Genomic DNA, 46,643 nt, shown 5'->3' on the forward strand with positions numbered 1-46,643 from the left:
GCTACCGCGCCGCGCAGCTGGCGCGGCGGTGCGGCGAGCGGGCCCGGCGCCTGCTCCGCCGCGGCCGCAGCGTCGCCGGCCGCGGCGTGCTGCGCCTCTACTACCGGGCCCAGCTGCGCCGGCCGGTGGACGAGAACCTCGCGCTCTACTGCGCCTACTGGGGCCGCGGGTACGCCTGCAACCCTCGGGCGATCCACGAGGCGGCCCGGCGGCTCGCACCCCACGTGCGCGGCGTGTGGGTGGTCAACGCGGACGCCGCCGCGCAGCTGCCGGCCGACGTGCCGCACGTCGTGCAGGACACCCCGGCCTTCTTCCGCGCGCTGGCCCAGGCGAAATACCTGATCAACAACAACAACTTCGGCAACTACCTGGTGAAGCGACCGGGCACGGTGTTCCTGCAGACCCACCACGGCACCCCGCTGAAGTCGATGGGTGTCGACGAGCAGCGCCACCCGCTGGCCCCGGTGGGTCGGCACGCCACCCGGCAGAGCCTGCTCGCCCGGTGCGCCGCCTGGGACTTCGACCTGAGCTCCAACGAGTACAGCACCGCGCTGTGGCACCAGGCCTACCCGGTGGAGTTCGAGACCCTGGAGTACGGCTACCCGCGCAACGACGTGCTGGTCAACGCGACCGCCGAGCACGTCGCCGCGCTGCGCGCGAAGCTGGGTATCGGCGCCGACGAGACGGTCCTGCTGTACGCGCCCACCCACCGCGAGTACCAGCCGTCCTACCGGCCGCTGTTCGACCCGGAGGCGTTCGTCGAGGCGCTCGGGCCGGGCCACCGGCTGCTGCTGCGCGCGCACTACTTCTACGCCGACGGCACCGGCGCACCCGCCGACCCGCGGGTGCTCGACGTGTCGTCCTACCCCACCGTCGAGGACCTGTACCTGGTGGCCGACGTCCTGATCACCGACTACTCGTCGACGATGTTCGACTTCGCGGTGCTGGACCGGCCGATCGTGATCTACGCGCCCGACTGGAACGTCTACCGGGACACCCGCGGCGTCTACTTCAACCTGGCCGCCGCCCCGCCCGGTCTGTTCGTGCGCAGCTACGACGCGCTGGTCGACGGCTTCCGGGACGGCGCGGTGGACACCGAGCAGACCCGCACGCTGCGGGCCGAGTTCCGCGACCGGTTCTGCCGGTACGACGACGGCCACGCCGCGGAACGGGTGGTGCGCAAGCTGATGCTGGGCGAGGATCCGGAGCTGCCGGCCGGCGCGCAGCGCACCGCCGGCGTCGGGGATCCCGGTCACCGCTGACCGTCCGGTACCGGCGGCACCGCCGCTGACGCCATCCGATACCGGCGGCACCGCCGCGGGCGCGGGCCGCCGGACCCATCCGGAGCGGAACGCTGCCCGGTGGGCCCGGCCGGCACACGTCAGTCGCGAACCACCTGGCTCGGTGCGCCCACGCCGTCGGATCCGCCGCCCGCCACGGCATCGAGGACGACCTCGGGCGCGTCGGTACCGCCCAGGTCGGCCGGCGCCGGGCGGGTCCGGCCCGCGCCGATCACCTCGTAGAACTGCTGGACGGCTTCCTCGTTGTAGGCGCGGTAGTCGAACGGCGGGTTCGGCACCGCACCGCGCAGGTAGGCGCGCATCCCGTCGGCCAGCGCCTCGTCGGTGCGCGGCACGACCAGGCCGACACCCTCCGGCAGCGACCCGCGGACCGAGGCGAACTCGGTGGAGACCACCGGCAGACCGAGCACCCGGGCCTCCAGGATCACCATCGGCTGGCCCTCGTAGTTGCTGGAGAGCACGAAGCAGTCGCAGTGCCGCATGATGGCGTGCGGGTTGTTCTGCTGCCCGGCGAGGATCACCGAGTCGGCCAGGCCGAGCTCGTCGACCAGCTCGGTGAGCTGGCCGAACAGCGGGCCACTGCCGACGATGATCAACCGGGTGGCCGGGTCGTCCCGGTGCACGTCGGCGAACGCCCGGATCAGCCGGGCGTGGTTCTTCTCCGGCGAGCAGCGGCCGATGGTGACGAACGTGGTGGTGTTCGGCGGCGGAGTGGTGATGCGCTCGACCAGGGCCCGGCGTTCGGCCAGCTGGCGGCGCGACTCCTGCCGCTTCGCCTCCACGACCGGGTCGTCGCCGGCGTCGGCCACCACGCCTTCCTCACCGCCGACCTCGCCGCCCTCGGGTGCCGGTACCTCGGCGAGCAGATCGGCGTCGGCCTGGGTGAGGATGCGGTCGAAGTTGATCGTGTTGACGGCGGAGACGAACTTGCTCTCGTCGCCGACCCCGGGCAGCTTGGCCCGGTTGATCTCGGCGAGCGCCGGGGACACCGACACCAGCCGGTCGAAGTGCGGGTAGGTGCTGGCCACCGCGCCCAGGCCGACCTCCAGCGGCCGCTTGCCGTCGACCTCGCGCATCCGGTCGGCCGCCATGTCGTTGTGCATCCAGATCGACCGGCACTTCGCCGGTGCGGTGAGGAAGACGTAGTCCCAGAACGGACCGTAGCCGCTGAAGTCGACGATGTAGTCGAACTCGGTGTCGCCGAACACCCGGCGGAACTCCTCGCGGAACAACCGGTTCTGCGCGGCGAGATCGACGCGCGGCGCCGTCAGCCCCTGCGCGAGCAACCGGCGGCGCGGGAAGGTGTACCGCTTGCTGCCGTTGATGCCGCCGACGTACGGGAACAGCCGCACGTTGGGGTTGATCTTCGCCTCGTTCTTCATCCGGTCCTGGCTGCGCCGCCGGTAGCTGTACAGCGCGGACACGTCGAACCGGTCGTAGTCGATGTTGTCCAGCAGGTTGAGCATCGAGGTGGTGATGCCGTTGGTCCGCATGCCACCCAGGTAGATCAGGATCGACTCGCGCCCGTCGGTGAAGTCGGTGCGCACGTCGTAGCCCTCGGTGCGGCCCCGGAACACCACGTCGATCAGCCGGGTGGTGGCGTGGCCGTCGTCGCGCGGCAGGTAGTCGGCGGCGACCTGCTCGTAGCGCGGCCGGAACGGCCCGGTGGCGTCCTCGTCGGTACCCAGACTGTTGATCCGGGCGGCGAGCACCTCCAGGTCGTCGGTGACCGGGCCCGGCCAGTCCTCGGTGGGCACGTAGAGCCCGCGGCTGTCCCGGTAGTCGGCGAGATCCGGGACGTAGAACAGGATCGGCCGGCCGGTCGCCACGAAGTCGTAGAAGATGCTGGAGTAGTCGGTGATCAGCACGTCGCTGATGCCGAGCACGACGTTGGACGGCACGTCGTTGGGGACCAGCAGCTCGCGCAGCTCGGGCAGGTCCACCGCGTACCGGTAGACCTGCTGGTGCACCCGCAACAGCACCTGGTACTTGTCGGTGTCGATCCGCTCGTTCAGCTGCCGGACCCGCTGCAGCAGCTGCTCGGCGTCGTCCTCGGCCCGCTGGAACGAGTCGCCCTTCCAGGTCGGTGCGTAGAGCACGATGCGCTGGCCGTCGGCCAGCTTCACCCCGCGGTCTCGCAACTGCGCCCGCGCCTGCGCGGTCTGCTCGTCGTCGAGGAACTGCCGGTCGATCCGCGGGAAGCCCTCCTGGACGATGGCTCCGCGGTAGATGCCCCGCAGCTTGTACGCCGTCTCGTACATCTGCTTGGTCATGAACTCGCTGCCCGAGGCGAGGTAGTCGGCCATGACGAAGTTGCGGATGATGTTGCGGGTCTCCGGGCCGCCGCCCTCGATGTCGTACCCCATCTTCTTCAACGGGGTGCCGTGCCAGGTGTTCAGGTAGACCTGGCCTTCGCGCTTGTTGAACTGGGGCGGGAAGGTCGCGTTGTTGATCAGGTACTTCGAGGTCGCGAGTGCCCGGTAGTAGGCACCGGAGTGCACTCGCACGAAACTGACGTTCGGATGCCCGGCGAACTGCTGGATCGTCTCGCGGTACCGGTGGAAGTCCGAGAGCACCCAGATGTGCTGCAGGTGCTTCATGTCCGGCGTGGCGAGCAGCTCCCGGAAGATCGCCTCGGGATTGCACAGCATGCCGTTACCGGAGAACGACTCGTACAGCACGGTGTCGGTCTTGATCGGTGCGTTCCGCCAGTGTGCGTGCGTTTCGAACTGCTTGATCGTACGCAGGCGCTGACGAATCCGGCGGAACTTCGCACGGACCTTCGATCGAGCCATTTCTCTCCCACCGTGTCCCCGACACTGGTCAACCCGGATGCTGCCGCACCGCCCACCCGGGCAGGCTGGCCGCGGCCGGGCGCTGTGTATTTGGGTGCTCCCGCGCGGTCGGCGCTGCCTCAGCCCCGCCCAGGAGCGTGCCGCTGGCACGGCACGTCATCACCCCCGAGATGATTCGACCACGATAACCGACCCTTTCCGACGCTCCGGCACCTGGCTCGCCGATTGCTCGCCGATTGCTCCCCGGTCCCTTGCACCTCCACCTCCCCGGCGACGGCAATTCACCCGTTCGGCTCCGCCTCGCGGCCGGCTGACGCATTCTCGAAGGCGCCCCCCACCACGCCGTTGGTGAGGAGTGGTCATGCGCAGCGCGCCGGCGTCACCGGCGACCGGGACCCGCGCGGCCGCCGCCGGCCCGGCACCCCGGCACCGGTTCACCGCCCTGCTGCCGGTGATCGCCCTGTACGTCCTCGCCGCGGCCTTCGGCCTGCTGGTGGCGCGGCGGCCGCCGTGGAGCGGCGACACCGGCGTGCACCTGGCGGTGCTCGAACAGTTCGGCCGCAACCTGCACGATCCGCCCGACCCGATGACCGGCGTCACCGAACCGGGCAGCGTCTACTACACGCCGTTCACACTGCTGCAGGCGCTCGGGTTCCGGTTCGGCGGACTCGATGCGTGGACGGTCTTCCGGATCAGCGCGGTGGTCGACGCGCTGCTGGTGGCGAGCGGCATGCACCACTTCGTCCGCCGGCTCAGCCGCGCCCCCGCCGCCCCGCTGTGCGCGCTCGTCGCGGTCGTCCTCGTCTACGGCACCCAGCTGCTGACCTGGTCCGGCGTGTACGGGCTGGCCTCGCTCGGACTGACCCTCTACTACCCGAGCACGTTCGCGCTCGGCATCACCCTGCACCTGTGGGGCGTCCTCGCGTACGCGCTGGGCGGGGGCCGGGGCTGGTGGCCGTACCCGGTGGCCGCGGTGCTCGGTGCCGACGTGCTGCTGGACCACCAGTTCACCGCGCTGGGTGCCGGGTTCGGCGCGGTCGCGCTGCTCGTCGCCCACCTGCGCGAGCTGACCCTGCGCCGGGGGCTCGCGCTGGCCGGCGCCGCGGTCGGCGCCGCGGTGCTCGTCGCGGCCTGGCCGTACTTCTCGCTGATGTCGCTGTTCGGCGGCACCGGCGCGCTCGACGCCATCCACCGGCCGCTCTACCGCACCATGTTCGACCTGTACGGGCTCGGCCTGCTCGTCGGCGTCCCGGCGCTGGTGCTGCGGTTCCACCGCAAGCGCACCGACCCGCTGGTGCTGCTCGCGCTGCTGTCCGCCGTGCCGGTCGGCTACGGGCTGCTGACCGGCGCGTACGCCTGGGGCCGGGCCTGGCCGATGCTGCTGCTCGCCGGCCAGATCGCGGCGGGGATCGAGCTCGCCACGGTGCTGTCGAACGGTACCCGGACGGCCCGGCTGTACGCGGGGGCGCTGGCCGTCACGGTGTTCGTGGTCGGCGGCTGGACCCAGGCGGGGGTGGCCGACCTCGGTGCCCGGATCCCGGCGAACGTCGCGGCCCGGATGCAGGTCAAGCACAGCTGGGGCGACTACCGCTGGCTCGCCCGGGAACTGCCGGCCGGCACCCGGATCCTCGCCGACACCTACCACGCCAAACGGATGGCCCCGGCGTACCGGATCTACCCGGTGGCGTCGGTGTATCCGGAGCCGTGGCTGGCCGGCGACCAGCGGCGCCGCACCGACGCGGCGACCATGCTCGACCCGGCGACCCCACCGGCGCGCCGGGCCGCGCTGCTGCGCGCCTACCGGGTGCGCTGGCTGGTCGCCTATCCCAGCCACGCGGCCCGGCTGCGCGCCGCCGGGCTGCACCTGACACCGGTGGCGCACAGCCCGCTGTACCCGCGCGACGGGCTCTACCGGATCGGCTGACCGGGCCGGCGGCGACACCGCACCGGGTCGGCGCCCTCAGGCCTTCGCGTAGTCGTGGTACTCGTCCAGCACCGACTCGATCGGGCCGTCCGAGATCAGCTCGCCCTTGCGCAGGTAGATGCCGCGCTTGCAGAACCGGCGCAGGTCCTTGTCCGAGTGCGAGACGAGCACCAGGGTGCGACCCTCCGCGAGCATGCCCTCGATCGTCTTGTAGCACTTCTCCCGGAACTTGCGGTCGCCCACCGCGAGCGCCTCGTCGACCAGCATCACCGGGTGCTCCAGCTGGGTGAGCACGGCGAACCCCAGCCGCACCTTCATCCCGGACGAGTAGTGCCGGATCGGCGTGTCGATGAACTCGGCCACGTCCGCGTACTCGACGATCGCGTCGAACCGCTTCTTGATCTGCTGCTGGCTGAGGCCGTGCATGGCCGCGACGATCTGCACGTTCTCCCGGCCGGTCAGGTCGCCGGAGAAGCCGGCGGACAGGGCCAGCAGCGGAGCCACCTTGCCCCGGCACTCCACCCAGCCCTCGTCCGGGGTGAGCACGCCGGCGATCATCCGCAGCAGGGTCGACTTGCCCGTACCGTTGGCGCCGATCAGGCCGACTGCCTCGCCCTCTTCGATGCCGAAGTTGATGTGCCGCAGCGCCCAGAAGTCGTGGCTGATCTTCGGCCCGCGGTTCTTGCCGCGGAAGATGAACATCTCCCGCAGCTTGCGCTGCCGCTTCCGGTTCTTGCTGAACCGGATACCCAGGTCGTGCGCCTCGATGATGGTGCTCATCGTCTTCCTACAGCTCCTTGAGCACGGCCGACTCGGCCCGGTTGAAGACCCACCAGCCAAGGATGAACACGATCAGCGACCCCGTCGCCGACATGATCACCAACTGTGCGCTGGGGAACATCGGTGCGATCCACGCGCCGTGCTGCAACTCCATGATCCCCACCAGCGGGTTGCACTGGTAGAGGAACTGGAACCAGCCGGGTAGCCGGGACGGATCGCCCGGCGCACCGAGCACCCGGGCGAGCGGGTAGATGACCGGCGCCGAGTACATCAGGATGCGCACGATCAGTCGGGTCATCCGCTCCACGTCCCGGAACAGCACGTTGAGCGGGGCGAGGATCAGTGCCACCCCGATCAGCAGCACCCCCTGGATCAGCATGGCCAGCGGGATCGCGATCAGCCGCCAGGTGAAGTAGCCGTGGAAGATCAGCGCGAACACCAGCACCACCGGGATGCCGACCAGGAACTCGACCGACCGGGCGAACACCTTCGAGATCGGGAAGATCTGCCGGTGCACCCGCATCGTGGTGATCAGCCGGGACTGCGAGCTCAGCGCGTGCGCCGACTCGGTGATGCCGGCCGACATCCACATCCAGGCGAAGATGCCGGAGACGATGAACAGCGGATAGCCGGCGTGGCCGAGCATGTTCTCGTCGCCGCTGCGGTGGTAGAGCACGCCGAAGATGAACCAGTAGATCAGCGCCTGCACCAGCGGATCGATCAGCGACCACAGGTAGCCGAGCATCGAGGACTGGTACTTGACCGCGAGGTCCCGGCGCACCAGCATCCCCATGACGCTGCGTTGTCGCCAGAGCGTTCCGACTTCCACCGTCAAGATGTCCTCCGATTTCGCCTGCCCGTGGGCCGTCGGCCGGCGAAGGGGTGCCGGCGAGGGGATCGAGTCGACCCAGAGCATCACGCGCCCGAGGTGGCGGCGCAGAGTATCACCGCGGAGCCCGAGATGTTCCAGAATCGTATAGCGCCCATTCGGCGGGCGGTCAGCCAGCACCATGTTCGCCGCGGATGATTCAACCGTAGGGCCAAGATCGTTTGTGCGCCGGCCGGCCGGTCCGGGCCGCGCGCGGCCCGACATCCGCCGCGCGCGTCCGCACTCACCAGCGGGAAAGGCTAACCGGCACACCGCCGGGGCGGCCAGTCGGCCCGGATTCGCCGGTACTGTCCGGGTACGTACCACGGGTTTCGGGCGGGAACCCGTCTGCTGGCGCACACTGCCGGGCCGGTACCGGATGGCGAGACTAGGCTCGCAGCGTGACCGACATCGCGCTGCGGGAGCAGGCAGCTCCCGCCGAACGGCTGGAAATCGTCCGCGCCGGCCTCGTCGACTACCGCGTCGCGTGGGACGAGCAGCGCCGCATCCAGCAGGCCCGGATCGACGACACCGGCCCGGACACGCTGCTGCTGCTGGAGCACCCCAGCGTGTACACGGCGGGCAAGCGCACCGAACCGCTGGACCGTCCGACCGACGGCACCCCGGTCATCGACGTCGACCGCGGCGGCAAGATCACCTGGCACGGCCCGGGCCAGCTGGTCGGCTACCCCATCATCAAGCTGCCCGACCCGGTCGACGTGATCGCCTTCGTGCACCGGGTGGAAGACCTGGTCATGTCGGTGTGCGCCGAGTTCGGCGTGCCGACCACCCGGATCACCACCCGCAAGGACATGCGCGGCGGCGTGTGGGTGCTCGCCGACGACCGTGGCCCGACCCGCAAGATCGCCGCGCTCGGGATGCGCGTCTCGCACGGGGTCACCGAGCACGGCTTCGCGCTCAACTGCAACTCCGACCTCACCGGGTACGACCGGATCGTGCCGTGCGGCATCCGGGACGCCGGGGTGACCTCGCTGACCTACGAGCTGGGCCGCGAGGTGACGGTCGCCGAGGTGCTGCCGATGGTCGAGTCCCGGGTGCACATGCTGTTTCCGTGACGGGTTCCGGGCGGGCACGCCGAGGTGCCCGCCCGGGGCCGTCACGGCGTCAGGCGGTGCAGGTCGCGCGGGAACAGCGTGACCTCACGCACGTTCGCGGCGCCGGTGAGCCGGGCCACGAAGCGCTCCAGCCCGATCGCGAACCCGCCGTGCGGCGGCATCCCGTGCCGGAAGAACTCCAGGTACGACGCGTACGGCTCGATGCTCTCGCCCCGCGCGGTGATCGCCGCCACGTAGTCGGCGTAGCGGTGCAGCCGCTGCGCCCCGCTGATCAGCTCCAGCCCGCGGAACAGCAGGTCGAAACCGCGCGAGTAGCCGGGCCGGGCCGGGTCCGGGTGGGTGTAGAAGGCGCGCTTCGCCGTCGGGTAGCCCGTCACGATCAGCCACTCCGAGCCGTGCTCGCGCTCCGCCCAGGCCGACAGCCAGCGCTCGTGCGCCGGCGCCAGGTCCTGCTCGCCCGACAGGTCCTCGCCGGTCGCGGCGCCGATCAGCTCCAGCGCCTCGGCGAAGTGCACGACGGGCAGCTCGGCCGGTACCTCCGGCAGGGTGATGCCGGCCGCGGCCACGGCGGCGCCGGCCCGTTCCGCCATCGTGTCGATCATCCCGGCGAACACCTCGCGGATCACGCCGATCACGTCCCGGTGGTCCCGGACGAACCCCAGCTCGGCGTCCAGCGAGGTGTACTCGGCCAGGTGCCGGGCGGTGTCGTGCGGCTCGGCCCGGAACACCGGGCCCACCTCGTACACCCGCTCGAACACCCCGACCATCGCCTGCTTGTAGAACTGCGGGCTCTGCGCCAGGTACGCCCGGCGGCCGAAGTAGTCGACCCCGAACACGTTCGCGCCGGACTCGGTCGCGTAACCGACCAGCTTCGGCGTGTGCACCTCGGTGAAGCCGAGGCCGTCCAGGGTGGCGCGGAACCCGCGCACCCCGGCCGCGGCCAGCTCGAACGGCGCCCGCTGCCGCGCGTTGCGCAGCGCGAACGGCGCCGCGTCGAGCACCGTGGGCAGGCTCGCCCGCAGCTCCGGCCGGTACAGCTCGAACGGCAGCGGCTCGGCCGGCTCGGACAGCGTCTCCCAGCCCGGCTCGACGACCTCGACGCCGCCCGGCGCGTCCGGGTTCGCGACCGCGCGGCCGGTCACCTCGACGACCGTCTCCTCGGGCAGCTGCTCCAGCCGCTGCCGGGCGGTCTGGTCGGCCACCACGACCTGCGCGAGGCCCGCCCGGTCGCGCAGGATCAGGAACGCCACGGACTTCAGCAGCCGCCGCCGGTGTACCCAGCCGGCCAGCCGAACCTGCTCGCCGGCGTGCGCGGCGAGCTCGGTGGACAGAATGCGTTGCACCACAACACCTCCTCGTACGAATACGCGGACCCCGGTGGGAGCTGCGAGCAGAGGAGAGCGGTGGAGAGAACGCCTCGCCGACCAACACGCCGCCTGTCGCAGCCCTGTTGGTGTGGGCGATGGGGCAAGGTCGCGGTGCCACCACACCTTCGCCGCCACGGGGGCGGCCTTGCGCGGCGCCGGCGGACCGGCATCGCTGGCCCGATCACGGGGGCCGGCCGGCGGGGCTTGGGGCCGCGGCCCCGGACCGGGACCGTCGCGCCGTTGTTCCCCGCGGCTCGGGAGGGTCTTCACGCGTGGTCCGGAGGCCGCCGTCACAGCAACAGGCGGCTCTCTCGGCTCCGGGGTCCACGTGCTACTTGGCTCCGTCAGTGCCGTTGCCGCAGACCATAGCGCGCAGGCACCAGGTACCGGCAACCGGATTGCCGGCGGGCTGCTAGGTTTCCCGGACACATCGACGACGATCGACGGCCCGGGGGGTACGAGTGCGGCGGCGGATGTGCATCGTGGCGGGGGTACTGGCGCTCGGCGCGCTGGTGGCCACCGGCTGCGGCCCGGACGGTACCCGGTCGGCCACGCACGGCGGCTCGGGTTCGCCGCACCCCGGCTCGTCCAGTTCGGCACCGGACGCGATCCGCGGGTTCGACTTCGGTTCGGCGGCCTGGCACCACCCGATGCTCAACACCATGCTGCGGGCCCGGACCCAGCGCGGCGACCGGACCCTGACGCTGCACGACGGCCGGGGCAGGGGCAGCACCCCGGACGGCGGGCCGGTCAGCTGCCGCGGCGCCGGCGCCCCGGTGTACGGCGACATCGGCGGCGGCAGCCAGGTGGCCGCCGCCGGGCTGGTCTGCTCCGCCGGGGTCAACGAGTACACCGCGTACTACGTGTGGCGCTGGGACGCGGCGAAGCGCACCGCGGTGCAGGACGACCAGCCGCTGGTGGTGGGCGAACACTGCGGCTCCGACGTGCGTACGGTCGCCTACCGGGGCCACGCGTTCGCGATCACCGTCGGGCTCGGCAGGCTGGACAGCAGCTGCGCGGACTCCGACCGCGGCCGCACCCCGTACAGCTACACGGTGGTCGAGCGGGACGGCTTCCTGATGCGCAGCACGCCGGAGCAGGGCGCGGTGCGCGAGTGCGCGCTGAACAACGGCGACATGCACCAGCTCAGGGGCGTCACCCTGTACGCGGACCGGGACGCCTCCTCGCCCGTGGTGTACCGGCCGAAGGGGCTCGCGACGCTGTGGACGGTCGGCGGGCACGACTACTACGAGTCGACCGACGACCTGACCGGCAAGAAGACCCGGTGGCAGTTCGTCCGGGCCAACCTGCCGCACGGCTACGTCTGCGGCTACCGCCAGGTGGGCTGACCGCCGCCGCGGTCACCGCCGGACGGCCGCCCGGGCCGAGCGGGGCAAGGGCCGGGTGAAGCCGGTACCAGCGGGTCACAAACCGGGCAGCACGCCGGAGACGTGAGGCACCTCACGTAACGTGCGGTGAGTGACGTCACGGACCGCGGTGCGTACCGGTTCGCGGCGTTAGGCTGGCCGGCGTGACCGTGGTTCAGCCAGAGGGCCGACGACTTCTGCGCATCGAGGCCCGCAACTCCGCAACGCCCATCGAGCGGAAGCCGCCGTGGATCAAGGTGCGCGCCAAGATGGGCCCCGAGTACACGGATCTGAAGGGCCTGGTGAAGCGCGAGGGCCTGCACACCGTGTGCGAGGAGGCCGGCTGCCCCAACATCTACGAGTGTTGGGAGGACCGCGAGGCCACCTTCCTCATCGGCGGCGACCAGTGCACCCGCCGGTGCGACTTCTGCCAGATCGACACCGGCCGGCCGGCCGAGTTCGACGCCGACGAGCCGCGCCGAGTGGCCGACTCGGTCGCCACCATGGGCCTGAAGTACGCGACGATCACCGGCGTGGCCCGCGACGACCTGCCCGACGGCGGCGCCTGGCTCTACGCCGAGACGGTCCGGCAGATCCACAAGCACGTGCCCGGCTGCGGCGTCGAGCTGCTGATCCCCGACTTCAACGCCAAGCCCGACCAGCTGGCCGAGGTGTTCTCGTCCCGGCCCGAGGTGCTCGCGCACAACATCGAGACGGTGCCGCGCATCTTCAAGCGGATCCGCCCCGGCTTCCGGTACGAGCGGTCGCTGGAGGTGATCACCAAGGCCCGGCAGGACGGCCTGGTCACCAAGTCGAACCTGATCCTCGGCATGGGCGAGGAGTTCGACGAGGTCGTGCAGGCGATGCGTGACCTGTTCGACGCCGGCTGCGAGCTGCTCACCATCACCCAGTACCTGCGCCCGTCGGTGCGGCACCACCCGATCGACCGGTGGGTCAAGCCGGAGGAGTTCGTGGCGCTGCGCGAGGAGGCCGAGCGGATCGGCTTCGCCGGCGTGCTGGCCGGACCGCTGGTGCGCTCGTCGTACCGGGCGGGTCGGCTGTTCCGGCAGGCCAAGACGGCGCGCGGCGAGGCGCTGCCGCCGGAGCTCGCGATCCAGTCCGTCTGATCGCCGCGACGCCGGCGCCCGGTCAGTAGTACTCGTACCGGGGGCCGGCGAACGAGCCGATCGCGCAGAGCAGGTAGCCGAACCCGGCCAGCCCGATCCCGGCGGCGACCACGCCCGAGTACTGCGCCAGGCCGACCGCGCTGAGGGTGAACGCGCCCGCGGCGAACAGCAGCAGCAGGCCGGACACGATCCGCAGCGCCAGCCCGCGCAGGAACCCGTACCCGACGAACCAGCACAGCAGCACCACGCCGACGATCACCGACACGCCGATCCCGGCGGTGGGCAGCTTGTATCCGTTGGCGCTGGCCACGCCGCCGGCCGCGATCTCGATGATCGCCAGCACGATCAGCCACAGCACGCCGAGCACCGCGTACAGCACCCGGCAGACGGTCGAGTCGAGCGTGCCGGCCAGCGCCACCAGCAGCGCCGGCACCAGCATCAGGCACTGGACCAGCACGAACGCGCCGACCCCGACCGCGCTCGACGAACTGGTCACGCCGCCGAACGAGGTGTCGTGCAGGTCGAGCTGGTCGGCGCCGAACCACGGCAGACCGGCACCGCCGACCACGATCAGGACGAACCCGACCAGCGTGACGCCCAGACTGCCCCGGGCACGCGGCCGACGCCGGGTCGGTGCGTAGCCGACCGGTCCGTACGCCATCTGCTGCCTCCGTTTCGCCCCGCACCCGCTGCGCGATGGTCGCCCGACGGTAGCCAGCGCGCGCCAGCCGGCCCGGACACTCCGCCGGTACGCCGGGCCGCCGGCGACGTCGATAGACTTCACGGCATGGCCAAAGCTGAGCCGGAGAAGGCATCGTTCCTCGAACGCCTGAAGCAGATCCGCACCGCGTTCGTGTTCACCGCCAAGCGCGACACGCTGTTCCTGCCGTTGGTGATCGTCGCCGTGGTGATCCCGATCGCGGCCGGCGTGATCGCGTTCCTGCTGCTCGGCTCGCCGGTCTGGCTCGCGGTCGGCGTGGTGCTGGCGCTGCTCGCGGTGCTGATCGTGATGAACCTGCGGGCGAACACCGCGATGCTCAACGAGGCCGAGGGCAAGGTCGGCGCCGCCGCGGCGATCCTGCAGACGATGCGCGGCGACTGGAAGGTCACGCCCGCGGTGCAGGCGACCACCCAGGAGGACTTCGTGCACCGGGCGGTCTGCCGCGCCGGCGTGGTGCTGATCGGCGAGGGCAGCCCGGGTCGGCTGCGCAGCCTGCTCGGCCAGGAGAAGAAGCGCACCTCCCGGGTCGCCGGCGACACCCCGATCTACGACATCCAGGTCGGGGACGAGGAGGGGCAGATCAGCCTGCGCAAGCTGCGCAGCCACCTGCTGAAGCTGCCCCGCAACATCACCGCCAAGCAGGTCGCCGCCCTGGACACCCGCCTCGGTGCGATCGGTTCCCGGCCGCCGATGCCGAAGGGCCCGATGCCGAAGAACGCCCGCCCGCCGAAGGGCGCCTACAAGGCGATGCGCGGCCGGTAGCCACCGTGCCGGCGCAGCGACGCCCCGGGTCGAGGTGACCCGGGGCGTCGCTGCGTCCGCGGTACGGTCTTCGCCGCGCTACCGCTCGGCCGGGGCCTTGTCGCCCAGGTGCAGGGCGAGGGTGCGCAGCAGGTCGGCGAGCTGGTCGCGCTGCGCCGCCGACAGCCCGGCGAGCAGCCGGTCCTCGTTGGCGACGTGACCGGTCACCGCCCGGTCGATCAGCTCGCGCCCCTCGTCGGTCAGCGCGATCAGCACGCTGCGCCGGTTGCCCGGATCGACCCGGCGGGTCACCAGTCCCCGGGCGCTCAGCCGGTCGATCCGGTTGGTCATCGCGCCGGAGGTGATCATCGAGGAGGCCACCAGCGCCCCGGCGGTCAACTGGTACGGCGGGCCGCTGCGGCGCAGCGTGGCGAGAATGTCGAACTCCCACGACTGCAGGTCGTGCTCGCCGAAGTACTCCCCCAGTCCGTGTTCCAACAGCCGGCCGACCCGCTTGATCCGGCCGACGATGCCCATCGGGCTGGCGTCCAGGTCGGGACGCTCGGCCTGCCACTGCGCGAGAATCCGATCGACCGCGTCCGGCATCACACACTCCTCGACGTTGAACTGTTTGACAACAAGATAACCCACGGCTAGATTCCTCGACGTTGAACATTTCAACGTCGAGGAGTTCGTCATGGCCGACTTCAGTACCGGCGCCACCCGGGCACCCGGTGCCGCGCCGACGGCCGGTACGGTCGCCGGGCCGGCTGCCGGTGCGGTCGCGGCGCCGGCGGGATCCGTCGCGGCGCGCACCGCGCTGACCGCCCTCGCCCCCGTCGTCTGGGGCACCACCTACCTGGTCACCAGCCAGTGGCTGCCGCCCGACCACCCGCTCTGGTCGGCGACGCTGCGGGCCCTGCCCGCCGGCCTGATCGCCCTCGCCCTGGGCCGCCGGCTGCCGCACGGCGCCTGGTGGTGGCGCGCGGCGCTGCTCGGCACCCTCAACATCGGCGCCTTCTTCGCCCTGCTGTTCGTCGCCGCGTACCGGCTGCCCGGCGGGGTCGCCGCGATCCTCGGCGCGCTGCAGCCGCTGGCCGTCGCCGCCCTCGCGTACGGGCTGCTCCGGGAGCGGCCGACGCTGTGGCGGCTCGGCTGGGCGGTCGCCGGTGCCGCCGGAGTCGCGGTGATCGTGCTGCGCGCCGGCGCCGCCCTCGACCCCGTCGGCATCGTCGCCGGCAGCCTCGGTACCGCCGGGATGGCCGCCGGCGTGGTCCTGTCGAAGCGGTGGCGCCGACCCGTCGGCGTCGTCGCGTACACCGGCTGGCAGCTCACCGCCGGCGGGTTGCTGCTGCTTCCGCTCGCGGTGCTGGTCGAGGGCGCGCTGCCGCCGCTGGACCCGCCCGCGATCGGTGGCTACCTGTGGCTCGGCGGCGTCGGCACGCTGCTCGCGTACGGGCTCTGGTTCACCGGCATCGGCCGGCTGCCGGTGACCGCGCTGTCGTTCCTGCCGTTGCTGTCCCCCGTCGTCGCCGCGACCGTCGGCTGGCTGGCACTGGGCCAGTCGCTCGGCCCGCTGCAGGTCGCCGGCTTCGTCCTCGCCCTCGGCGCCATCGCCGCCGCCCAGTTCGCCCCCCGTCGGCCCCGCGGCTGACCCGACCCGCTGGAGAACCCATGTACCTGACCGTTTTCGGCGCGACCGGCACCGTCGGCCGCACCGTGGTCGACGAGGCGCTGGCACGCGGTCACCGCGTCACCGCCGCCGTACGCAACCCGGCCCGTACCGCCCAGCTGCCGGCCGCCGCGGAGCCGGCCGTCGCCGACGCGGAGGACCCCGCGCAGGTCGCCGCGCTCGCCCGGGGCCGGGACGCGGTGGTCGGCGCGACCCGGCCGGCGGCCGGACACGAATCGCGGCTCGGGGCCGCCGCGCACGCGCTGCTCACCGGTACCGCCGCCGGCGGGAGCCGGTTGCTGCTGGTCGGCGGGGCGGCGACGCTGACGGTGCCGGACACCGGACGGCTGCTGCTGGACGACCCGCGGTACCTGCCCGCCGACGCCCGGGCGATCGCCGCGGCCTGCGTCGACCAGCTCGCCCGCTGCCGCGAACACGAGGGCGACTGGAGCTACCTGAGCCCGCCGGCGCAGCTCGACGACGGCCCGCGCACCGGCCGGTACCGGATCGGCGCGGACGAGCTGGTCGTCGACGCGGACGGTGCGTCCCGGATCTCGGCAGCCGATCTCGCGGTGGCCCTGCTGGACGAGGCGGAGCGGCCGGCGCACCGCCGACGCCGCTTCACCGTCGGCTACTGACGGGCACGTACCGGCCGGCGCCGCTTCACCGTCGGACGCTGCCGCAGCGTCGGCCGCTGACCGGCAGGGACCAGGCGGCGCCACTTCACCGTCGGGGCAACGCCGCTCTACCGTCGGCCGCTGACCGGCAGGGACCGGGCGAGGCCGCCGCACCGTCCGGGCGACGCCGCTCTACCGTCGGTCGCTGACCGGGTGGCACCGCCGAGCACGTCGGGCGACCGGCTCAGGTGTGCACCACGATCGAACCGGCGGCGCGGTCGTGCAGGCCGCGGCCACCCGGGCCGACCACGAGCGGCGGCACGATCAGGCAGAGCAGGAAGCCGCGCAGCAGCGCCCGCGGCACGCCGACCCGGCCGTGATCGGACACCCGCAGGCAGGCGATCCGGGCCAGCCGCATGCCGACCGTCTGACCGAACACCCCGACGAAGACCCCGTACTCGACGATCAGCACCGGATAGGCCCAGAAACCCACCATCGTCTGGTTGGAGAACACTCCGGTCAGCCGGGCCAGCACGGTGCCGACCAGCAGGCAGAGGATCCAGTCGAGCACCAGCGCGACGAACCGCTTGCCCCAGGTGGCGGGGCTGCCCGGCTCGGCCGGCGCGTTCGGGTCGGCGGGCCGGCCGGTGGTCTGCTGGGACGAGCGCTCGCTCACCGGCCCAGCTTACGGCGACGCCCCGGTACCGGCGCCCGCGGGTCGGTGCCGCAGAACCGGCGTCCGCGGACTGGCCGGTACCGGCGGCGGTGGCGGCGCGGCACCCCGGGTCCCGGGTCGGCGCGTCGGGCATCACGGCGGTCACGGCGAGGGCGGAAAGCCGGCGGGCCCGTAACAGCGGCGAAACAATGCAGATACGGCCGGGCAACGGCGGGTTCCTACCCTGACCGGGTACCCGGGGGTACGCATCGAGCCGCGAGACGACGGAGGACACGTGTTCGACAACTCCGAGGCACTGCTGAAGTTTCTGGCCGACGACGGCGTACGGTTCGTCGACGTCCGGTTCTGCGACCTGCCGGGGGTGATGCAGCACTTCACGGTGCCGGTCGAGTCGTTCGACGCGGACGTGTTCACCGACGGTCTCGGGTTCGACGGCTCGTCGATCCGCGGGTTCCAGCAGATCCACGAGTCGGACATGCTGCTGTTGCCGGACCCGACGACGGCGTTCGTCGACCCGTTCCGGGCGGAGAAGACGCTGGCGCTCAACTTCTTCGTGCACGACCCGTTCACCCGCGAGCCGTACAGCCGGGACCCGCGCAACATCGCCCGCAAGGCCGAGACCTACCTCGCCGCGAGCGGCATCGCCGACGCCGCGTACTTCGGTGCCGAGGCCGAGTTCTACCTGTTCGACTCGATCCGGTACGACACGGCCACCCAGCACGGCTTCTACCACATCGACTCGATCGAGGGCGCCTGGAACTCCGGCGCCGCCGAGGGCGGGCGCAACCTCGGACACAAGATCGCCCCGAAGGGCGGCTACTTCCCGGTGTCGCCGGTCGACCAGACCGCCGACCTGCGCGACGCGATCACCCGCAACCTGCTCGACGCCGGCCTGGTCGTCGAGCGGGCCCACCACGAGGTCGGTACCGCCGGGCAGGCCGAGATCAACTACCGGTTCTCTACCCTGCTGCACTCCGGTGACCAGGTGCAGCTGTTCAAGTACATCGTGAAGAACACCGCGCACGCCGCCGGCAAGACCGCCACGTTCATGCCGAAGCCGCTGTTCGGTGACAACGGTTCGGGCATGCACACCCACCAGAGCCTGTGGCTCGCCGGCGAGCCGCTGTTCTACGACGAGACCGGGTACGCCGGCCTGTCCGACACCGCCCGCTGGTACATCGGCGGCCTGCTGCACCACGCGCCGAGCCTGCTGGCGTTCACCAACCCGACGGTCAACTCGTACCGCCGGCTGGTGCCCGGCTTCGAGGCGCCGGTCAACCTGGTGTACTCGCAGCGCAACCGCTCGGCGTGCACCCGCATCCCGGTCACCGGTACCAACCCGAAGGCCAAGCGGGTCGAGTTCCGGGTGCCGGACCCGTCGTCCAACCCGTACCTGGCGTTCTCGTCGATGCTGATGGCCGGACTGGACGGGGTGCGCAACAAGATCGAGCCACCGGAGCCGGTCGACAAGGACCTGTACGAGCTGCCGCCCGAGGAGTTCGCCGGCGTCAAGCAGGTACCGGGGTCGCTGCCGGAGGTGCTCGACGCGCTGGAGGCCGATAACGAGTACCTGCTCGCGGGTGACGTGTTCACCTCCGACCTGATCGAGTCGTGGGTGGACTACAAGCGCGCCAACGAGGTCGACCCGATCCGCCTGCGCCCCACCCCGCACGAGTTCGCCCTCTACTACGACGTCTGATCGCCCCCGGCAATGCGACGTCTGATCGCCTCCGGCAACGCGACGTCTGATCGCCTCCGGCAACGCGACGTCTGATCGCCTCCGGCAACGCGACGTCTGATCGCCTCCGGCAACGTGACGTCTGATCGCCTGATCGCCCCCGGGCAACCCGAACAGCGCCCGCCCCCGGACCACCGGTGGCGGGCGCTGCCGCGTACCGGCGGCGTCGAACGTCAGCCGGGGTGGCGGTGGTGGATGGCGCGGACGCGGGCAGCCGGCACCCGAACTCGGTGACGACGACATCTGTTCCCAGCAACGGGTACGAGCGGCTACGCCGGCTTGCGCCAGGACTCCCGGGGCGCCGCGTAGACACCCTGCCGTGGCCGCACCCGGACCATGCCCCACTCCACGAGCCCGGCGATCGCCCGGCGAGCGGTCCCGCGGGCGACTCCGTACGCCTGGGCGATGGTGTTCTCCGACATCACCCGCTGGCCGGGCTGATACGCCCCGGAGCGGATCTGCTTCTCGACGTCGAGGGCGATCTGCTCCCACTTCGGCACTTCGATGTCCGGCACGGCCTCCATCCCCTCACCCTGACAATGCCAAGGTGCTCGCGAGCCAGCATATACACACCTACATACCCATGGGTGACGCTGTACAAGGATGGTTCAGGCAAGTAGCCTGGCTGCACTCCGCAAACAGGGCCGGGTGGCGTCCAGTCCACGCCGCCCGGCCCCTGACCGCTCGCGAAGGGAGCGGCTATGACGAACCTTATCCGGCGGCCCGATCGGATTCCCCGCGCCGGACAGCTGGTGCACATCAGCCCCGCCGCCGGGGTGTACGGGGCGGGCTCCGCCTGGTGGCACGTGATCACCGCCGAACCGGCGCTCACCGACGGGATGTGCTACCTGACCGCGGGGCCGCTCGACCCGAACGACCACGACGGCCGCGCCCGAGTCTTCTTCTGCCGCATCGACGGACTGCTCGTCCAGGACGTGCGGTGATGCTCGTACGTCTGGGGTCCCGCAGCGGGCTGCCACCGAATCCGTCGCACGCAGCAGGCGCCGAGAGTCCTTGTCCTCGTCACCCCTTGCTCGCTAGCGTCGAGACGAAGCGCGGTCGACGAACGGAGACGGCCGTGTACCCCGGTGGCACGAACGGGCAGTGGGTGCGCAGCCGCAACCAGGAAAGTGTCGAGGCGCTCCAGGCCGAGCAACAGGTGCGGTCCGGCCTGGAGCGCGAACAGCTGGAGCGGTGGCACGAGTTCCGCAGCCGGCTGTGGCACAGGATCCTCAGCTGGTTCCACCGCTGACGGCCGGCCACCCGCCGAGCCTCGGCGTCGTCACCGGCGCGTGGTCGTGTCAGTAGGTGTGGTGCGGAGGTGGGTGAGGAGGACGTCGAAGACGGCGGCGAGGTGGTCGATGCGGCCGGTGGAGCGGAGTACCTGAACGCCGCCCTGGATGCCGGCGACGAAGGCGGCGGCCGTACGGTCGGGGTCCAGTTCGGGGCGGATCCGGCCGGCGGCCTGCATCGCCTCGATGCCCACCCGGATGTGCTGCTGCCACTGGGCGAGCAGCGCGCGCACTACCTCGGTGGCCCCCGGAGTGGTGGTGAGTTGACTCATCAGCGCACTCAGCGGGCAGTGCGAGCCCTGCGCCTGGTACCGGGCGAGCACCGCGTCGCGCCACCGGTGCCAGGCGGGCCAGGAGGTCAGCGCGCCGAGGTGCGGCTGCTGGTCGTCGAGCACCCGGTCGGCCTCGTGCTGCGCGACGGCGAGCAGCAGTTCCTCCTTGCCGCCGGGAAAGTAGTGGAACAGCTGCCCCTTGCTGGTACCGGTGATCGCGCGGACGTCGTCGAGGGTCATCTCCCCCGGCTCGGCGCTGTGCAGGTGTGCCGCCGCGCCGTCGATGATGCGTTGCCGGGTCGCGCGCCCCTTAGCGGTGATCGCCACCCGTCGAGGGTAACTCCGCTGGACCCAGCGGTCCAGAAACGACCCGGTCGGTACCGGAACCAGGCCGACGACGATCCGAATCTCCGCCCTCCAACCCGCGTCACGTTTGGACTGGCAGGTCCAAAATTGGCGGCCTAGCGTCCAGGTCATGACACCACGACTGCGGGGCCGGACGGCCCTGGTGACCGGGTCCACCAGCAACATCGGCCGCGCCATCGCGCTCGCGTTCGCCGCCCAGGGGGCGCACGTGGTGGTCTCCGGCCGGGACGAGACCCGCGGCGACGGGGTCGTCGCCGAGATCGAGCGCGCCGGTGGCCGGGCCGACTTCGTCCGCGCCGACCTGGACGGTACGGCGCAGGCCAGCCAGGCGCTCGCCGCCGAGGCGACCCGCCGGCTGGGCGGGCGGCTGGACGTCCTGGTCAACAACGCCGGCATCTACCCGCCCGGTACGACGCCGACGACCGACCCGGCCACCTTCGACCGGGTGTACGCGGTGAACGTCAAGGCGCCGTTCTTCCTGACTCAGGTGGTGGCGCCGGCGATGGTCGCCGCGGGCGGCGGCGTGATCGTCAACCTCGGCTCCTGGGTGGCGCGGCGCGGCCTGCCGATGGGCGCCCTGTACGCGTCGACGAAGGGCGCGATGGAGACGCTGACCCGCGCCTGGTCGGCGGAGTTCGGCGGCGGGGGCGTGCGGGTCAACGCGATCTCGCCGGGCGTCATCCGTGACCCGGCCCTGGACCCGTCGAGCCAGTTCGCCGGCGAGACGCTGATGCACGGCACCCCGGCCGGTACCGCCGGGCACCCGGACGCGATCGCCGCCGCCGCGGTGTACCTCGCGTCCGACGACGCCGCGTTCGTGCACGGCGCCGTGCTCGACGTCGACGGCGGCCGCACCGGCGTCACCACCACCGGCCGCTGACCGGACGGCCGCCGTGCCGGGCGCTGGTCGTCGGCCGGTCAGCGCCGGCCCTCGCCCGGCCCGGGGTGGCAGTGCGACCAGGCAGTCAGCGGTGCGGTGGCCTTCAGCACCATCTCGTCGAACTCGTCGGCCGGGTCGGAGTCCAGGACGATCGCGCCGCCGGCACCGACGTGCAGCTCGTCCCCGGCACGCACCGCGGTACGGATGACGATGCTCAGGTCCGCGCCACCGGTGAGGCCGAAGTAGCCGAGCGCGCCGGAGTAGACGCCGCGAGCGGCCGGTTCGAGCCGGTCCAGGATCTCCATGGTGCGCTGCTTCGGGGCTCCGGTCATCGAGCCGCCCGGGAAGCAGTGCCGCACGCAGTCGACCGCGTCGACCTCCGGCCGCAGCTGCCCGGACACCGTGGACACCAGCTGGTGCATCGTCTGGTACGACTCGACCGCGAGGTACCGGTCGACCGAGACCGAGCCGACCCGGCACACCTGGCCGAGGTCGTTGCGCAGCAGGTCGACGATCATCAGGTTCTCGGCCCGGGTCTTCGCGTCGCCGGCCAGCCGGGCGGCGAGTTCGGCGTCCCGGGCCGGATCGGGGTGGCGCGGGGCAGTGCCCTTGATCGGCCTGGTCTCGACCCGGCCGGCCGGCGTCACCCGCAAGAACCGCTCCGGCGACGAGCCGTACACGCAGACCCGGCCGATGCGCAGCAGCGCCGCGTACGGAGCCGGGTTGAGTCGCCGCAGCCGGCGGTACAGGGCGAGATCGTCGCCGTCGTAGCGCACCCGGGCGGCGTCGGTCAGGCAGATCTCGTAGCTCTCGCCGCGCCGAAGCTCGCGCTGGCACTCGCCGATCCGGTCCAGGTACGCCGCCCGGTCCAGCGCGAGATGCGGTACCGGATCGCACGCCGAACCGGCGGGTTCGTCGAGGGTGGCAGCAGGGGGCGCGTCGAGGCGCGCTGCCGCCAGGGCGGCGAGCCGGGCGCTGGTCGCGGTGACCCAGGCGCGGGCGGCGCCGTCGTCGTCGCGGTACAGGGCGATCAGGTGGGTGACGCCGCGCTCGTGGTCGACGGCGACGAGCCGGTCGGTGAAGATCCAGCAGGAGTCCGGCATCGGGGAACGGTGCGCGGCGGCGGCAGCGCAGTCGGCCTTCAGCTCGTAGCCGAACCAGCCGACGTACCCGCAGTCGAAGTCGAACGGCAGGCCGGCGTCCGCGACCCGCCGCCGCGCGAGCTGGCGGCGCAGCACGTCGAACACGGTGCCCGGCTCGAGCCGCGATCCGGCGGCGGACCGTACCGTCACTCCCGCGTCGCCGACCCGGTAGGTCAGCGCCTCCGCCAGCGGGCCGGACGCGTCGCCGAGGAACGAGAACCGGGACAGGCCCGGCTCGACCCGGCTGCTGTCCAGCCAGAAGCAGTCCGGCGAGCCGGCGAACAGCGTCTCGAACGCCGTCCCGGTGTCCACCGCCACCGGCAGCTCCGCCCGGTGCAGGCGCAGTCCCGCCGTACCCTGCAGCGGTCCGGCCACCTTGCCCGGCCCGGCGGAGGGACCGGGCGCAGCCGGGTACCCGACCGGCGCGGGGTGGACGGCCGAGCCGGACGGCCCGCTTCGCCGGCGGTGCCGCGGGGCGGCGGAGAGGTCGCGGAAGTTGGTCAGCAGCTCGCGGCCGAAGGTCGAGGCGACCGACTCCGGGTGGAACTGGACTCCCCAGCGCGGCCGGTCGCGGTGCCGGATCGCCATCACGACGCCGTCGTCCGCCCACGCGGTCGCGAGGTAGTCGGGTGGCAGCGGCTCGGCGACGCACAGCGAGTGGTAGCGGACCGCGACGAACTCCGCCGGTACGCCGGTGAACAGCTCGTCGCCGCGGTGGGTGATGCGGGCGAGCCGGCCGTGTTCCGGCCGCGGCGCCGGTTCTACGGTGCCGCCGGACAGCCAGGCGAGCGCCTGGTGGCCGAGGCACACGCCGAGCACCGGCAGGTCGGTACCGGCCAGCAGCGCGGGCACCAGTCCGAGGTCGCGGGCCACGGCGGGGTGTCCGGGGCCGGGCGAGACGACGATGTTGTCGAGGCCGGCGAGGTCCAGGGCGGCCAGCGCGTCGTCGTCGTTGGCGAGTACCAGCGGGTCGGCGCCGTTGACCTCGGCGAGCAGCTGAAACAGGTTGAACGTGTACGAGTCGTGGTTGTCGACCAACAGCGTGCGCACCACGACTCCCCGAGACCGACCGACTGGCGCAACGGCGCCGGGCGCACGACGGCGCGGCACCCAGTAGACGGTGACCGGTACGGGGCTGTCAACGTGCTGGTGGTCGCACCCGCAGCCGTACGACGCCGGCTGGGCGCGCTGCCGGTGGGGGCGGCGGTCCGCCGCCCCCACCGGAGTCCCGGCGCCGGGTCAGACGCGGTCGGCGACGATGAGCAGGTAGTGGAAGCTGCCCTCCCGGTACGCGGTGAGGAACGCCTCCTCGATGCCGGTGGCCACCGACGCCTGCTCGCGCAGCTCCCAGTACGGGATGGTGTGCGGGGTCAGGTCGACGACGGTGATGGGCACGAAGTTGTTGGCCGCCAACGCCTTGAAGTAGTCGCTGCGCGGGTGGATGTTGCAGATGTACTGCTCGTCGATCCGGCTCACCGCCTTCGACCGGCCGCCGGTCACGTCGTTGTAGCAGCCGGTGATGCACACGTACCGGCCGCCGTAGGACAGCAGCCGGGCGAACTCGGCGAACAGCGGGAACAGGTCGACGTACATGGTGGTCTCGTTGGTCCAGATCGCCTGCCGTGACCCGGTGTCGAAGCCGGTGTCGAGCATGTTGCGGAAGTGGTAGCGCACCTGGTCGTCGACGCCGCGCGCGGCGGCCTGCTTGTTGGCGAACTGCACCTGGTACTCCGAGATCGACACGCCGTCGACCGCGCAGCCGAACCGGTGGTTGGCCATGATGCTGGTGCCGCCGCGGCCGGAGCCGGCGTCCAGCAGCCGGTCGGCGGCCGAGATCGGGCCGAGGTGGTCGAGCAGCAGGTCGGCCTGCGCGGTCTCCAACCGGTGCAGTTCGGCGATGATCCGCTCGTCCCGGGTCGCGGCCGGCCCCTGCAGTACCGACGGGTCGTAGTCGCCGATGCCGTAGTGGTGGTGGAACAACCCGTCGATCTCGCCGAGGCGCAGGTTGACCGGGTCCTTGCGGTTGGTGTTCCAGTAGTTCGCGACCGACCGCTGGTACTCGGTGCGCAGCACCGTGGTCCCGGCCTGGCTGGTGGTGGTGGTCATCGTGTCGCTCCTGTCTGCTCGGTGGTCGGCGCCGCGTCGGCGCCGTGGTAGCGGGCGGTACTGGCGTGCCACTCGCGGCTGCCGCCCAGCCAGGCCCACAGCCCGGCGAGGAAGCGCCGCAGCGCCGGCGAGCCGGCCAGGCTCAGTACCGCCGCCTCGGACTCGAACGTGTGCATCAGCTCGTCGTGGATGGCCGCACTGCGCTCCACCGCTTCGGTGAGCGAGCAGTGCTGCTCGGCCGCCAGTACCCGGGGCAGGTTGGTGTCGGTGGGGTCCTCCTTCGCCATCGAGTACAGGTCGTTGACCAGCACGCTCGCGGTGCCGGCGAGGGTGAAGGCGCGCCGTACCCGCGGGTCGGCGAACTCGGCGGCCGGCAGTTCGTAGCCGGCGACCGGGTCGATGAGCACCATGCAGGGCAGGAAGCTGTTCTCGTGCCGGTGCAGCAGGTACTCCCACACCGGCGGCATCTGCTCGGTGGTGCGCCAGACGGCTTCCTGGTTGTACGCCACGAACATCACCGACAGCTCGTGCCGCAGCCGGGCCACCTGCGCCGCGGTCGCGTACCGGGACAGGTTGTCCAGGCTGTCGCGCAGCGCCACCATCACCGGGTCGCCGCGCCGATGCTCGTCCAGCTGGCTGGCGTACGGCTCGGGCAGGTGGGCCGGATCGATGGCGGTGTAGGCGATCGCGAGGCGCTGGCCGAGCCGCTCGGGTACCGCCTGCTCGGCCTCGCCGTCGACGTAGTGGTCGTCGACCGACCACTCGGCCAGCGCGCACTTGGCCGCGGCGAGCAGCCGGTCGGCGTCGTCGCTCTCCGGGTGCGCCAGCATGATCAGCCGGCCGAAGTCGCAGGCGGCGACCCGGTCGAGCTGGCCCGGGTAGATGCCCACCTCGCCGGCCCACTCGACCAGCCGCGCGTTGACCTCCTCCCCCAGCGCCCGGTCGTCGCGCAGCGCGGGCGGGCAGTACAGCTCGGGCACGCCGGGCGGCCCGGCCGCGCCGGTCGTGGCGGGCGGTGCCGGGGTCGGGATGCGCAGGGCGCTCGTGCCCAGCCCGGCCGGCAGCATCCAGTCCGCCGAGGCCGTCGGCGGCAACGGGGCCGGTGCCGGCGGCAGCGGGCCCGGCGTCGAGCCGGTCGATCCGGTCGAGCCGGCCGGCACCGGGTCCGTCGGCGCGGTCGGGCCGGCCGGGGTCGCGACCGCGTCGGGCAGGGTGCGCGGCGCCGGTCGGCCCACCGTGGACAGCAGGGCCAGTACCAGCCGGCTCGCCTCGCTGTCCGCCGGTGCCGCCGCGGTACGGGTCAGCAGGGTCACGGGATCCTCCTCGTCGGCGACACGGATCAGGCCGCGGGCGCGCCGAGCTCGGCGTCCTCCAGCACGCCGAGCGCGTCGGGTACCAGCACCGCGGCCGAGAAGTACGCGCTGACCAGGTAGCCGATGATCGCCTGCTCGTCGATGCCCATGAACCGCACGTTGAGCCCCGGCTCGTACTCCTCCGGGATCGACGCCGGGCGAAGCCCCACCACGCCTTGGTCCGCCTCACCGGTACGCATGGCGAGGATCGACGAGGTGTGGTGCTGCGACACCGGGATCTTGCCGCACGGGAAGATCGGCACGCCGCGCCAGGACGGCACCCGGTGCCCGTCCACCTCGACCGGGTCCGGGTAGATGCCGCGCTTGGTGCACTCCCGGCCGAACGCGGCGATCGCCTTGGGGTGGGCCAAAAACAGCCTGGTGCTGCGCCGCATGCACAGCAGCTCGTCCAGGTCGTCCGGGGTCGGCGGGCCGGTGCGGGTGCGGATGCGCTGCTTGAGGTCCGCCTGGTGCAGCAGCCCGAACTCGGCGTTGTTGACCAGCTCGTACTCCTGCCGTTCGCGCAGCGCCTCGATGGTCAGCCGCAGCTGCTGCTGCGTCTGGTTCATCGGGTCGTTGTACAGGTCGGCCACCCGGCTGTGCACCCGCAGCACCGTCTGCGCCACCGACAGCTCGTACTCCCGCGGCCGGGTCTCGTAGTCGGCGAACGTACCGGGCAGCGTCGCCTCGCCGGTGTGCCCGGACGACAGCTCGATGTCCGCCTCACCATGCTTGTTGTGCGGCAACGAGTCCCGCGCCCCGGCCGAGTCGGCGGCGAGGTGCTCGCGCAACGCCGGCGACGCGTCGGACAGTTGCGCGAACGCGGTCACCGGCAGGGTCAGTACGGTGCAGGCGGTCGCGGCCCGGGCGGTGAACTCCCAGATCGTGTCCGGCCGGGTCAGCGCCTCGGCGCCGAAGTAGTCGCCGTCGCCGAGCACGCCGAGCACCGCCTGGTCGCCGTACTTGCCGGTGCCGATCTTGGTGACCTTGCCGTGCGCGATCAGGAACACCGCCTCGGCCGGGTTGCCGAAGTCGGCGAGCACCTCGCCGGCGGAGTACTCGTGCTGCTCGCACCGCTGGGCCAGCGCCTGCAGCACCTCGTCGTCGTCGAAGCCGCGCAGCGCCGGCAGTTCGGTCAGCTCCCGCGGCACCACCTCGACCCGGGCGCCGACGTTGGAGAACGTCAGCCGGTTGTCGCCGACCACGTAGGTCAGCCGGCGGTTGACCCGGTAGGTACCGCTGGTGACGCCGATCCACGGCAGTCGCCGCTGCAGCCAGCGCGACGAGATGCCCTGCATCTGCGGTTCGGACTTGGTGGTGGTGGCGAGATTGCGGGCCGCCACCGTGCTGAGGCTGCGGGTGCGGTCCTCGTCGGTCTGTGCCTGCTCTGGCTGGATCGTCTCGGTCACGATCTCACACCGCCAATCGGTTCGTGGATGGACTGGGCCGTCACGGTTTCGGGCACACCGGACCGACGGAGCGGGCCCGGCCCGTCCGGTGCGATCGGCTCTGGTTCGCTTGCGGTACCGGCGATCCGCCGGTGCGGGTTCGCCGGTGGACGGTCAGCCGGCGAGGTGCACGGTCAGGTCGATCTTCTTCTCGTCCGGCCAGACCACGTCGACCGTGCCGGCGGCCCGGGCGTAGCTTCCGGTACCGCCGAGGATCGCGCCGGTGGACGTGCGCGGGTAGTCGCCGAACCGGTCGATCACCCGCTGGTAGTGGATGTCGCCGTCGGCCAGGTGCAGCACGATCATGCCGAACACCACCGGCTGGGCGGTGCTCTTGAGGTCCACCACCGCCGAGCTCGACCACGCGGTACCGGCGGCCTTTCCGTCGCCGTCGACCAGGTCGAAGGTGGCGATGTAGCCGATGCCCAGCGTCGGTGCGGCCGGCAGGGTGAGCTGGGTCCGGGTCGCGACCAGCGTGAGCGGGTCTGCCGCGGGTGATCCGGCCGCCCGCTCCCCCGGCCCGCCCGCGGGTCCGGTCGAGCCCGGCGGTGCGCCGAACGCCGGGCTCGACGCCGCGAGCGAGGCGCCGGCCAGCGGTGCCGCGACGGCGAGTCCGAGCGCGACTCGTCGGGTACTCATCGAAACCACCTCGATTCGTCAGGGGTACTGCCGGAACTTTCCGAGCACCTCGGTGAAGGCGTCCGGGCCGACACCGAGCGACCCGGCGTACGGGTGTCCCATCTGCTGCACCAGCCACAGCGTGAAGGCCAGCAGGCCGGCCACCGCCGCGCACATCAGGATCTGGTGCCGCAGCCGGCCGTACCCGAACGACAGGGTGAAGCCGACCGTGATCGCGCCGCCGGCGAGCAGCCCGACCCACATCACCGTCGGTACCGGCGAGTCGGCCCGGCTGGTGCGGTTGCGGCGGGCGTCGACGGTCTGGTCGACCGAGTCGAGGATCTGGGTCATCAGCACCTGGCCGCGGTAGTCCTGCGGGCGGTAACTGAGGATCACCACCCGCATCTGCGCCACGTCGGCGACCGCGCGCGAGCTGGTGGCGCCGTGCGCCATCGCCGGCCACTCCTCGGTGGCGACGGTCTCGGCGTACGAGCGGGCCAGGTCCTTGAGCTGGTCGCGTTGCGGTTGCGGCAGGGCGCGCGCGGTGAAGTAGATCGCCGAGACGTCGCTCGCCTCGGCCTGGCTGTAGTGCTGCGCGTCGTCGTTGGTCTGCCACACCTGTACCACGACGAAGGCCAGCAGCACCGCGTACAGCACGCCGACCATGTTGAAGATGGTGCTGGCGACCTCGTGGTCGAGGGTGCGCCGGTCGCCGGCCCAACGGTCGATGACGACCAGTACCAGGGCCACCGCGGCGACGGCCGCGGCGGTGACGAGCAGCCCGGACATCATCGACGACCCGCCCCCGTGGCGGGGGTCGCCGGGGCGCCGCCGGTACCGCCGCACTGACTGTCCACTGTGGACTTGTCGAACGCGCGGCGGTACCTGGCCATCACCCCACACCACCCATTCGCCGTCGTCTCAGCCTCGGGTTCCCGGCCACCGCGAGGATCACTCGTAGTAGCCGCCGATGACTTTAAGTAGCAGACGGATGGCGGGCAAGGAGTCTGTCAGTTTTGTTTTTTCTCCCGCAAATCACCACAAGTCGGAACTGGTGGAGTAGCGTGTTCCGCCCGGCGCCGGACGCACGGCGGTCGGCTCGAGACCGGGGTTCAGGCCTCGACCAGCGCGATCGCGAACCCGTCGTACCCCTTGGTACCGACCGTCTGCAGCGCCGTGGCAGACAGCCGTGGCTCCGCGGCCACCCGGGCGAGGAACTCGCGCACGCCCCGTACCCGGGGGTCGGCGTGCTCCGGCTCGATCACCGCACCGTCACGGATCACGTTGTCCGCCACCAGGACCGTGCCCGGTCGCGACAGCCGCAACGACCAGTCGAGGTAGCCGGGATAGTTGTCCTTGTCGGCGTCGATGAAGATCAGGTCGAACGGGCCGGCGCCGCCGGCGACCAGCTCCGGCAGCGTGTCCAGCGCCGCACCGACCACGACCTCCACCCGGTCGGCCAGCCCGGCCCGGGCGATGTTGCCGCGGGCCACCTCGGCGTGCCGCGGCTCGTACTCCAGGGTGGTCAGCCGGCCGCCCTCGGGCAGCGCGCGGGCCAGCCAGATCGTGCTGTAGCCGCCGAGCGTGCCGATCTCCAGGATCCGGCGGGCACCGCACATCCGGGCCAGCAGCTCCAGCAGCCGGCCCTGGTTCGGGGCGACCGCGATCTCGGGCAGTCCGGCCGCGCGCGAATCGGCCAGCGCCGCCGCGAGCGCCGGATCGGCCGGCACCAGCAGCTCACTGAGATAGTCGTCGACCGCATGCCATTTCTGTTCGCTCGTACCAGCCTGTTCGCTCATACCGGCGACGCTAGTACGGCCGCCGGATCGGCGCCGGTGGCTGCGTGGGTCGCGGCACCGAGCAGCGCGGCCGCCTCGCCGTCGGGCAGCACGACGACCGTGTCGACACCGAGCGCGGCGAGCAGCGGCGGCCCCACGATCGGCCAGGCGGCGGTGATCGAGCCGCCGAACACCACCACGTCCGGCCGGAACCCGACCAGCCACGGCGCCAGCGCGGCACCGAGCGCGGTCATCGCCGTGCGCACCGTCTCGGTGGCGATCTCGTCACCCGCCGCCGCCAGCGCGGTCAGCTCGCGCAGGCCGTCGACCTGCCGCCCGGTGCGCTGCGCGTACCGGGCGGTCATCGCTCGGGTGGAGGCGGTGTCCTCCAGCGGGCGACCGGCGATGGTCAGCCGGTCGGCGCGGCCCTCCGGCGGCACCAGCGGACCGTCCTCGACGACCCGGTCACCGTCCAGGAACGCCGATCCGACACCGGTACCGAGGGTGAACGCGGCGAGCCGACCGGCGTCCGGCGCCTGCAACCGGCGGGCACCGAGCGCGAACGCCGACGCGTCGTTGAGGAACCGCAACCGGTCCGGCCGCACGCCGAGCCGCTCGGCGAGTCGGTCGCCGACCGGTACGTCGCGCAGCGAGGCGAACTTGCCGACGCCGCGGTAGCGCGCGATGCCGGTGGCGTAGTCGAACGGCCCCGGTACGGCAAGGCCCCACCGGTCGGCGAGCCGGCCCGGGCAGCGATCGACCAGTTCGCCTGCGGTGGCGGCGATCGCGGCGAGCAGCGTGTCGGCGTCCGCGGCCGGGTCCAGCCCGGCCCGGCACCGGCTGCCGGCGACGACGGTACCGGCGGCCAGGTCCACCGCCGCGGCCGTCACGTGCGACCCGCCGACCTCGACCGCCGGCCGGTACTCCGCTGCCGGCCCGGCGGCGCGGCCGTCGGTCGGCCCGGTGCCGGCGGCGCTCGGTGCGGTGCCGCGGTGCGCGGTCATCGCGGCTGCCCCGCCGTCACCCGAGCCGGCCGCGGCCGCTGCTGCGTCGAGTAGTCGACCAGCGTGGTCGGCACGGTCACCCGACGGGACCGGTGCTGCGCCACCGGGTCGGACCCGGCGAGCTGGTCGAACAGCAGCGTGGCGGCCGACCGGCCGATCTCGATCGGGTCGTAGGAGACGACGGTCAGCGGCAGGTGCAACACGTCGGCGAGCTCCACATCGTCGAATCCGGCCAGTTCCACCCGCGGCGCCTCGGCGTCGCGGAACCGCAGCGCGCGCAGCGCACCCACGGTGTTGCGGTTGTTCGCGGTCAGCAGCGCGGTCGGCGGTTCCGACTGGTCGATCAGCTCGTGCGCGGCCGCCTCTATGGTGTCCACGTCGCCGCGCAGCCGCCGCACGTACCGCTCGTCGACCTCGATGCCCGCCTCGTCCAGCGCGAACGCGTACCCGCGGAACCGCTCCGAGCCGGTCCACAGCGCGGCGGGCAGGCCGAGGAAGCCGATCCGGCGGTGGCCGTGCTCGATCAGCCGGCGACAGGCGTCCCGGGTACCGCCGAAGTCGTCGACCAGCACGCAGTCGACGTCGGCGCCCATCGGCGGGCTGGCCGCGAGCACCACCGGGGTACCCCGCCGCTGCACCGCGCCGAGATGACCGTGCTCGTGCCCGGCCGGTACCACCACCAGGCCGTCCACCCCGCGCTCCAGCAGGTCGTCGACGACCTCGTGCTCGGAGTCCGGGTCGGCGCCGGTCGAGCCGAGCATCACCCGGGCGCCGTAGCGCACCGCGACCTGCTCGACCCCGACCGCCAGCTGCGAGTAGAACGGGTTGCCGAGGTTGGTGACCAGCAGGCCGATCAGCTCGTGCGGGCCGCCGGAGCGCAGCCCGCGGGCGAGCTTGTTCGGCCGGTAGCCGAGCGCCGCGACCTCGGCGAGCACCCGTTCCCGCGTCGCCGCGCCGATGCCCGGCCGACCGCGCAGCGCGCGCGAGACGGTCATCGGGCTCACGCCCAGCCGTTCGGCCACGTCCCGCATCGTCAGCCCGGTCTCCGGACCCGACCCCGAGGACCTCACGACCGGCCCTCCCGCGTCGGAACGCCCATGCGGCACCGCGCCACGCAACGCCGATGACTCGTTCGCCGGCGCGCGCTCATGGTTTGCTCGTTGCCCTCATGACACCATCGCCTTCACCAACCGGACCCGGTCCGTACCGGGGTTGTGCACCTGATAGCTGCCGACACTTGCCGGAATCGCCAGCGTTTCAGCGTAGTTCAAGCGGTGCTCGTCCCCGGCGGCGGTGCTGATCAGCACGGCATCGCCATCGACGACGGTGAGCACGTGGAACCTGTCGTCGGTGTGCTGCGGGCCGGTACCGCCCGGTTCGACCACGATCCGCCGGACCTGGAAGAACATCTCGGGCAGCGCGCCGATCAGCTCTTCGCACCAGCCGTCGCCGGCCGCCAGCTCCCGCGGCTGCTGGACCAGCTGGTCGGCCACGGCGGTGCCGGAGCGGGCCGGGTCGAGGTTGCGGAACGCGTGCTCGACGTGCACCGCCCGCTGCTTCCCGGCGGCATCGCGGCGCAGCCAGTCGTAGAACCGCAGCGAGTACAGGTACGGGGTGGCGCTGACCTCCAGCACCACGTTGCCCTCGCCGCTGCCGTGCGGGGTACCGGCGGGCACCAGGTACAGCTGGCCGGCCCGCGCCGGGAACGTCTGCACGTACCGCTCGATGTCGAAGCCGACGCCGTGCGCGTCGGCCTCGTGCGCGGCGTGGTGGAACTGGTCGAGGTCGGCGTCACCGCGCAGGCCGAGGAACACCTTGCTCTGCTCGCCGGCGACCATCAGGTAGTAGCTCTCGTGCTGGGTGTACGGCCAGCCGAACAGCTCGCGCATGGTCTCCGGCTGCGGGTGGCAGTGCACCGACAGGTTCCCGCCGCCGACGGTGTCGAGGTAGTCGAACCGGATCGGGAACGAGGTACCGAACAGCTCGTGCACGCCCGCGCCGAGCACCTCGGTCGGGGCGAGGCCGACGACGAGCTGGAACGGGATCTCCACGCAGGTCGTGGCGTCGTCGCCGAGCAGCACGCCGCTCTCCGGCGCGATCAGCTCGTAGCCCAGCGCGGTGTTGGCCCGATCCGGGTTGTGGCCGAGTTCCCGCTGGCCCCAGTGGCCGCCCCACGGCGTGCTGTTGAACGTCGGCCGGGTCCGGAACGGCGTACCGGCGAGCTTCCGCGCGGTCGCCCGCACCGCGGCGCCGCCGACCGACGTCACCGCTTCGGTATCGGTAACGTCGACCCACCGGTCGATCCGGCCGGCGAGCGCGTCGCGGTGCCGGTCCAGCAGCGGCCAGTCGATGTAGAACAGCCGGCGGGTGCTGGTCGGCTGCTCGACGGGCGCGCCGAGGTGCCGGCCGTGACCGGCGGCGACGGCCGCCTCCTGGTAGCGCTTGGGTATCTCGGCCCACCACAGCACGTCGGCGTCGGCCAGCCCGGCACCCGGCCCGTACAGCACCGTCAGCCCGTCGCCGGTGGAGTCGGCGAGCCGGGCCAGGGCGGCCGGGTCGAGCAGGTCGCCGAGGGTACCGCCGGCGAGCCGGGCGAAGTCCGGATCGTGTTGCAGCTGGGCGGTTTCGGTCCGTTCGAGCACCTCCGGCCAGGGCCGGGCGGTGGTGCGCACATCGGCCAGCTCGACGGTGCGGCCGGCCTCGGCCAGCGCCGCGGCCAGTTCCTTCGCCACCGCCGCCCAGTTCAGCGCCGCCGGGCCGTCGAGCGCGAGAACATGGGCGGTGGCGGGCACGGTGGCCGCGGCGGCGGCCCACCCGGCGGCGACGGTGTCACCGTGCACCGGGTAGTGCGGGGCGGGCTCGTACTGCCGGGTCCGCGGACGCCGTTGTTCCGTGTCCATCTCACCAACCTCACCGCGGTAACGGGCGATCAGCTATCGCAAACGTTACCTCTTGTTAAATGACCAGTCCACGCGTACGTTATCGATAACTTAGCAGCCCGGGGCTCCCGGTACGAGGAGGGCACGGCGTGCAAACGAGCGACACAGGACACTCGGTCACCCGGCGGACGGTGCTGGCCTCGGCGCTGGCCGGCGCGGTCGGGCTGGCCGCCGCGGGCTGTGCCCGGGGTACCCAGACCCGGCCCGCCCCGGGTGACGTGGTCTCGTTGTTCAACGACAACCCGACCTGGGCACCCGGCTACGCCGCGGCCGGGAAGGCGTTGCACCAACTGGTCGGCTACCGGCTGTCGGCCCGGGCCTCGCCGGACACCAGCAGCTACCAGCAGATCGTGCGGATGTCCGCGCAGACCGACTCGACCACCGACCTGATCAAGTGGTGGAACGGCTACCGGCTGCAGGACATCGCCCGCTCCGGCATCCTGCAGGACGTGTCGTCGGCCTGGAACCTCGCCGCGCGCAACGGCTGGTCGAACGACAAGGAACTGCGCGACTCGTTCAGCTATCAGGGCAAGCAGTACGGCGTCCCGCTGTACAAGTCGTACTGGGCGGTCTTCTACAACAAGCCGCTGTTCGCCAAGCTGAAGCTCGACGTACCGACCGACTGGGACGAGTTCCGGCGGGTCGTCGCGGCCCTCAAGGCCAAGCGCATCACGCCGATCGCGTCCGGCGGCGCCACCACGTTCGAGTCGCTGACCTGGTTCCAGCAGCTGGTCAACGGGCTGGACCACCAGTTCTACCTGGACCTGACCGCCGGCAAGGCGTCGTACACCGATCCGGTGTGCCGGCAGGCGATGAAGCTGTGGATCGAGCTGTTCGCGGCCGGCGCGTTCTCCGCGCCGGACTTCAACACCGCGACGGTGCCCGCCCAGTTCGCCCAGGGCAAGATGGCGATGCACCTGTACGGCAGCTGGAACACCGGCGCCTACCTCTCCAACGGCGTCAAGGATGCCAACCTCGGCCTGTTCCTGCTCCCGCCGCCGCCCGGCGGCAACAACTCGGTGGTGGTCGAGTCCGGCGTGCTGTCGGTGTCGAAGAAGGCGCACAAGCTCGGCGCCGCCCGCAAGGTCGCCGACGCCTGGCTCGACCCGTCGGTACAGCGGGCCTGGACCGACTTCCTGAAGGACACCTCCGCCGACCCCGGCGTGGTGCCGAAGGTCGGCGCGATCACCGAGCTCGCCGCCACGGTGCGCCAGCAGAAGCCGACCCAGGCCATCCGGTACTGGGAGGCGTCCCCGCCGGTGCTGATCGAGGGCAACGTGCAGGACCTGAGCGCCTTCATGATCAACCCGACCGCGGCGAACGCGTCCCGCACGCTGTCGTCCATGCAGCGTCGCGCCGACAAGGAATGGAAGGTGTGGCGCTCGTGACGACGACGGAGAAGCTGCCGGTCGCGACGCGGTCGGGGGCGGACCAGCCGCGGCGGGGCTTCCGCTGGCGGCGGGCGCTCTGGGTCGGCGGGTTCCTGCTGCCGGCGGTGGCGCTGATCGTGGTGCTGCTGGTGGTGCCGTTCCTGGTCACCGCGTACCGCAGCCTGTTCGACGACAACGGGGTCAGCTCCCGGTTCATCGGGCTGGCCAACTACGTCGCGCTGTTCACCGACCCCGACTTCGGCCGGTCGCTGCTCAACACCGTGTTCTGGGTGATCGGCACGCTGGTGCTGCCGGTACTGCTCGGGCTGCTGATCGCGGTGCTGACCAACTCGGTGCGGTGGGGCTCGGTCGCCCGCACCGTCGTGGTCATCCCGTACGCGCTGTCCGGCTCGGCCACCGCGCTGCTGTGGACGTTCCTGCTGCAGTCCGACGGCGCGATCAACCAGACGCTGGCCTCGATCGGACTCGGTGGGCTGCAACAGGAGTGGCTGCTGCACTGGCCGCTGAACACCGTGGTGATGATCCTCGCGACGACCTGGCAGGCCACCGGCGCGTCGATGATCCTGTTCCTGGTCGGGCTGCAGACGATCCCGCCGGAGACGCTGGAGGCGGCCAAGCTCGACGGCGCGACCGGGTTCCGGCTGTTCTGGAGCATCATCGTCCCGCAGCTGCGGCCGATGACGATCGTGGTGGTCGGCATGTCGATCGTCAACAGCCTCAAGACGTTCGACATCGTCTGGCTGCTGACCCGGGGCGGTCCCGGCACCGCGTCGGAGACGCTCGCGCTGACCATGTACCGCGAGACGTTCACGCTCAGCCGCTACGGGTACGGCGCGGCCGTGTCCGTGGTGCTCACCATCGTCGTACTCGCCGCCTCCTGGCTCTACCTGCGTCGCCAGGCGACGCAGCGGTGAAGGGGAATCCGATGGCATCACGCATCGTGCGCAACGTGTTGGTCGTGCTGGTCTCGGTGGTGTGGCTGGTACCGACCTGGCTGGTGGTGGTGAACGCGTTCACCCCGTCGGCGCAGTACACCGGGTCGCCGCGCTGGTGGTTCGCCTCCGCCGACATCGCGACCAACATCAGGACGGCGTTCAGTACCGCCGGGGTCGGCCAGGGCATGCTCAACACGCTGATCTACGCGGCGCTCGGCGCGGCGATCGCGGTCCTGATCTCGGCGCTGGCCGGGTTCGCGGTGACGGTGATGCCGGTGAAGCGGCCGGCGATCTGGTTCTGGGGCATCTACATCGGCACCGTGCTGCCGCTGCAGACGTTCCTGTCCCCGCTGTTCACCGGCTACGCGAAGACCGGACTGTACGACACGCAGTACGGCATGCTGCTGATCTACGTGGCGATGACGATCCCGTTCGCGTTCTTCGTCAACCGCAACTTCCTGATGACGGTGCCGCGGGAGCTCGCCGAGGCGGCGCAGCTGGACGGCGCGAACTGGCTGCGGATGTTCGTCCGGGTGCACCTGCCGCTGGCCCGCAGCGCGCTGCTCGCCACGTTCGTGTTCCAGTTCACCTGGATCTGGAACGACCTGCTGTTCGGCATCACGCTGTCGCTGAGCCCGAACGTACGGCCGGTAATGGCCACGCTCGCCGACCTGTCCGGCAGCTACGGTACGGCCGGTCCGCCGGTGATCCTGGCCGGCGCGCTCGTCGCGTCGATCCCGACCGTCCTGCTGTTCTTCGTCTTCCAACGCTTCTTCGTCAACAGCCTGCGGCTGACATCCTGAACGTCGGCCGTAACCAGCACGATCACCACATCGGTTCGAGGGGGACATTCCACATGACGACGCGCGCCCTGGTGGCCGACCGACCCTGGTCGACCGAGAAGGCCCGGGCCGGCACCGTCGGGCTGGCCGTCGCGGCCACCGCGAGCCTCGGCGGTACCGAGCTGCGAGCGATGCCGGAGCACCTGGTGCGGCGCGGTCCGGACGGCCCGCAGCGCGCGCTGCGGGTGCTGATCGCCGGTGCCGCCGCCGATCCGGCGCAGTGGCGGTTCGACGTCGAGGTGGCCGGCCGTGGCCGGGTGCCGGTCGAGGTGCTGCCGGCGACCGGCGGCGCCCGGCTGCTGCTGCCGGCGGAGGCCGAGACCCGCAACGTCCGGATCGAGGCGAGCCGCGCGGGCGGCGCCGACCAGACCGCGACGCTGGAGTTCCCGCTGCCGCCGGCCCGGGACTGGACCATCCACCTGGTGCACCACTCGCACCTGGACATCGGGTACACCGACCCGCAGGGCACGGTGCTCAACGAGCACGTCGCGTTCCTCGACTCGTGCCTGGACCTGACCCGGACCACCGACGGCTGGCCGGACGACGCGAAGTTCCGCTGGGCGGTGGAGTCGCTGTGGTCGTTCGAGCAGTGGGTGGCCGCCCGCCCGCCGGAGCGCATCGCCGAGTTCCTGGAGCGGGTGCGGGCCGGGCAGATCGAGCTGACCGCGATGCCGTACAACCTGCACACCGACACCTGCTCGACCGAGGAGCTGCACGAGCTGCTGCGGCTGGCCCGTACCGTGCGGGAGAAGTACGGCGTGTCGTTCCGCTCGGCGATGCAGACCGACGTGCCCGGCACGGTCGCCGGGCTGCCGGACGCGCTGGCGCAGCTGGACGTGAAGTACCTGTCGGTGGCGCACAACTGGGCCGGCCGGTCGGTGCCGAACGTCAACGGCGGGCACAAGCTGCCGCGGCTGTTCCGGTGGCGCTCGCCGGCCGGCAACGAGCTGCTGGTGTGGATGACCGACAGCCCGCACGGCCTGGCCTACATGGAGGGCCCGGTGCTCGGCTTCGACACCTCGTACGAGATGGTCGACGACCTGCTGCCGGCCTACCTGACCTCGCTGTCGACCAACCCGTACCCGTTCCCGCCGGGGATGTTCGGCTGGCACGGGCCCGCGGTGACCGACCGCGAGCCGTACCCGCACGACATCCTGCACCTGCGGGTGCAGGGGCACTTCGGCGACAACGCGCCGCCGCGGCTGATCCTGGCCGAGACGGTCAAGCGGTGGAACGAGACCTGGGACAGCCCGCGGCTGCGGCTGTCCACCAACGCCGACTTCTTCGCCGACGCGCAGCAGCGGCTCGGTGACTCGATCCCGGTGTTCGAGGGCGACTGGGGCGACTGGTGGGTCGAGGGCGTCGGCTCCGGCGCCCGGCCGCAGGCGATGGTCCGCCGCGCGCAGGCCACGGTGACCGCCGCGCAGAGCCTGTACGGGCTGGCCGCGCTGCTGGATCCGGCCGCCCGCGACGCGAAGCACGCCGCGGACGCGCAGGCCGGCGCGAGCCAGGTGTACTCGTCGGTGTCGCTGTTCAACGAGCACACCTGGGGCGCGGCCGACCCGTGGACACACGGCGACGAGGGCATGCAGTCCGGCGAGCAGCAGTGGCACTGGAAGTACGGCCACGCGCTGCACGGCGAGCACGACTCCGAGGTGTACCTGGACCACGCGTCCGCCGCGCTCGGTGCGGTGCTGCCGCCGGAACGATCGGCCGACCTGTCGTTCTGGGCGGTGAACACGGCGCCGGCCACCCGCACCGCGCCGGTGCGCTGCTTCGTCCGGGAGTCCCGGATCCCGCTCGACCGGCCGCTGACCGTGGTCGACGCCCGTACCGGCGCCAAGCTGGAGGCGCTGGTCGAGCCGCAGGTCAACCCGGTGCACCGGGACGCCGGGCGGTGGGTCTCGGTCGAGGTCGCCGACATTCCGCCGTACGGGCTGGTCCGGCTCGACGTGACCGCCGGGCCGGCCGACCAGGACACCTCGACGCAGGCCGGCGAGCTGCACATCAGCGCGGCCGGGGCGGGGCCGCACGGCTCGGTACCGCTGCCGACCGAGGACGACGTGACGCTGGAGAACGAGCACCTGCGCGTGGTGGTCGACCTGACCCGGGCGTGCGTGTCGAGCCTGGTGGCGAAGGCGACCGGGCGCGAGCTGGTCGACCCGGACGCGGTGGTCGGCTTCAACGGCTACGTGTACGACACGTACACCACCGCCGGCGGCTACAACCACCAGGCGAACAAGACGGCGGTCAGCCCGGAGCTGGAGCTGCTCGGGTCGCGGTCGCTGGCCCGCCCGGCGGTCCTGGTGGAGCGGGTCGACGACGCGCTCGGCCAGCGGCTGACCTACGAGTACGCGGCGGACGGGGTGCGCACCGCGCGGACCACGATCCGGCTGGGCCGCAACGCCTCGCACGTCGAGTTCGACAACCGGTTCGACAAGCCGACCACGATGACCAAGGAGAGCGCGTACCTGGCGTTCCCGTTCGCCGTGACCGACCCGACCGTGCACTACGAGATCACCGGCGCGCTGACCGGTGACGGCATCGAGCACGTACCCGGTGCGCCGCAGCACATGCGCGCGGTCCGGTCGTTCGTCTCGGTGTCCGATGTGGACGGTCCGGTCGCCTGGGTGACCCGGGACGCGCCGCTGGTGGAACCGGAGACGATCCCGCTGCCGTACGCGCCGTTCCCGGACTCGACCGCGCCGCGGCAGCCCGGCACGATCTACTCGTGGGTGCACAACAACCTGTGGGACACCAACTTCCCGTCCGAGCAGGCGTTCGACACGGTGTTCCGGTACGCGGTGGGCGTGCCCCGGGCCGGCGAGGACGTCGAGGCCGACGTGCTGGCGCTGCGCACCGCGTACGAGGTCGACCGGCCGCTGGTGGGTGTCGTCGCGCACGGCACCGGCGAGCGGGCCGCCGAGCTGTCCCTGCTGTCGGTCGACGACCCGCGGGTCACCGTGCTCGACGCGGTGCCGGTCGCCACCGACGACGGCACCGACATCCTGGTCCGGCTCCAGTCGTACGCGCCGGCCGCGACCACGGTGCGGCTGCGCTGCGCCGTACCGGTGGCCGCGGCGTCGCTGGCCACCCTGCTCGGTGACCCGACCGGTACCGCCGAGGTGGACGGTGCCGAGGTGGTCCTGCCGGTACCGCGGCTGGGCAGCGTCGCCGTGCGCCTGCGGCTGGCCGACGCGGCCGGCGGGCGGTGACCGTGGTCGATCGGTCCTGACCACCCCCAACCCCCCGAGGGTGTCCGCCACGCTCCACCCCCGTGCGTTGCGGGCACCCCAGGGCCGGCCGGTAGCCCACGCGCCGGCCGGCCCGTGTCGTTCGCCGACGGCGGATGTTGGCCGGATCGGCCCCGCCGGGCCGGTACGGGTGCCAGTATCGGCGGTGAGGCGCCCGCGGCGGGTGCTTCGCAGCCATGCCCGGCCGGCCGGTCACCGGACGAAAGAGGCGATCGATGACGCAGGCGGACGACGACCCGGACGCGCGGCAGAGCGACGAGGTCTCCGACGACGGTGTGCTGGACACCGACGAGACGCTGCTGTCCGACCAGCCGTCCGACGACCCGCTCGACACCGGCATCGAACCGCCCGACCACTGGTCCGAGGTCAACCGGTTCGGCATGACGCCGGCCGAGGAGCGCCGCGGCGAGTCGCTGGACCAACTGCTGTCCGAGGAGGAGCCGGACGTGGCGCCGGACGCGGTCGACGACCGCTGGGCCGACGGCCCCGACCCGCGGTCCGGCCGGTTGCGCGACGCCGGCGAGGAGATGATCGGTGTCGACGTCGGCATCGACTACGGTGCCGCGAGCGCCGAGGAGGCGGCGGTGCACTGGGTCGATGAGGACACCGACCGGGCCGCCGTGCAGGACGACGCCGACGAGTACGAGACGCTGCCCGACGCGGTTCGCAACACCGAACTGGATCAGCAGCGCGACCGCGACCCGGACCCGAACGACCCGTACCGCCCCTGACCCGCGCCGCCCCCGACCCGCGCCGGTGGCCGTCCACGTTCGGGACGAACATCGCATACGTGTGCGATGATCTCCCGTCATGAGCGCACCCCAGCAGCCCGTCGCCGGCGCACCGGTCCCCGGCTGTCCGCCGCCCACCCCGACACGGCGCGGCACCAACACCCGGCTGGTGGTGTTGCTCGCGGTCGGCGGCGGCGTGCTCGCGGCGGGTGTGGTGCTCGCCGTGGTGCTCGCCGGTCTGCACCTCGTCGACGCGAAGCACGCCACCGCGTCGGCAGGCGCCGGTGACCCCGGGCCGATGCTCGCGGTGTGGCAGACGGCGGACGCCACTCCCGCCGAGCACCGCCGGATCCAGCAGACCGCGCAACGGAGCCGTCAGGTGCAGTCCGTGGAGTTCGTCACGGCGGACGCGGCGACGCGACCCGGCACCGCCGTCCCGGAACGGCTGCGACCGCCCGCCGGTACCGACTTCTTCGAGCTCCGGCTGCGCAGCCGGGCCGCGATCGACGAGCTGCGCGGTGTGTTCGCCACGCTGCCCGGCGTCCGCGCGGTCCGCAGCACGCCCTGACCTCGTTAGTACGGCTAACGTCCGGGTTAGGGTGAGCCGGTGGACAACGATCCCGCGCGGCTGCCCGAACGGCTGCGGACCATGCCCAGCCGGCTGCTCGCCCAGGCGGGCGGGTACGCGCAGCGCACCTCGGCCGACGCGCTCGCCGCGTTCGGGTTGCGCCAGCACCACTACGCGCTGCTCGCGGCGCTGACCGAGTTCGGCCCGGCGAGCCAGTCCGCGCTCAGCGACCGCACCGGCATCTACCGCAGCGATCTGGTCGGCGCGCTCAACGAGCTCACCGAGCGCGGCCTCGTCGCCCGCTCCCCCGACCCGGACGACCGGCGCCGCAACGTGGTGAACATCAGCACCGCCGGCCGGCAGCAGCTGCGCCGGCTCGACACCGCGCTGCGGCGCGCGCAGGAGCAGCTGCTGGCACCGCTGTCCGGGCCGGACCGGCAACGACTGCTCGACCTGCTCGACCGCCTGCTCGCCGGCCGCGACCACTGACGGCCCGCTCGGCCCGGCCCGCGCGGCTCACCCTTCGGCCACCCGCGACCGCGGTGCGGGGTCGTACCGCGGGCGTGGTGAGGCGGTTCACGTCCGCGGGTGCGGCCGGAGCCGATACGGTCGACCGGGTGGACCGACGTGCGCTGGTGTTGGTCGCCGTGCTGCTGTCCACGGTGACGTTCCCGCTGACCATCACCGGAGCGTCGGTGGCGCTGCCCGACATCCGTACCGACCTCGGCGCCGGGCTGGCCGGCACCCAGTGGGTGGTCAACGGGTACAACGCGACGTTCGCCGCGTTCCTGGTGGTGACCGGCTCGCTCGCCGACCTGCTCGGCCGCCGCCGGGTCTACCTGACCGGCCTCGCGCTGTACGTGGCGACCGGGGTGGCGAGCGCGCTGGCCGGCAACGTGCTGCTGCTCGACGCGGTACGCCTGCTCGGCGGGGTCGGCGCCGCCGCGGCGGTCACCGGCGGCGCGGCGCTGCTGTCCGCGGCGTTCCCCGGCCCGGCCCGCTCGCGCGCGTTCGGCCTGCTCGGCACGATGCTCGGTGCCGGGCTCGCCTTCGGCCCCTCGATCGGCGGGCTGCTCGTGGCGCACCTGGGCTGGCGCGCCGTCTTCGCGGTACCGGCCGGGATCGCCACCTGCGCGCTGCTGCTCGCGCTCGCCATCCCGCGCCCGGCGCAACAGCCGCCGACCCGGCGGATCGACTGGGCCGGCGGCGCGCTGTTCACCGGCGCGCTGCTGACCGTCATCGCGGTACTGGTCGAGTCGCCGGACGCCGGCTTCGGCAACCCGGTGGTGATCGCCGGCTGGGTGCTCGCCGCGGCGCTCGGGGTCGGCTTCGTCGCGGTGGAGCGCCGCGCCGACGCCCCGGTCGTCGAGTTGCGGCTGCTCACCAACCCGCGCTTCGCCTCGTACGCGACCGCCGCCGCCACCCTGGTGATCGTGCTGGTGCCGCTGCTGGTGTACCTGCCGTCCTACCTGATCTCGGTGACCGGGGTCGGCGCCGGTACGGCTGGGCTGTGGCTGCTGCTGCTCACCGGCCCGACGGTACTGCTGCCGACGGTCAGCGGGCTGGTCGCGCGGTGGGTGCCGACGGTGGCGATCGCGGTCGGCGCGATCGTGGTCTGCGGGGTGGGCGCCCTGCTGGTGAGCCGGATCGGTCCGCACACCGGGCCGGCCGGGCTCGCCGCGCCGCTGATCCTGGTCGGCGCCGGTACCGGGCTGACCCAGGGGCTGCTGGACGGCCGCGCGATCGACACCGTGCGGCCGGAGGCGGCGGGCGCCGCGTCCGGGCTGTTCCAGACCTCCCGGCTGGCGTCCGAGACGATCGGGATCGCGGTGGTCGGCGCGATCCTGGCCGCGCTGTCCGGTGACCGGCTCGCCGGTGCGGGCTACACCCGCGCGCTGCACGTGGTCGGTGTGGTGCTCGCCGGCGTGTGCGTGGCCGGCGCGACCGGGGTGCTGGCGCTGTCCCGCCGCCGGGCCCCGATCCCCAGCGGCGCAACCCAGACCTCACGGTGCTGAGGCCACCTGCGCCGGAGCCGAGCGGCGGGCCACCTGCGACGGCCACCAGCTCGCCCGGCCGAGCAGCGTCAACAGCGCCGGCAGTACGAACAGCCGGACCACCACCGCATCCACCAGCACCGCCACCGCCAGCCCGAAGCCGATCTGCTTGACCTCCAGCAGGTGCAGGAAGACGAAACTGGCGAACACGGAGACCATCACCACCGCCGCGCTGGTGATGACACCGGCGGAGGAGGTGATGCCGCGTTCGACCGCGGCACGGGTCGACAGGCCCGACTCGACCGCCTCCCGGATCCGGCTGACCGCGAAGATCTGGTAATCCATCGACAGCCCGAACAGCACCACGAACAGAAACAGCGGTACCCGGGCGCTGACGAAACCCGTCGAGGTGAAGTCGAGCAGCCGTTCCGCCCAGTGGTGCTGGAAGGTCAGCGTCAGCGCGCCGAACGCGGCCGCCGCCGACAGCAGGTTCAGCAGCACCGCGACGACGCCGACGGCCACCGACCGGAACGTCAGCACCATCACCACGAACGTCATCAGCAGTACCAGGGCGACCACGAGCGGGGTCTTCGCGGTCTGGCTCGCGACGTAGTCGGTGTTGTGCGCGACGTCGCCGGACACCGCGAAGCGGGCGCCGTGGATGCCGGCCAGCTCGGCCGGCAGCAGGGCACGCAACCGGGTCAGCGACCGGTCGGCCACCGCGGACGTCGGGTCGTACGGGATGTGCAGGGTCAGCGTCTGCACCCGGTGGTTCGGCGAGATCTCGTACGCCGGCTCGGTGACGCCGCCGAAGGCGGGATCGGACCGGGCCCGGTCGGCGAGGCGCCCCAGCGCGGCGCGTACCGCCGAAGCCTGGTCCGGGGCGGCGCGCACCACGACCAGGTGGGCACCGGTCTGGGCCGGGAATGCCCGGACCAACCGGTGGTACGTGGCGACGGCCGGGATCTGCGCCGAGAAGGTGCGGCTACCCGGTTCGTTGAGTGTCATGGTCAACGCCGGCGCAGCCAGTGCGAGTACCGCGCCGACTGCGACGACCAGGGTCGGCACCGGGTGCCGGGTCGCCGGGCGCAGCAGCCGCGCCGACCACCGGCCGGTGCCGTGAGCCGACCACCGGCCCACCAGCGGTACCCGCGGGGTGTCGACCCGCGGGCCGAGGCTCGCCAGCAGGGCCGGCAGCACCGTCACCGAGCTGGCCATCGCCACCAGCACGACCACGATCGCCGCGGTGGCCAGCGAGGAGAAGATGATGTCCCCGGCGACGTACAGGCAGGCGGTGCAGGCGACGACACCGAGCGCGGACACCACGATCGCCCGGCCAGAGGTCGCCGCGGCGAGCCGCACCGCGGTGGTGTGGTCCAGGGCGCCGCCGAGTCGCCGGCGTTCCTCGCGTTCCCGCTTCAGGTAGAACAGCGAGTAGTCGACCCCGACGGCCATTCCCATCAGGATGATGACCTCGGTACCGACACCGGCGTCCGGCACCAGGTGGGAGAACATCATCGACAGGCCGACGGAGGCGGCGATCGAGGTCAGTGCGAGCACCAGCGGTACGCCGGCGGCCAGTACCGCCCCGAACACCACCAGCAGGATGGCCAGCGTGACCGGCAGGGTGATCTCCTCGGACAGCGCGAGGTCGGCGCCGCGCTGTGCGTCGTTGCCGGCGCCGATCGACGAGTCCCCGGTCTGCGCGATGCGCAACGCTGGATGGGCCTGCCGCGCAGCCCGGGTGGCCGCGGTCAGCGCCGGCAGACTGTCGCGTACCGCGAGCTTGTCGCCGGTGAGCTGGGCGGTGACCAGCACCGCGGTGCGGTCGTCGGACAGCGTCGGCGCCGCCACGTGGTCCACCGCGGGCAGTGCGGCCAGCCGGGTGCCGACATCGCGGCCGGCGGCGAGCGCGGCGGGCGCGTCCAGTCGGCCGGACCGGGCGGTGATCAGCACGCGCTCGATGGCCCGTACCGGCAGCCCGCCGTCCGCGGCCATCGCCTCGGCCACACCGGCCTCACCGACCCGGTAGTCGGCGCTGTTGGCGGCCCGGTCGCCGACCAGGCTGCCGATCGCCAGGCACAGCACGACGAACGCGAGCCAGCCCGTGATCGCGCGCCAGGGGTGGCGAGCGCTCGCCGTCGCCAGCCGTACGGTGATCCGCCGGTCGTCGGTTCCGCGCATCCGTTCGCTCACCCGGACCAGCCTGGCGGAACGGACGCCGCGACACACTGGTGCGTTCCGGCCGGCGCCGGGTACGGCCAGCCCCACAGCACCCGGTCGGGCCAGCCCCACCGCTGTCTCCGTTGGCCCGACGGCGATTCGGCCGCGGCCGTCAGTGCTGGGTGCGCAGCGCGGTGATCAGCCGGTCGAGGTCGGCGCGGCCGGGGCGGGTCGCGGCGTAGACGCCGCGGCGGGGCGCGTCGCGCAGCGCGAGCAGCCGGACGTCGGGCCGCAGCGCCGGTCCGATGCTGCGCGGCACCAGCGCGACACCGTGCCCGGCCGCGACCAGCGCCACCTTGATCATCAGTGCGCCGACGCTGCGGTCGACGCGCAGCCTCAGGTCGTACCGGGCGGCGAGCTGGTGCAGCAGCGCCTCCGAGCCGGCGTTGTCCTCGATCCAGTACTCGTCGGCAAGGTCGGCGATGCTCACCCGTCGGCGCCGCGCCAGCCGGTGGTCGTCGGGTACCACGACGCTCATCGGGTCGGCGAACAGGTGGCGCAGCGACACGTCCCGCCGGGCCGGCAGCCCTGGCGGCGCGTCGGTGACCACGGCGAGGTCGAGCTCGCCGCCGGCGACGCGGTCGATCAGCCGGTCGGTCGAGTCGGTCAGCATCGTCCAGGACGGCGGGTCGGGCACCCGCCGCAACGCGCCCGGCACCAGCGCCATCGCGGCCGACTGGACGGCGCCGACGCTGACGTGCGGCGCCGGGCCGGGCGCGGCGGCCGCGCGGGCGGCGC

41 protein-coding genes are annotated in these 46,643 nt (G+C 72.4%); 20 read left to right on the forward strand and 21 right to left on the reverse strand.

Annotated elements, in window-relative coordinates; translation table 11 throughout:
* On the forward strand, positions 1-1,262 hold a 1,262-nt coding region (locus tag NUM_RS12720), incomplete at its 5' end, for a CDP-glycerol glycerophosphotransferase family protein (RefSeq protein WP_207125031.1).
* A gap of 119 nt (positions 1,263-1,381) precedes the next feature.
* Here NUM_RS12720 and NUM_RS12725 read toward each other — a convergent pair.
* On the reverse strand, positions 1,382-4,096 hold the full coding sequence (locus tag NUM_RS12725; protein WP_207125032.1) for a glycosyltransferase: 2,715 nt from the start codon (positions 4,094-4,096) through the stop codon (positions 1,382-1,384).
* A gap of 361 nt (positions 4,097-4,457) precedes the next feature.
* Here NUM_RS12725 and NUM_RS12730 point away from each other — a divergent pair, with 361 nt between their 5' ends.
* Positions 4,458-6,020 carry a hypothetical protein gene (locus tag NUM_RS12730; protein WP_207125033.1) on the forward strand — a complete coding sequence of 521 codons (1,563 nt, stop codon included), beginning with the start codon at positions 4,458-4,460 and terminating at the stop codon, positions 6,018-6,020.
* 36 nt (positions 6,021-6,056) lie between these two features.
* Here NUM_RS12730 and NUM_RS12735 read toward each other — a convergent pair whose 3' ends face one another.
* Both NUM_RS12735 and NUM_RS12740 read right to left on the reverse strand, forming a co-directional pair.
* Complete coding sequence (locus tag NUM_RS12735; RefSeq protein WP_207125034.1) at positions 6,057-6,800, reverse strand: ABC transporter ATP-binding protein; 744 nt, start codon at positions 6,798-6,800, stop codon at positions 6,057-6,059.
* 7 nt (positions 6,801-6,807) lie between these two features.
* Entirely contained in the window at positions 6,808-7,635 is an 828-nt protein-coding gene (locus NUM_RS12740; protein ID WP_207125035.1) for an ABC transporter permease, read from the reverse strand.
* A gap of 443 nt (positions 7,636-8,078) precedes the next feature.
* Here NUM_RS12740 and lipB point away from each other — a divergent pair, with 443 nt between their 5' ends.
* Positions 8,079-8,744: a lipoyl(octanoyl) transferase LipB gene (lipB, locus tag NUM_RS12745; RefSeq protein WP_225918535.1), complete on the forward strand. Its 666-nt coding sequence runs from the start codon at positions 8,079-8,081 to the stop codon at positions 8,742-8,744.
* Positions 8,745-8,785: 41 nt separating this feature from the next.
* Here the strand turns inward: lipB and aspS are convergent, their stop codons facing one another.
* Positions 8,786-10,087 (reverse strand): aspartate--tRNA(Asn) ligase, encoded by a 1,302-nt coding sequence (aspS, locus tag NUM_RS12750; RefSeq protein ID WP_207125065.1) that lies wholly within the window; start codon positions 10,085-10,087, stop codon positions 8,786-8,788.
* 506 nt (positions 10,088-10,593) lie between these two features.
* On the opposite strand from aspS, the gene NUM_RS12755 reads away from it, so the two are divergent.
* Entirely contained in the window at positions 10,594-11,460 is an 867-nt protein-coding gene (locus NUM_RS12755) for a hypothetical protein (RefSeq protein ID WP_207125036.1), read from the forward strand.
* Positions 11,461-11,642: 182 nt separating this feature from the next.
* Positions 11,643-12,605: a lipoyl synthase gene (gene lipA / locus NUM_RS12760; RefSeq protein WP_207125037.1), complete on the forward strand. Its 963-nt coding sequence runs from the start codon at positions 11,643-11,645 to the stop codon at positions 12,603-12,605.
* Positions 12,606-12,627: 22 nt separating this feature from the next.
* Here lipA and NUM_RS12765 read toward each other — a convergent pair whose 3' ends face one another.
* Positions 12,628-13,266, reverse strand: coding sequence for a hypothetical protein (locus NUM_RS12765; RefSeq protein ID WP_207125038.1), 639 nt, complete (start codon positions 13,264-13,266; stop codon positions 12,628-12,630).
* 126 nt (positions 13,267-13,392) lie between these two features.
* Here NUM_RS12765 and NUM_RS12770 point away from each other — a divergent pair, with 126 nt between their 5' ends.
* The gene (locus NUM_RS12770) at positions 13,393-14,088 is read left to right on the forward strand and encodes a DUF4191 domain-containing protein (RefSeq protein ID WP_207125039.1); all 696 of its coding nucleotides are present in this window, start codon (positions 13,393-13,395) and stop codon (positions 14,086-14,088) included.
* Between the two features lie 78 nt (positions 14,089-14,166).
* On the opposite strand, the gene NUM_RS12775 is transcribed toward NUM_RS12770, so the two are convergent.
* Entirely contained in the window at positions 14,167-14,718 is a 552-nt protein-coding gene (locus NUM_RS12775) for a MarR family winged helix-turn-helix transcriptional regulator (RefSeq protein ID WP_225918529.1), read from the reverse strand.
* A gap of 46 nt (positions 14,719-14,764) precedes the next feature.
* On the opposite strand from NUM_RS12775, the gene NUM_RS12780 reads away from it, so the two are divergent.
* Both NUM_RS12780 and NUM_RS12785 read left to right on the forward strand, forming a co-directional pair.
* Positions 14,765-15,721 (forward strand): EamA family transporter, encoded by a 957-nt coding sequence (locus NUM_RS12780; protein WP_207125040.1) that lies wholly within the window; start codon positions 14,765-14,767, stop codon positions 15,719-15,721.
* Positions 15,722-15,741: 20 nt separating this feature from the next.
* Positions 15,742-16,377, forward strand: a complete 636-nt coding sequence (locus tag NUM_RS12785) for an NAD(P)-dependent oxidoreductase (protein ID WP_207125041.1) — start codon at positions 15,742-15,744, stop codon at positions 16,375-16,377.
* Positions 16,378-16,600: 223 nt separating this feature from the next.
* Here NUM_RS12785 and NUM_RS12790 read toward each other — a convergent pair whose 3' ends face one another.
* Positions 16,601-17,032, reverse strand: coding sequence for an RDD family protein (locus tag NUM_RS12790; RefSeq protein WP_207125042.1), 432 nt, complete (start codon positions 17,030-17,032; stop codon positions 16,601-16,603).
* A gap of 274 nt (positions 17,033-17,306) precedes the next feature.
* Between NUM_RS12790 and glnA the strand changes: the two genes are divergently transcribed.
* Entirely contained in the window at positions 17,307-18,731 is a 1,425-nt protein-coding gene (gene glnA / locus NUM_RS12795) for a type I glutamate--ammonia ligase (RefSeq protein ID WP_207125043.1), read from the forward strand.
* A gap of 308 nt (positions 18,732-19,039) precedes the next feature.
* Here glnA and NUM_RS12800 read toward each other — a convergent pair whose 3' ends face one another.
* Positions 19,040-19,294, reverse strand: coding sequence for a GntR family transcriptional regulator (locus tag NUM_RS12800; protein WP_035297650.1), 255 nt, complete (start codon positions 19,292-19,294; stop codon positions 19,040-19,042).
* Between the two features lie 177 nt (positions 19,295-19,471).
* Between NUM_RS12800 and NUM_RS12805 the strand changes: the two genes are divergently transcribed.
* Together NUM_RS12805 and NUM_RS12810 are read left to right on the forward strand one after the other, a co-directional pair.
* Entirely contained in the window at positions 19,472-19,714 is a 243-nt protein-coding gene (locus NUM_RS12805; RefSeq protein ID WP_207125044.1) for a hypothetical protein, read from the forward strand.
* Positions 19,715-19,848: 134 nt separating this feature from the next.
* Positions 19,849-20,022 (forward strand): hypothetical protein, encoded by a 174-nt coding sequence (locus NUM_RS12810; RefSeq protein ID WP_207125045.1) that lies wholly within the window; start codon positions 19,849-19,851, stop codon positions 20,020-20,022.
* Positions 20,023-20,052: 30 nt separating this feature from the next.
* On the opposite strand, the gene NUM_RS12815 is transcribed toward NUM_RS12810, so the two are convergent.
* Entirely contained in the window at positions 20,053-20,661 is a 609-nt protein-coding gene (locus tag NUM_RS12815) for a TetR/AcrR family transcriptional regulator (protein WP_225918530.1), read from the reverse strand.
* Positions 20,662-20,809: 148 nt separating this feature from the next.
* Between NUM_RS12815 and NUM_RS12820 the strand changes: the two genes are divergently transcribed.
* Complete coding sequence (locus NUM_RS12820) at positions 20,810-21,580, forward strand: SDR family NAD(P)-dependent oxidoreductase (protein WP_207125047.1); 771 nt, start codon at positions 20,810-20,812, stop codon at positions 21,578-21,580.
* A 38-nt stretch (positions 21,581-21,618) separates the two neighbouring features.
* Here NUM_RS12820 and pabB read toward each other — a convergent pair whose 3' ends face one another.
* The 10 genes from pabB to NUM_RS12870 form a co-directional block, all read right to left on the reverse strand.
* Complete coding sequence (gene pabB, locus NUM_RS12825) at positions 21,619-23,772, reverse strand: aminodeoxychorismate synthase component I (RefSeq protein ID WP_225918531.1); 2,154 nt, start codon at positions 23,770-23,772, stop codon at positions 21,619-21,621.
* Between the two features lie 189 nt (positions 23,773-23,961).
* Entirely contained in the window at positions 23,962-24,828 is an 867-nt protein-coding gene (locus NUM_RS12830; RefSeq protein ID WP_207125049.1) for a geranyl diphosphate 2-C-methyltransferase, read from the reverse strand.
* Complete coding sequence (locus NUM_RS12835) at positions 24,825-26,141, reverse strand: family 2 encapsulin nanocompartment cargo protein terpene cyclase (protein ID WP_225918532.1); 1,317 nt, start codon at positions 26,139-26,141, stop codon at positions 24,825-24,827. Before NUM_RS12835 ends, NUM_RS12830 begins: the two co-directional genes overlap by 4 nt.
* Positions 26,142-26,167: 26 nt before the next feature.
* Positions 26,168-27,589 (reverse strand): family 2B encapsulin nanocompartment shell protein, encoded by a 1,422-nt coding sequence (locus NUM_RS12840; protein WP_225918533.1) that lies wholly within the window; start codon positions 27,587-27,589, stop codon positions 26,168-26,170.
* Positions 27,590-27,742: 153 nt separating this feature from the next.
* A complete protein-coding gene (locus tag NUM_RS12845) occupies positions 27,743-28,267 on the reverse strand; it encodes a hypothetical protein (RefSeq protein ID WP_207125050.1) in 525 nt (174 codons plus the stop codon).
* 18 nt (positions 28,268-28,285) lie between these two features.
* Positions 28,286-29,038, reverse strand: a complete 753-nt coding sequence (locus tag NUM_RS12850) for a bestrophin-like domain (protein WP_207125051.1) — start codon at positions 29,036-29,038, stop codon at positions 28,286-28,288.
* 320 nt (positions 29,039-29,358) lie between these two features.
* A complete protein-coding gene (locus NUM_RS12855; protein WP_207125052.1) occupies positions 29,359-30,045 on the reverse strand; it encodes an O-methyltransferase in 687 nt (228 codons plus the stop codon).
* Positions 30,042-31,028, reverse strand: coding sequence for an ROK family protein (locus NUM_RS12860; RefSeq protein WP_207125053.1), 987 nt, complete (start codon positions 31,026-31,028; stop codon positions 30,042-30,044). The genes NUM_RS12855 and NUM_RS12860 overlap by 4 nt, the downstream gene beginning before the upstream one ends.
* The gene (locus tag NUM_RS12865; protein ID WP_207125054.1) at positions 31,025-32,050 is read right to left on the reverse strand and encodes a LacI family DNA-binding transcriptional regulator; all 1,026 of its coding nucleotides are present in this window, start codon (positions 32,048-32,050) and stop codon (positions 31,025-31,027) included. Before NUM_RS12865 ends, NUM_RS12860 begins: the two co-directional genes overlap by 4 nt.
* A 144-nt stretch (positions 32,051-32,194) precedes the next feature.
* A complete protein-coding gene (locus NUM_RS12870) occupies positions 32,195-33,928 on the reverse strand; it encodes a class I mannose-6-phosphate isomerase (protein WP_207125055.1) in 1,734 nt (577 codons plus the stop codon).
* A 128-nt stretch (positions 33,929-34,056) separates the two neighbouring features.
* Between NUM_RS12870 and NUM_RS12875 the strand changes: the two genes are divergently transcribed.
* The 8 genes from NUM_RS12875 to NUM_RS12910 all read left to right on the forward strand — a co-directional run bounded on the left by NUM_RS12875 (position 34,057) and on the right by NUM_RS12910 (position 43,703).
* Entirely contained in the window at positions 34,057-35,355 is a 1,299-nt protein-coding gene (locus tag NUM_RS12875) for an ABC transporter substrate-binding protein (protein ID WP_207125056.1), read from the forward strand.
* Positions 35,352-36,272, forward strand: a complete 921-nt coding sequence (locus tag NUM_RS12880) for a carbohydrate ABC transporter permease (protein ID WP_207125057.1) — start codon at positions 35,352-35,354, stop codon at positions 36,270-36,272. Before NUM_RS12875 ends, NUM_RS12880 begins: the two co-directional genes overlap by 4 nt.
* 11 nt (positions 36,273-36,283) lie before the next feature.
* Positions 36,284-37,096, forward strand: a complete 813-nt coding sequence (locus NUM_RS12885) for a carbohydrate ABC transporter permease (RefSeq protein ID WP_207125058.1) — start codon at positions 36,284-36,286, stop codon at positions 37,094-37,096.
* A 53-nt stretch (positions 37,097-37,149) separates the two neighbouring features.
* Positions 37,150-40,350 carry a glycoside hydrolase family 38 N-terminal domain-containing protein gene (locus NUM_RS12890; protein ID WP_207125059.1) on the forward strand — a complete coding sequence of 1,067 codons (3,201 nt, stop codon included), beginning with the start codon at positions 37,150-37,152 and terminating at the stop codon, positions 40,348-40,350.
* Between the two features lie 254 nt (positions 40,351-40,604).
* Complete coding sequence (locus tag NUM_RS12895) at positions 40,605-41,120, forward strand: DUF5709 domain-containing protein (RefSeq protein ID WP_207125060.1); 516 nt, start codon at positions 40,605-40,607, stop codon at positions 41,118-41,120.
* A gap of 79 nt (positions 41,121-41,199) precedes the next feature.
* Positions 41,200-41,688 carry a hypothetical protein gene (locus NUM_RS12900; RefSeq protein ID WP_207125061.1) on the forward strand — a complete coding sequence of 163 codons (489 nt, stop codon included), beginning with the start codon at positions 41,200-41,202 and terminating at the stop codon, positions 41,686-41,688.
* Positions 41,689-41,727: 39 nt separating this feature from the next.
* Positions 41,728-42,177, forward strand: coding sequence for a MarR family winged helix-turn-helix transcriptional regulator (locus NUM_RS12905; RefSeq protein WP_207125062.1), 450 nt, complete (start codon positions 41,728-41,730; stop codon positions 42,175-42,177).
* Positions 42,178-42,305: 128 nt separating this feature from the next.
* Complete coding sequence (locus tag NUM_RS12910; protein ID WP_207125063.1) at positions 42,306-43,703, forward strand: MFS transporter; 1,398 nt, start codon at positions 42,306-42,308, stop codon at positions 43,701-43,703.
* On the opposite strand, the gene NUM_RS12915 is transcribed toward NUM_RS12910, so the two are convergent.
* Both NUM_RS12915 and NUM_RS12920 read right to left on the reverse strand, forming a co-directional pair.
* Positions 43,692-45,878 carry an MMPL family transporter gene (locus tag NUM_RS12915; protein WP_225918534.1) on the reverse strand — a complete coding sequence of 729 codons (2,187 nt, stop codon included), beginning with the start codon at positions 45,876-45,878 and terminating at the stop codon, positions 43,692-43,694. The two genes, NUM_RS12910 and NUM_RS12915, sit on opposite strands and share 12 nt — an antisense overlap.
* Positions 45,879-46,017: 139 nt before the next feature.
* Positions 46,018-46,643: LysR substrate-binding domain-containing protein (locus tag NUM_RS12920; RefSeq protein ID WP_263975121.1), on the reverse strand; the 626-nt coding region annotated here is incomplete at its 5' end.

The sequence above is a fragment of the Actinocatenispora comari genome (assembly GCF_017312725.1).
GTDB lineage: Bacteria > Actinomycetota > Actinomycetes > Mycobacteriales > Micromonosporaceae > Actinocatenispora > Actinocatenispora comari.

Excerpts from the sequence above, each read along its gene's own strand:
- NUM_RS12780 (WP_207125040.1), top strand. The coding sequence starts at position 14,765 with ATGGCCGACTTCAGTACCGGCGCCACCCGGGCACCCGGTGCCGCGCCG.
- NUM_RS12860 (WP_207125053.1), bottom strand. The coding sequence starts at position 31,028 with ATGACCGCGCACCGCGGCACCGCACCGAGCGCCGCCGGCACCGGGCCG.
- NUM_RS12770 (WP_207125039.1), top strand. The coding sequence starts at position 13,393 with ATGGCCAAAGCTGAGCCGGAGAAGGCATCGTTCCTCGAACGCCTGAAG.
- NUM_RS12765 (WP_207125038.1), bottom strand. The coding sequence starts at position 13,266 with ATGGCGTACGGACCGGTCGGCTACGCACCGACCCGGCGTCGGCCGCGT.
- NUM_RS12870 (WP_207125055.1), bottom strand. The coding sequence starts at position 33,928 with ATGGACACGGAACAACGGCGTCCGCGGACCCGGCAGTACGAGCCCGCC.
- NUM_RS12850 (WP_207125051.1), bottom strand. The coding sequence starts at position 29,038 with ATGATGTCCGGGCTGCTCGTCACCGCCGCGGCCGTCGCCGCGGTGGCC.
- NUM_RS12890 (WP_207125059.1), top strand. The coding sequence starts at position 37,150 with ATGACGACGCGCGCCCTGGTGGCCGACCGACCCTGGTCGACCGAGAAG.
- NUM_RS12800 (WP_035297650.1), bottom strand. The coding sequence starts at position 19,294 with ATGGAGGCCGTGCCGGACATCGAAGTGCCGAAGTGGGAGCAGATCGCC.
- NUM_RS12730 (WP_207125033.1), top strand. The coding sequence starts at position 4,458 with ATGCGCAGCGCGCCGGCGTCACCGGCGACCGGGACCCGCGCGGCCGCC.
- NUM_RS12725 (WP_207125032.1), bottom strand. The coding sequence starts at position 4,096 with ATGGCTCGATCGAAGGTCCGTGCGAAGTTCCGCCGGATTCGTCAGCGC.
- NUM_RS12885 (WP_207125058.1), top strand. The coding sequence starts at position 36,284 with ATGGCATCACGCATCGTGCGCAACGTGTTGGTCGTGCTGGTCTCGGTG.
- NUM_RS12845 (WP_207125050.1), bottom strand. The coding sequence starts at position 28,267 with ATGAGTACCCGACGAGTCGCGCTCGGACTCGCCGTCGCGGCACCGCTG.
- NUM_RS12805 (WP_207125044.1), top strand. The coding sequence starts at position 19,472 with ATGACGAACCTTATCCGGCGGCCCGATCGGATTCCCCGCGCCGGACAG.
- NUM_RS12900 (WP_207125061.1), top strand. The coding sequence starts at position 41,200 with ATGAGCGCACCCCAGCAGCCCGTCGCCGGCGCACCGGTCCCCGGCTGT.
- NUM_RS12785 (WP_207125041.1), top strand. The coding sequence starts at position 15,742 with ATGTACCTGACCGTTTTCGGCGCGACCGGCACCGTCGGCCGCACCGTG.
- NUM_RS12735 (WP_207125034.1), bottom strand. The coding sequence starts at position 6,800 with ATGAGCACCATCATCGAGGCGCACGACCTGGGTATCCGGTTCAGCAAG.
- NUM_RS12895 (WP_207125060.1), top strand. The coding sequence starts at position 40,605 with ATGACGCAGGCGGACGACGACCCGGACGCGCGGCAGAGCGACGAGGTC.
- NUM_RS12820 (WP_207125047.1), top strand. The coding sequence starts at position 20,810 with ATGACACCACGACTGCGGGGCCGGACGGCCCTGGTGACCGGGTCCACC.
- NUM_RS12830 (WP_207125049.1), bottom strand. The coding sequence starts at position 24,828 with ATGACCACCACCACCAGCCAGGCCGGGACCACGGTGCTGCGCACCGAG.
- NUM_RS12855 (WP_207125052.1), bottom strand. The coding sequence starts at position 30,045 with ATGAGCGAACAGGCTGGTACGAGCGAACAGAAATGGCATGCGGTCGAC.